General features: G+C 43.9%; 68 protein-coding genes, 1 tRNA gene and 1 other annotated feature (2 of these 70 cut by a window edge). Of the genes, 65 read left to right on the top strand and 4 right to left on the bottom strand.

What is annotated here, in order from left to right; genetic code table 11:
• From GC096_RS03295 to ytfJ, 4 genes are all read left to right on the top strand, one after another.
• Positions 1–545: the 3' portion of a segregation and condensation protein A gene (locus GC096_RS03295; RefSeq protein WP_171628861.1), read on the top strand. Its footprint begins 247 nt before the window's first position; 545 of the gene's 792 nt are visible here — the last part of the coding sequence; its start codon lies off the left edge, out of view; it ends in the stop codon at positions 543–545.
• Positions 529–1,134 carry an SMC-Scp complex subunit ScpB gene (gene scpB, locus GC096_RS03290; RefSeq protein WP_056614519.1) on the top strand — a complete coding sequence of 202 codons (606 nt, stop codon included), beginning with the start codon at positions 529–531 and terminating at the stop codon, positions 1,132–1,134. Before GC096_RS03295 ends, scpB begins: the two co-directional genes overlap by 17 nt.
• Positions 1,135–1,260: 126 nt before the next feature.
• On the top strand, positions 1,261–1,965 hold the full coding sequence (locus tag GC096_RS03285) for a DUF2953 domain-containing protein (RefSeq protein WP_216626013.1): 705 nt from the start codon (positions 1,261–1,263) through the stop codon (positions 1,963–1,965).
• 128 nt (positions 1,966–2,093) lie between these two features.
• Positions 2,094–2,576, top strand: coding sequence for a GerW family sporulation protein (gene ytfJ, locus GC096_RS03280; protein WP_171628859.1), 483 nt, complete (start codon positions 2,094–2,096; stop codon positions 2,574–2,576).
• 53 nt (positions 2,577–2,629) lie between these two features.
• Here the strand turns inward: ytfJ and GC096_RS03275 are convergent, their stop codons facing one another.
• Positions 2,630–3,241 carry a TetR/AcrR family transcriptional regulator gene (locus GC096_RS03275; protein ID WP_171628858.1) on the bottom strand — a complete coding sequence of 204 codons (612 nt, stop codon included), beginning with the start codon at positions 3,239–3,241 and terminating at the stop codon, positions 2,630–2,632.
• A 187-nt stretch (positions 3,242–3,428) separates the two neighbouring features.
• Between GC096_RS03275 and GC096_RS03270 the strand changes: the two genes are divergently transcribed.
• The 10 genes from GC096_RS03270 to GC096_RS03225 all read left to right on the top strand — a co-directional run bounded on the left by GC096_RS03270 (position 3,429) and on the right by GC096_RS03225 (position 13,858).
• Positions 3,429–4,187, top strand: coding sequence for an SDR family oxidoreductase (locus tag GC096_RS03270; RefSeq protein ID WP_171628857.1), 759 nt, complete (start codon positions 3,429–3,431; stop codon positions 4,185–4,187).
• Positions 4,188–4,400: 213 nt separating this feature from the next.
• Positions 4,401–5,594, top strand: coding sequence for a D-alanyl-D-alanine carboxypeptidase family protein (locus GC096_RS03265; RefSeq protein ID WP_171628856.1), 1,194 nt, complete (start codon positions 4,401–4,403; stop codon positions 5,592–5,594).
• Positions 5,595–5,633: 39 nt separating this feature from the next.
• A complete protein-coding gene (locus tag GC096_RS03260; RefSeq protein WP_171628855.1) occupies positions 5,634–6,233 on the top strand; it encodes a nucleoside recognition domain-containing protein in 600 nt (199 codons plus the stop codon).
• 6 nt (positions 6,234–6,239) lie between these two features.
• Positions 6,240–6,773 carry a spore maturation protein gene (locus GC096_RS03255; RefSeq protein ID WP_171628854.1) on the top strand — a complete coding sequence of 178 codons (534 nt, stop codon included), beginning with the start codon at positions 6,240–6,242 and terminating at the stop codon, positions 6,771–6,773.
• A 122-nt stretch (positions 6,774–6,895) separates the two neighbouring features.
• Entirely contained in the window at positions 6,896–7,642 is a 747-nt protein-coding gene (locus GC096_RS03250; protein ID WP_056614495.1) for a pseudouridine synthase, read from the top strand.
• An 83-nt stretch (positions 7,643–7,725) separates the two neighbouring features.
• Complete coding sequence (locus GC096_RS03245; protein ID WP_171628853.1) at positions 7,726–8,259, top strand: redoxin domain-containing protein; 534 nt, start codon at positions 7,726–7,728, stop codon at positions 8,257–8,259.
• A 42-nt stretch (positions 8,260–8,301) separates the two neighbouring features.
• Positions 8,302–9,963, top strand: coding sequence for a cytochrome c biogenesis protein ResB (resB, locus tag GC096_RS03240; RefSeq protein ID WP_171628852.1), 1,662 nt, complete (start codon positions 8,302–8,304; stop codon positions 9,961–9,963).
• Positions 9,960–11,219, top strand: a complete 1,260-nt coding sequence (gene ccsA, locus GC096_RS03235) for a cytochrome c biogenesis protein CcsA (protein ID WP_171628851.1) — start codon at positions 9,960–9,962, stop codon at positions 11,217–11,219. Before resB ends, ccsA begins: the two co-directional genes overlap by 4 nt.
• Positions 11,220–11,257: 38 nt before the next feature.
• Positions 11,258–11,971 (top strand): response regulator transcription factor, encoded by a 714-nt coding sequence (locus GC096_RS03230; RefSeq protein WP_057312096.1) that lies wholly within the window; start codon positions 11,258–11,260, stop codon positions 11,969–11,971.
• On the top strand, positions 11,972–13,858 hold the full coding sequence (locus tag GC096_RS03225) for a sensor histidine kinase (protein WP_171628850.1): 1,887 nt from the start codon (positions 11,972–11,974) through the stop codon (positions 13,856–13,858).
• A gap of 123 nt (positions 13,859–13,981) precedes the next feature.
• Here GC096_RS03225 and serA read toward each other — a convergent pair whose 3' ends face one another.
• Positions 13,982–15,562: a phosphoglycerate dehydrogenase gene (gene serA, locus GC096_RS03220; protein WP_171628849.1), complete on the bottom strand. Its 1,581-nt coding sequence runs from the start codon at positions 15,560–15,562 to the stop codon at positions 13,982–13,984.
• A 71-nt stretch (positions 15,563–15,633) separates the two neighbouring features.
• Positions 15,634–15,866 (bottom strand) — a binding site (T-box leader).
• Between the two features lie 238 nt (positions 15,867–16,104).
• Between serA and GC096_RS03215 the strand changes: the two genes are divergently transcribed.
• Positions 16,105–16,428, top strand: coding sequence for a rhodanese-like domain-containing protein (locus GC096_RS03215; RefSeq protein WP_171628848.1), 324 nt, complete (start codon positions 16,105–16,107; stop codon positions 16,426–16,428).
• 55 nt (positions 16,429–16,483) lie between these two features.
• Here the strand turns inward: GC096_RS03215 and GC096_RS03210 are convergent, their stop codons facing one another.
• Entirely contained in the window at positions 16,484–17,410 is a 927-nt protein-coding gene (locus tag GC096_RS03210; protein WP_171628847.1) for a hypothetical protein, read from the bottom strand.
• A gap of 91 nt (positions 17,411–17,501) precedes the next feature.
• Between GC096_RS03210 and GC096_RS03205 the strand changes: the two genes are divergently transcribed.
• Both GC096_RS03205 and GC096_RS03200 read left to right on the top strand, forming a co-directional pair.
• Positions 17,502–18,110: a CPBP family intramembrane glutamic endopeptidase gene (locus tag GC096_RS03205; protein WP_171628846.1), complete on the top strand. Its 609-nt coding sequence runs from the start codon at positions 17,502–17,504 to the stop codon at positions 18,108–18,110.
• Positions 18,107–18,319 (top strand): hypothetical protein, encoded by a 213-nt coding sequence (locus GC096_RS03200; RefSeq protein WP_171628845.1) that lies wholly within the window; start codon positions 18,107–18,109, stop codon positions 18,317–18,319. Before GC096_RS03205 ends, GC096_RS03200 begins: the two co-directional genes overlap by 4 nt.
• 69 nt (positions 18,320–18,388) lie before the next feature.
• On the opposite strand, the gene GC096_RS03195 is transcribed toward GC096_RS03200, so the two are convergent.
• Positions 18,389–19,240, bottom strand: a complete 852-nt coding sequence (locus tag GC096_RS03195; RefSeq protein ID WP_171628844.1) for a polysaccharide deacetylase family protein — start codon at positions 19,238–19,240, stop codon at positions 18,389–18,391.
• A 184-nt stretch (positions 19,241–19,424) separates the two neighbouring features.
• On the opposite strand from GC096_RS03195, the gene GC096_RS03190 reads away from it, so the two are divergent.
• The 48 genes from GC096_RS03190 to hisC form a co-directional block, all read left to right on the top strand.
• Positions 19,425–19,736, top strand: coding sequence for a hypothetical protein (locus GC096_RS03190; RefSeq protein WP_171628843.1), 312 nt, complete (start codon positions 19,425–19,427; stop codon positions 19,734–19,736).
• A gap of 248 nt (positions 19,737–19,984) precedes the next feature.
• Positions 19,985–20,590 (top strand): genetic competence negative regulator, encoded by a 606-nt coding sequence (locus GC096_RS03185; RefSeq protein ID WP_171628842.1) that lies wholly within the window; start codon positions 19,985–19,987, stop codon positions 20,588–20,590.
• 182 nt (positions 20,591–20,772) lie between these two features.
• Positions 20,773–21,480, top strand: coding sequence for a glutamic-type intramembrane protease PrsW (gene prsW / locus GC096_RS03180; RefSeq protein WP_171628841.1), 708 nt, complete (start codon positions 20,773–20,775; stop codon positions 21,478–21,480).
• Between the two features lie 58 nt (positions 21,481–21,538).
• Positions 21,539–21,697, top strand: a complete 159-nt coding sequence (locus GC096_RS03175) for a hypothetical protein (protein WP_164483569.1) — start codon at positions 21,539–21,541, stop codon at positions 21,695–21,697.
• A 134-nt stretch (positions 21,698–21,831) separates the two neighbouring features.
• The gene (gene ypeB, locus GC096_RS03170) at positions 21,832–23,202 is read left to right on the top strand and encodes a germination protein YpeB (RefSeq protein WP_171628840.1); all 1,371 of its coding nucleotides are present in this window, start codon (positions 21,832–21,834) and stop codon (positions 23,200–23,202) included.
• Positions 23,203–23,290: 88 nt separating this feature from the next.
• The gene (locus tag GC096_RS03165; protein WP_312886174.1) at positions 23,291–23,953 is read left to right on the top strand and encodes a flagellar brake protein; all 663 of its coding nucleotides are present in this window, start codon (positions 23,291–23,293) and stop codon (positions 23,951–23,953) included.
• A 66-nt stretch (positions 23,954–24,019) separates the two neighbouring features.
• The gene (locus GC096_RS03160) at positions 24,020–24,244 is read left to right on the top strand and encodes a hypothetical protein (protein WP_171628838.1); all 225 of its coding nucleotides are present in this window, start codon (positions 24,020–24,022) and stop codon (positions 24,242–24,244) included.
• A gap of 139 nt (positions 24,245–24,383) precedes the next feature.
• Positions 24,384–25,067 (top strand): (d)CMP kinase, encoded by a 684-nt coding sequence (cmk, locus tag GC096_RS03155; RefSeq protein ID WP_171628837.1) that lies wholly within the window; start codon positions 24,384–24,386, stop codon positions 25,065–25,067.
• Positions 25,068–25,069: 2 nt separating this feature from the next.
• Positions 25,070–25,651, top strand: a complete 582-nt coding sequence (locus GC096_RS03150) for a lysophospholipid acyltransferase family protein (protein WP_171628836.1) — start codon at positions 25,070–25,072, stop codon at positions 25,649–25,651.
• A gap of 150 nt (positions 25,652–25,801) precedes the next feature.
• Positions 25,802–27,115, top strand: coding sequence for a 30S ribosomal protein S1 (gene rpsA / locus GC096_RS03145; RefSeq protein ID WP_171628835.1), 1,314 nt, complete (start codon positions 25,802–25,804; stop codon positions 27,113–27,115).
• Positions 27,116–27,145: 30 nt separating this feature from the next.
• A complete protein-coding gene (gene fni, locus GC096_RS03140) occupies positions 27,146–28,204 on the top strand; it encodes a type 2 isopentenyl-diphosphate Delta-isomerase (protein ID WP_171628834.1) in 1,059 nt (352 codons plus the stop codon).
• Between the two features lie 125 nt (positions 28,205–28,329).
• Complete coding sequence (locus GC096_RS03135; protein ID WP_171628833.1) at positions 28,330–28,950, top strand: YphA family membrane protein; 621 nt, start codon at positions 28,330–28,332, stop codon at positions 28,948–28,950.
• Between the two features lie 4 nt (positions 28,951–28,954).
• On the top strand, positions 28,955–29,857 hold the full coding sequence (locus tag GC096_RS03130) for a YIEGIA family protein (protein WP_171628832.1): 903 nt from the start codon (positions 28,955–28,957) through the stop codon (positions 29,855–29,857).
• A gap of 16 nt (positions 29,858–29,873) precedes the next feature.
• The gene (locus GC096_RS03125; protein WP_171628831.1) at positions 29,874–30,053 is read left to right on the top strand and encodes a capping complex subunit for YIEGIA; all 180 of its coding nucleotides are present in this window, start codon (positions 29,874–29,876) and stop codon (positions 30,051–30,053) included.
• 129 nt (positions 30,054–30,182) lie between these two features.
• Positions 30,183–31,508: a ribosome biogenesis GTPase Der gene (gene der / locus GC096_RS03120; RefSeq protein ID WP_068670360.1), complete on the top strand. Its 1,326-nt coding sequence runs from the start codon at positions 30,183–30,185 to the stop codon at positions 31,506–31,508.
• Between the two features lie 13 nt (positions 31,509–31,521).
• The gene (plsY, locus tag GC096_RS03115; protein ID WP_171628830.1) at positions 31,522–32,124 is read left to right on the top strand and encodes a glycerol-3-phosphate 1-O-acyltransferase PlsY; all 603 of its coding nucleotides are present in this window, start codon (positions 31,522–31,524) and stop codon (positions 32,122–32,124) included.
• Positions 32,125–32,155: 31 nt separating this feature from the next.
• A complete protein-coding gene (locus tag GC096_RS03110; RefSeq protein WP_171628829.1) occupies positions 32,156–33,181 on the top strand; it encodes an NAD(P)H-dependent glycerol-3-phosphate dehydrogenase in 1,026 nt (341 codons plus the stop codon).
• A 111-nt stretch (positions 33,182–33,292) separates the two neighbouring features.
• Positions 33,293–33,559 (top strand): stage VI sporulation protein F, encoded by a 267-nt coding sequence (locus GC096_RS03105; RefSeq protein WP_057312634.1) that lies wholly within the window; start codon positions 33,293–33,295, stop codon positions 33,557–33,559.
• A gap of 98 nt (positions 33,560–33,657) precedes the next feature.
• Positions 33,658–33,837: a DUF2768 family protein gene (locus GC096_RS03100; protein ID WP_171628828.1), complete on the top strand. Its 180-nt coding sequence runs from the start codon at positions 33,658–33,660 to the stop codon at positions 33,835–33,837.
• 21 nt (positions 33,838–33,858) lie between these two features.
• Positions 33,859–34,152: a 2Fe-2S iron-sulfur cluster-binding protein gene (locus GC096_RS03095; RefSeq protein WP_171628827.1), complete on the top strand. Its 294-nt coding sequence runs from the start codon at positions 33,859–33,861 to the stop codon at positions 34,150–34,152.
• A gap of 25 nt (positions 34,153–34,177) precedes the next feature.
• Entirely contained in the window at positions 34,178–34,768 is a 591-nt protein-coding gene (locus tag GC096_RS03090) for a nucleotidyltransferase domain-containing protein (protein WP_171628826.1), read from the top strand.
• A gap of 5 nt (positions 34,769–34,773) precedes the next feature.
• Positions 34,774–35,121 carry a 2Fe-2S iron-sulfur cluster-binding protein gene (locus GC096_RS03085; protein ID WP_171628825.1) on the top strand — a complete coding sequence of 116 codons (348 nt, stop codon included), beginning with the start codon at positions 34,774–34,776 and terminating at the stop codon, positions 35,119–35,121.
• A 21-nt stretch (positions 35,122–35,142) separates the two neighbouring features.
• Positions 35,143–35,886, top strand: coding sequence for a YphF family lipoprotein (locus GC096_RS03080; protein ID WP_312886173.1), 744 nt, complete (start codon positions 35,143–35,145; stop codon positions 35,884–35,886).
• Positions 35,887–36,135: 249 nt separating this feature from the next.
• Positions 36,136–37,614 (top strand): stage IV sporulation protein A, encoded by a 1,479-nt coding sequence (spoIVA, locus tag GC096_RS03075; RefSeq protein ID WP_056614411.1) that lies wholly within the window; start codon positions 36,136–36,138, stop codon positions 37,612–37,614.
• 247 nt (positions 37,615–37,861) lie between these two features.
• Positions 37,862–38,134 (top strand): non-specific DNA-binding protein Hbs, encoded by a 273-nt coding sequence (hbs, locus tag GC096_RS03070; RefSeq protein ID WP_056614405.1) that lies wholly within the window; start codon positions 37,862–37,864, stop codon positions 38,132–38,134.
• Between the two features lie 161 nt (positions 38,135–38,295).
• Positions 38,296–38,369: transfer RNA gene (locus GC096_RS03065), tRNA-Pro, on the top strand.
• A gap of 105 nt (positions 38,370–38,474) precedes the next feature.
• Complete coding sequence (locus GC096_RS03060) at positions 38,475–39,401, top strand: phosphatase PAP2 family protein (protein ID WP_246302544.1); 927 nt, start codon at positions 38,475–38,477, stop codon at positions 39,399–39,401.
• Between the two features lie 76 nt (positions 39,402–39,477).
• On the top strand, positions 39,478–39,726 hold the full coding sequence (gene mtrB / locus GC096_RS03055; RefSeq protein ID WP_171628824.1) for a trp RNA-binding attenuation protein MtrB: 249 nt from the start codon (positions 39,478–39,480) through the stop codon (positions 39,724–39,726).
• A gap of 214 nt (positions 39,727–39,940) precedes the next feature.
• Entirely contained in the window at positions 39,941–40,474 is a 534-nt protein-coding gene (locus tag GC096_RS03050) for a hypothetical protein (protein ID WP_171628823.1), read from the top strand.
• A 99-nt stretch (positions 40,475–40,573) separates the two neighbouring features.
• The gene (locus GC096_RS03045; RefSeq protein ID WP_171628822.1) at positions 40,574–41,440 is read left to right on the top strand and encodes a heptaprenyl diphosphate synthase component 1; all 867 of its coding nucleotides are present in this window, start codon (positions 40,574–40,576) and stop codon (positions 41,438–41,440) included.
• A 13-nt stretch (positions 41,441–41,453) separates the two neighbouring features.
• A complete protein-coding gene (locus GC096_RS03040; RefSeq protein WP_171628821.1) occupies positions 41,454–42,209 on the top strand; it encodes a demethylmenaquinone methyltransferase in 756 nt (251 codons plus the stop codon).
• A 7-nt stretch (positions 42,210–42,216) separates the two neighbouring features.
• Complete coding sequence (locus tag GC096_RS03035; RefSeq protein ID WP_056614378.1) at positions 42,217–43,092, top strand: UbiA-like polyprenyltransferase; 876 nt, start codon at positions 42,217–42,219, stop codon at positions 43,090–43,092.
• Positions 43,089–43,703: a UbiX family flavin prenyltransferase gene (locus GC096_RS03030; protein ID WP_171628820.1), complete on the top strand. Its 615-nt coding sequence runs from the start codon at positions 43,089–43,091 to the stop codon at positions 43,701–43,703. The genes GC096_RS03035 and GC096_RS03030 overlap by 4 nt, the downstream gene beginning before the upstream one ends.
• Positions 43,684–44,547, top strand: coding sequence for a menaquinone biosynthetic enzyme MqnA/MqnD family protein (locus tag GC096_RS03025; protein WP_171628819.1), 864 nt, complete (start codon positions 43,684–43,686; stop codon positions 44,545–44,547). The genes GC096_RS03030 and GC096_RS03025 overlap by 20 nt, the downstream gene beginning before the upstream one ends.
• Positions 44,544–45,521 (top strand): polyprenyl synthetase family protein, encoded by a 978-nt coding sequence (locus GC096_RS03020; protein ID WP_171628818.1) that lies wholly within the window; start codon positions 44,544–44,546, stop codon positions 45,519–45,521. Before GC096_RS03025 ends, GC096_RS03020 begins: the two co-directional genes overlap by 4 nt.
• 19 nt (positions 45,522–45,540) lie before the next feature.
• Positions 45,541–45,984, top strand: coding sequence for a nucleoside-diphosphate kinase (ndk, locus tag GC096_RS03015; protein WP_171628817.1), 444 nt, complete (start codon positions 45,541–45,543; stop codon positions 45,982–45,984).
• A 122-nt stretch (positions 45,985–46,106) separates the two neighbouring features.
• Positions 46,107–46,889: a CheR family methyltransferase gene (locus GC096_RS03010; protein WP_171628816.1), complete on the top strand. Its 783-nt coding sequence runs from the start codon at positions 46,107–46,109 to the stop codon at positions 46,887–46,889.
• Positions 46,890–46,983: 94 nt separating this feature from the next.
• Positions 46,984–47,148, top strand: coding sequence for a hypothetical protein (locus GC096_RS03005; protein ID WP_164483568.1), 165 nt, complete (start codon positions 46,984–46,986; stop codon positions 47,146–47,148).
• Between the two features lie 265 nt (positions 47,149–47,413).
• Positions 47,414–48,577 carry a chorismate synthase gene (gene aroC, locus GC096_RS03000; protein WP_171628815.1) on the top strand — a complete coding sequence of 388 codons (1,164 nt, stop codon included), beginning with the start codon at positions 47,414–47,416 and terminating at the stop codon, positions 48,575–48,577.
• Between the two features lies 1 nt (position 48,578).
• Positions 48,579–49,673, top strand: a complete 1,095-nt coding sequence (aroB, locus tag GC096_RS02995; RefSeq protein WP_171628814.1) for a 3-dehydroquinate synthase — start codon at positions 48,579–48,581, stop codon at positions 49,671–49,673.
• A 3-nt stretch (positions 49,674–49,676) separates the two neighbouring features.
• Positions 49,677–50,063: a chorismate mutase gene (aroH, locus tag GC096_RS02990; protein WP_171628813.1), complete on the top strand. Its 387-nt coding sequence runs from the start codon at positions 49,677–49,679 to the stop codon at positions 50,061–50,063.
• Positions 50,064–50,353: 290 nt separating this feature from the next.
• Positions 50,354–51,901, top strand: a complete 1,548-nt coding sequence (gene trpE / locus GC096_RS02985; RefSeq protein WP_171628812.1) for an anthranilate synthase component I — start codon at positions 50,354–50,356, stop codon at positions 51,899–51,901.
• A gap of 21 nt (positions 51,902–51,922) precedes the next feature.
• Positions 51,923–52,963: an anthranilate phosphoribosyltransferase gene (trpD, locus tag GC096_RS02980; RefSeq protein WP_171628811.1), complete on the top strand. Its 1,041-nt coding sequence runs from the start codon at positions 51,923–51,925 to the stop codon at positions 52,961–52,963.
• Positions 52,953–53,738, top strand: coding sequence for an indole-3-glycerol phosphate synthase TrpC (trpC, locus tag GC096_RS02975; protein ID WP_171628810.1), 786 nt, complete (start codon positions 52,953–52,955; stop codon positions 53,736–53,738). Before trpD ends, trpC begins: the two co-directional genes overlap by 11 nt.
• A gap of 177 nt (positions 53,739–53,915) precedes the next feature.
• The gene (locus tag GC096_RS02970; RefSeq protein WP_171628809.1) at positions 53,916–54,614 is read left to right on the top strand and encodes a phosphoribosylanthranilate isomerase; all 699 of its coding nucleotides are present in this window, start codon (positions 53,916–53,918) and stop codon (positions 54,612–54,614) included.
• Complete coding sequence (gene trpB, locus GC096_RS02965; protein ID WP_171628808.1) at positions 54,611–55,804, top strand: tryptophan synthase subunit beta; 1,194 nt, start codon at positions 54,611–54,613, stop codon at positions 55,802–55,804. The genes GC096_RS02970 and trpB overlap by 4 nt, the downstream gene beginning before the upstream one ends.
• A gap of 3 nt (positions 55,805–55,807) precedes the next feature.
• Positions 55,808–56,623 (top strand): tryptophan synthase subunit alpha, encoded by an 816-nt coding sequence (gene trpA, locus GC096_RS02960; protein WP_171628807.1) that lies wholly within the window; start codon positions 55,808–55,810, stop codon positions 56,621–56,623.
• 16 nt (positions 56,624–56,639) lie between these two features.
• On the top strand, positions 56,640–57,049 hold the 5' portion of the coding sequence (gene hisC / locus GC096_RS02955) for a histidinol-phosphate transaminase (RefSeq protein ID WP_171628806.1). 691 nt of this gene lie beyond the right edge of the window; only the first 410 of its 1,101 coding nucleotides appear in the window; its start codon is at positions 56,640–56,642; the stop codon falls past the right edge of the window.

Raw genomic sequence — 57,049 nt, 5'->3', positions numbered from 1 at the left:
ACGAATATTTTGATGATATGGATGATTCGTTAGACCCACGCGCTGAGCTCGTTGCTAAGCTAATTGAATATCGGAAATATAAATCGATTGCCGATATGCTTCGTGACAAAGAGGTGGAGCGCAGCCTCGTTTACACACGTGAACCTGAGGATTTAACACCATATCTGCCGGATCTTCATGAGAACCCGGTGGAAGGGTTAGATGTTGCTGATTTACTGATTGCTTTTCAGCGTACGTTGCGTAAGTTAGCAAACCGAAACGTAGTTGCACGGATCAGACGGGATGAGATCTCGGTAAAGGAACGGATTCGTGAAGTTGTTGATTTGCTTAAAATAAAGGGTGGTAAGCTGTTATTTTCCAAGCTATTCGATTATGAGATGACGCGGGAAGAAATCGTCGTTACCTTTCTAGCTATCCTTGAGTTGATGAAAATGAAGAAAATCACATGCTACCAAAATCAGCTTTTTGAAGATATCGTCATTCAAGCCAAAGAGGAGGGAACGGACCTTGACACTCAACTTCCAACAGATGAAATCGATTATTGAAGGACTTCTCTTCGCCTCTGGCGACGAAGGACTAGATCTCAAGCAACTTGCTGAGGTGATGGAACTTGATGCTTATGTAATTAAAGATCTACTGAAAGATATGCGAACAGATTTCAAACGTAAAGGGCGCGGCGTCCAAATTGTAGAGGTTGCTGGCGCCTACCAGCTCACTACATTGGCGGAGCATGCTCCGTATTTTGAAAGGCTTGCTTATACGCCATCACGTTCCTCGCTCTCGCAAGCTGCTCTTGAAACGTTATCCATCGTTGCCTATAAACAACCTATTACACGTGTTGAGATCGAAGAGATCCGCGGCGTGAAGTGTGATCGAGCACTTGCTACATTAACGGGTAAGGATTTGATTACGGAGGTCGGGCGTGCAGATGCCGTGGGTAGACCGATTTTATATGGTACGTCCAAACAATTCTTGGAGTATTTCGGTTTAAATTCGATCCAAGAATTACCTGACTCTGCTAATTTCCAAGGCAGTTTTGATTTGGAAGAAGAAACTCGGATGCTATTCGATCGCTTAAGCGGGGATCAGAAACAATTGACCTTGGACGATGTGAGTGACGAGCACTCCGAATAAGGTCATGTTAGGTTAAAGCTTATCCATACATGCATTTCATTTCCTTTTAGAGGTCATACTAACTCCACCTGCGAGAATTCATCTTGCGCGTGGAGTTTTTCGTTCATTTTGACTAAGGAGGCGTAAGTGTTGCTGTGGGTAGGGTTGGCCGTCTTGGTTGTCATCATTGCCATTATTGTTGTGCTATGCAGCTATATGCGCGGTGAGTTTTATTTCTCCCGGGTAAAAGATAATGATACGCTTTCCGTGGAGATGCGAGGGTTGTTCGGGCTCGTACGATACCGTTATGTCATTCCGATCATTCAGTTCAAAGGATTCACCCATGGGATATTAATTAAGTCAGAAAAAGTGACCCAACAAAGCGCCAAGCTGAAGGATGAAACGAGAGAACATATTACCAAGGATAAAGTCATCGCCTTTTACAAGGAAACGAAAGATGTCCTCGTGCATACGCTGAATTTATACGGTTGGATGAAGATGACCTTAGCTAAAGTAGAGTGCACAGAGCTGAAGTGGATTACTCGTGTAGGGCTTGGTGATGCTCCGGAAACGGCGATAACGACAGGAGCCATATGGGGGATCAAGTCATCGTTGCTTGGCTTTACAGTCCGGTATGTGAAGCTAATTGCGAAGCCGCGCATTGATGTGATACCGCAATATAATGAAAAGCAGTTTGCAACAGAGTTTCGTTTTGCCGGTCGAATCCGGGTATGGTTTGCTGTCACAGCTGGGATACGGTTGTTATACCGTGCTGCTAAAATCAAAGGAGGCATTCGCACTTGGGTCCAGTACGCATTGAAGGCGAGAGCTAGATTCAAACCTGCTTCGTGAGTTTTACATAACGCCTTGCTAGGAAGGGCATTCTAGAACTGAACCATGATAGTTCTTATGAGCTCTTGATGCTTGAGCTTTGGATGCCAGAAACGTATGGTGAAAAAACGCTAAGGAGGAATATGAAGATGTCCGAACACCCGATTCAAGGCCTCATGAAAGTCGCCATGGAAAATATAAAAGAGATGGTCGACGTAAACACAATTGTCGGTGACCCGGTTGAAACGCCAGACGGTAGTGTCATTATGCCGATCTCCAAAGTCGGATTTGGTTTCGCGGCTGGCGGTAGTGAGTTTGTGACAGACTCCGAAATTGAAATCGAAGGCGGAATGAACCGTGGCGATTCACTTAATGCCAAAGTTGCTCTCCCCTTCGGTGGTGGTAGCGGCGGCGGGGTATCCATTACACCAATTGCTTTCCTGGTTGTTGGTAAGAATGGCGTAAAGGTCGTGCCGTTAGACAATCAAACGCATATTCTGGAGCGTCTCATCGATTCTGCGCCGCAGGTCGTTGATAAGATTCAGAGTATGATCAAAGGTATGTCAGCGAAGCCACCAGTTGCTGCTTCAACCAATGTTACTAACGTCGAGAATCAGAATTTTATTGTGTAGCCTCTTGTCATTATGAGCTGTCCTTTGAGGACAGCTTTTTCTATGTGGATTCCTTAGTCGTGAGTGCTTCTCACGACCGTTTTAGCAGAGGTGGGACGCCAGTTAATCATTTTGATTAGTTGATCCTGCATGTAAGAAGGTGAATATTTGAATTCACTTTCAATCCAATGAAAAATAAGGCCAAGCAATGCATGAATAGAGTAAATGCTCAGCAGTTCTTGATCTATTTCGTTGTCTTGATCAGGGTAGAATAATTCTTCTTGTGTGATTTTTTTTAGGGCATTAAACATCTTTTCTTTCAGTTTGGGAAGTACTTCACTTTTCATTAGCGTGGTATAAATGGAGGAATTTTGATAAAAATGATCAAATATCATAACTGATTTAGCAGGCAGTTCTTGAATACGAAATACCTCAACATGTTCATATGGCGCACGGAAAGATTGAAGTAATTGATCCGTTAATTGGGAAATGATATCGTCAAGCAAATCTTCTTTACTTTCGTAGTTGGCATAGAATGTCCCTCGATTATAGTTGGCGAATTCTACAATTTCAGTAATCGAAATGGAAGTAAAGGGCTTTTGTGACATTAGTGCCAGCAGGGATTCTCGTAGAGCGATTTTACTTCGAACGATTCTGCGATCCGTTTTTTTAGTGATTTCTGACATTCATGTTCATTCCTTTTTTGGCGTTAGTGAACAAAATCAATCCTTTTGTACGTTAGCTAACAAACGAGCGTTTTTTACTGATTGTATCACTTCTGATACTCTATTATACTCCAAGTGAAAGAAGTTCTATAGGCACAATTCAGTGAGATATTCGCACAAAAATACATGACATTTGGAGGAATTACACATGAAGCTTTCTGGAAAAGTGGCTATCGTTACAGGGGCAGCGTCAGGTATGGGGAAAGCAATCGCAGAGTTGTTCGCAGCTGAAGGAGCTAAGGTTATCGTTTCGGATCTTCGGGTTGAAGCGGCGCAAACGGTTGTTGCTGGCATTGAAGCAAAAGGTGGTACAGCCATTGCTGTTGCAGCGAATGTTGCGAATGAAGAAGATGTTGCACAAATGATTGATACGGCTGTGAAAGAATACGGTACCGTTGATATTCTCATAAATAACGCTGGAATTATGGATAACTTTGTCCCTGCTGGAGACCTTACGGACGAGCTGTGGGAGCGAGTTTTCGCTATTAACACAACAGGTGTCATGCGGACAACACGGAAAGTTCTTCCGATTTTTACAGAGAGAAAAAGCGGAGTCATCGTAAACATTGCGTCTGCAGGCGGACTAAATGGATCCAGAGCGGGTGCAGCATATACGGCATCTAAACATGCGGTAGTTGGATTCACGAAAAACGTTGGGTTTCAATACGCGAATCTTGGTATCCGATGTAATGCCATCGCGCCTGGCGGTGTGAGCACAAACATCGGTACAACGATTAATGCACCAAATCCTTTTGGAATGGAAAGAGCAATGGTTGGGATGGGGTTAAATCCACGAGCAGGTGAGCCAGAGGAAATTGCGAAGGTTGCTTTGTTCTTGGCTTCCGACGATGCGAGCTTTGTTAACGGGACAGTAGTTACAGCGGATGCGGGCTGGACAGCATACTGATTGCGAACTAAATAAAATAGGTAAGACATAAACGACAAGTTGCTTTATTGAAGGCTGATCCTTAAGTAGATTTTCTACTTCTGGACGGCCTTTTTGTTTTGGGGAGTTTTCAGGACATATCCCTCGTCCACTCGCATATACTTGTACAAAGTTTCAACAGTGGATTCGATCAAAAGTGTACAAGTTCGCTCGTGTAGGAGGATAACCCAACCAATGAAAACCAAAAGCCAGTTCATCATCATTTGCTGTGCCTTGATTGGATTGTTAATTGCGCCATGGACCTATGTAGAAGCCGCGCCGCCAAGCATTCATACGAATGCGGTCGGTGCTTCGCTTGTTGATGTGGAGTCAGGACGTGTGCTTTATAGCGAAAAAGGGGACACGCCTATGCGTATAGCTAGCTTGACCAAAATTATGACGGCGATCATTGCAATTGAACAAGGCAACCTCACCAGCATGGTCAAAGTCAGCAAGAATGCTTTCGGCAAAGAAGGGTCTTCCATCTACTTAAAGCTTGGAGAAGAAATGCGACTGCACGACATGCTCTATGGTCTCATGATGCGCTCCGGTAATGACGCCGCGACAGCGATCGCTGAACATATCGGGGGAAGCGTAGAAGGATTCGTCTATTTGATGAACGAGAAAGCGAAAATGTTGGGGATGGATCATTCCCATTTCACGAATCCATCCGGGCTGGACGAAGGTGAAGGTCATCGCTCAAGTCCGAATGATATGGCTAAGCTCACCGCATATGCGCTCAAGAATAGTGTATTTGCAGACATTGTATCTACAAAACTCAAAAAAGTGCCCAATCCAAATGAAGCATGGGATTATTCTTGGCTCAACAAAAATAAGATGCTTTCCATGTTCGAAGGTGCAGATGGGGTCAAAACAGGTTATACCAAGCTCGCAAAGCGCTGCTTAGTATCATCGGCTACAAGGAACGGCCAGCAACTGGTCGTTGTGACCTTGAATGATGGTGATGATTGGGCGGATCACGCGAAGCTGCTCCAATATGGCTTCAATAATTTCCCGCTGCAGACACTGGTGAAGAAAGGCGATGCAATCGAAGGTACTCCTTGGGTAGCAAGCCGAACGTTCAAGTACCCGCTCGCAGAAGGTGAATACGCACGTTTAACACACCAAGTTAGCTTGGTAGATCCGATGGCGACGGAGTATCGGTTAGCTGAACGCGGTGCACTGCGAATATCATTAAACAATAATCTGATACAAACGATACCGATCTATGATCCAGCAAATCCATTGATGCAAGTGCCGGAGAAAGCAACATTCTCCTATCAATCGAGCAGTCCATATAAAGAGACTTTGCTGACAAAGTATAGTTATATCTGCAGAATGCTAGTACAGGGGCTATTTAATATTTCGGGCTCCATATGGGCGGATTAATGTCAAAGACGTAAGCCAAGTTGTAAGGAGTGCTGACCTATGGTGAATTGGATATGGCTATTTTTTATCGTCGTTGGTTTCCTCGTCGCAGCTATCAATGGCGATGTAGAATCCGTTACACAAGCTGCATTTGATGGGGCGAAGAATGGTGTTACCGTATGCTTCGGATTAATTAGTGTGCTGGTATTCTGGATGGGCATGATGCGTATTGCAGAAGATGCAGGTATTTTGCACAAGTTGGCAAAACTTCTTCAGCCTGTCGTACGTTTCCTTTTTCCAAGTGTTCCAAAGAATCATCCCGCGCTTGGTTATATCATGTCGAACATGAGTGCTAATATCCTTGGTTTAGGTAATGCAGCCACCCCGATGGGGATTAAAGCAATGCAGGAGCTTCAAAAGCTAAATCCTAACAAAGATGAAGCAAGTACAGCCATGTCCACACTGCTTGCGCTCAATACATCAAGTATCACTTTAATCCCGACAACACTTATCGCAATAAGAATGAATTTTAATTCGATGAATCCGGCAGAAATCGTAGGTACAACACTCATTGCGACGATCATCTCCACAACAGTGGCCATATTCGTGGATAGATGGTATCGCAGATCGCGCTCACCTATCCCTCCGCTGAAAGGATGAACAGGCATGTACGCACTCGTTTCACTTATTTCGGCATGGGCAATCCCAATCATGATTGTGTTCATTCCCCTTTACGCTGCGTATCGCAAGGTTCCTGTCTATGAGTCATTTGTAGAGGGTGCCAAAGATGGCTTCGACACGGCGATCAAAATTATTCCCCACCTTGTCGGGATGATGGTCGCGATTTCCGTATTTCGTGCATCTGGTGCGATGGACTTGATGATAGGCTGGATGCGGCCATTTTTCGAAAGTATTGGTGTGCCTACAGAAGTGCTCCCTTTAGCCATTCTAAGGCCTATCACAGGAGCGGGTTCCTTAGCTTTTACCACGGATTTGATCGAGCAGTTTGGTCCGGATTCCATGATTGGGCGGATTGCCTCGACGGTACAAGGGAGTACGGATACAACTTTATATGTGATAACCGTCTATTTTGGCGCGATAGGGATTCGAAAGGCTGGATATGCGCTCAAAGTAGGATTAATTTCAGATGCTGTTGGCTTTATCGCTTCTCTTGTTATTTGTTATGTCGTGTTTTCATAAATGACAAGCACGCAATGGCACTTGAATAGCCATCATTCTGTCACCTTCTGTCAGTTATTGTGGGTTGCCGCTTGAGATTTGTGGTTAAGTCCGTTATCATTAGCTTGAGGTGAAAGCGGATAATGGAAAGACTGCAAAAGGTATTAGCCGAAGCTGGGATCGCATCCCGCCGGAAATGTGAAGAAATCATTACAGCGGGACGCGTGCAAGTGAACGGTGAAGTCGTCACGACGCTGGGTGTGAAAGTGAATACAGCTGAAGATGAAATTAGGGTTGATGGACGTGCGATAGGTCAACAGAAGAAGATCTATGTCATTTTAAATAAGCCCAAAGGTGTTATAACGAGTGCAACGGATCCCGAAGGACGTAAGGTTGTCACTGATTTCTTGCCAGGGATCAGAGAGCGTGTATATCCGGTCGGTCGACTGGATTACGATACGGAAGGCCTGCTCATTCTAACGAATGATGGAGAGTTTGCACATTTGCTTACACATCCGAAGCATCATGTACCGAAGACATACCAAGCAACTGTCAAAGGAGTGCCACACGGCACGTTATTAGATAAGCTCAAAATGGGCATACAGTTAGAAGATGGTATGACTGCGCCTGCTGAAGTCGAGTACGCAGATGTGAATATGGAGAAGAATGAGTCCGTCATTCAGATCACGATCTATGAAGGAAGAAACCGCCAAGTCAGACGGATGTTTGAGGCGATTTCGTTCCCGGTAATCAAATTAAAGCGGATTAAATTCGGTCCCATCTTCTTAACAGGCCTGGCAAGAGCGAAGTATCGCCACTTGACGCCCAAAGAGGTTGAAGAGCTTAGGAACGAAGCTCTAAGGACACATAACGTTCAAAAAGGCCAATAAGAATTGGCCTTCTTTTCGTTATAATAAGGGTATAAATCGATATACCAAAACTAACATTGTCGACAAAGCGAAGGTGATTAACATTGGGTCGTAATAAGAAGTGGGTACAGATTGGGATCTTTGCAATCGTGCTCATTATTGGTGTGTTTACGATTATTACAAATTTGTCTGCTTCAGCAAGCAAGAAGTACCCGCAGCAAGGGGAGAAAGCAACTAACTTCTCCTTGGTTGGATTAGATGGTCAAACGCACGAGCTCTCTGATTACAAAGGGAAGGTTGTGCTTGTGAATTTCTGGGGTACATTTTGTCCACCATGTAAAGAAGAAATGCCTGATCTTCAGAAGCAATATGATAAGTGGAAGAGCCAAGGTGTCGTTTTCTTAGAAGTGAATGTGGACAAGAATAAAGTAACGGTTCAGGGCTTCATGGAGCAATACAAATTAAATATGCCAGTACTGTTGGATGCCAATGAAGTTGTTCGTAAATTATATGGCGTTATGGACTATCCAACAACCTTTTTCATCGGGGCAGATGGCAAAATTGCTGTGAAAAAAATTGGCCAAATGGAAGAGTCATTTATCGATGAGACGATTTCTAGCTTGGTCACTAAATCGTAATTGATAAGTCGTACGCATGTTCAACGTTTTTAGGAGGTCATCATGTTCTACAATACCAAATGCGATTGCGGACATCAGAACCCCACAGGGACTACGCTGTGTGAATCCTGTGGGAATCCGCTGATCGATATCGATGGCAGAGACATACTGGAAATGCGCTATGATGGGATGGCCAGACGTTCTCAGAAATCAAATCCTTCTCTGCTCGATAAAGTCTGGAATTTCTTCTCCTCAGTGAAAATAGCCGTATGGATCATTTTCATTACATTACTCGCTTCAGCTGTTGGAACGATATTTCCGCAAGAGAATACCTTTCTAGACATGGATCCATCTGAATATTACAGCGAAAACTATGGGCAACTAGGAAATATTTATCATGCTCTTGGCTTTTCTCATACCTTCAGCTCATGGTGGTTCATCACGTTGCTATTCATGATTGGTACTTCGCTTGTCATTTGCAGTTTGGATCGTGTACTTCCCCTTTATAGGGCGTTGTCCAAGCAGCAAATTCGCAAACATATCAATTTTTTGACTAGGCAAAATGTCACACTTGTTACAGATTTGCCTGCGGGAACGGATGAAATCGCTTGGACGAACAAGCTGGGCACGCTTTTGCGTAAAAAGAATTACCGTATACATACCGATGGCTCTGCACTGCTTGCTGAGAAATATCGCTTTAGCCGCTGGGGGCCCTATATCAATCATATTGGACTCATTATCTTCTTAATCGGTGTGCTCATGCGCGGGATTCCCGGCTGGCATATGGATCAATACATGAGCATCCTTGAAGGTGAAACCAAGCCCATCCCGCATACGTCGTATTACATCAAGAATGAGAAATTTACACTCACGTTGTACGATGAACAAGAGCTTCCTGAAAGCATCAAAGCCAAAGGTCAGATTGTTCCGAAGACGTATGAAACGCAAGCTGTCTTGTATCATTGTACCGCGAATTGCGGGGATGGGGCAGAAGCGCCCGTTCTGGAGGAAGTTCACAAGGCCAATATCATTGTGAATCATCCATTGGATTACAAGGGTTTGCAAGCGTATCAATTTGATTACAAAGCAACACCACTGCTGATCTCGGTGAAGCCTACATTAAGCAATCCTACTACGGGTGAGACTTATGGCAGCTTTGATCTACCTATGAATAATCCTAAAGAATCTTATCAAGTAGGTGCATATACCCTTACGTTGAAAGGTTTCTTCCCTGAGTTTGGCATCGAGAAGGGTCAACCGATTTCCAAATCGAATGAGCCGAAGGCACCAGCTTTTATTTTTAGCATAACGGGACCGGGGCTAGCTGAAAAAGGGGAACCTTATCTGTATTTCCCGAGACAAATCGATAAGGAAACGTTCTCGCAAGATACCATTAACGGTGCGATTAGCCAGAAGCTGAAGATTGCGGTTGGCTCCATGGAAGGCGTTCAATTTGCCAATTATACGACATACTTGAACATTCGAGTGGATAAAGCTATGCCATACATCTGGGTTGGCTCTGCAATCTTTATGATCGGTGTCATTATGGGCTTCTATTGGCAGCATCGACGCATTTGGATTCGAATTGATGGGGGCAAGTTGACGCTCGGCGGCCATACGAACAAGAACTGGTTTGGACTTCGCAATGAAGTCGCCGCAGCGCTGAATAAGAATGATCTAGACGTATTACCGAAAACATTAGCAAATGGAGGAAACCAGGGGTGAATGTAAACTCTGTTAGCAGTACCTTTCTACTCATCGCTTTTTTTGTATATTTGCTCGCATTCTTCCTGTTTGTTCTATCGATTACGGGTAAAAGGTGGAGCAACCGGAAGCCGGAAGACCATACGAGGCAATGGGGGTTCGTTGCTTTTATTACATCGGTTGTCGGGTTTGCTTGTCATGTGACATTCTTCTTCACACGATGGGCTGAAGGGGATCATATCCCTACTTCCAATATGTATGAATTTATGACGTTCTTAGGGATGATGATCATGTGTGCCTTCTTGATCGTATATCTCATTTATCGAACTCCGGTACTTGGCGTCTTCGCACTACCGATTGGCTTTATCATCATTGCCTATGCTTCCGTTTTCCCAAGTGAAGTACAACCATTGATTCCTGCGTTGCAGAGTTACTGGTTGAAGATTCACGTAACAACTGCGGCTACCGGAGAAGCTTTCTTTGCCGTTGGTTTTGCCGGTGGATTAATGTATCTGCTTCGATCCGTTGACTATACAGGGACGACGAAGACTGATAAGAAGGAACAAAGAGGTGTTGAGCTTACCTTATTCTTTATTCTTATGCTCGTTGCATTTATTGCCTCGATTTTTACATTCAATGGATCAGGCTACAAAGCTGTATTCTCCAAAGATGTGATTGTTACGAATGCACAAGGTGTACAGGAAACCAACCATACAACAGAAACTTATGTATTGCCTCCAATTGTGCAGCCATATGAAATGAACGTCGTAGAGATGAAGTCATTCCTTGGCATGTCTGAACCCTTATTTACAGCGCCATCCTGGATGGAAGGGGCTAGTGCAGGTCGTAAATTAAACACCGTCATTTGGTCCATTCTTGGTGGTCTCATTCTATATTGGTTAGCACGCCTAGTGGCTCGTAAACCATTGGGAGCAGCGATTGGTCCGATCGTGAAAGGAATGGATGCGGAAGATCTGGATGAAATCAGTTATCGCGCAATTGCGATTGGCTATCCGATCTTTACCCTGGGGGCGCTCATCTTCGCCATGATTTGGGCTCAGGAAGCATGGGGTCGTTTCTGGGGATGGGATCCGAAGGAAGTATGGGCATTGATAACTTGGTTATTCTATGCAGTATTCCTTCATCTACGCCTTTCAAAAGGTTGGCAAGGTAAGAAATCCGCTTGGTTAACCGTAATTGGATTTATCGTCGTTATGTTTACATTAGTAGGTGTGAACTTAGTTATAGCAGGACTGCATTCCTATGCAGGTGTTTAAAAACTAGTACGTACATGAATAGAGGATGTGACGCTAAAATGGAATTGAAGCCAAGTATACTCGTTGTTGATGATGAAGAACGTATTCGCCGATTGCTCCGCATGTATTTAGAGAAGGAAGGTTATTTGATTGAAGAAGCGGAAGACGGTGAATCCGCTTTGCGGATGGCTACCGAAACCGACTTCGATCTAATCTTGCTTGATGTGATGCTGCCTGGCATCGATGGCATTGAAGTCTGTGCACGCCTTCGTCAAGTGAAGTCCACACCAGTCATCATGTTGACAGCGAAGGGTGAAGAGACGAATCGTGTGAGTGGATTTGAAGTGGGTGCGGACGACTATGTCGTCAAACCGTTCTCACCGCGTGAAGTGATCTACCGTGTGAAAGCGATCCTTCGTCGCTCCTCAGCGACTGCGTATTTATCCAAAGATGCAAGTTCAAGTAATAATATCGTATTCCCGAACTTGATTATTGAGCATGACGCACATCGTGTGACAGCTGGTGGTCAAGAAGTTGCCCTCACGCCGAAGGAATATGAATTGCTGCATTACTTGGCTGTTTCACCAGATAAAGTTTTCTCTCGTGAAGAGCTGCTCAAGGATGTATGGAACTACGAGTTTTTCGGTGATTTACGGACCGTTGATACGCATGTAAAGCGACTTCGTGAGAAATTAAACAAAGTATCCCCGGATGCTGCAGCGATGATTACGACAGTATGGGGTGTAGGCTACAAGCTAGAGGTGCCGAAATAAGTGTTTATTTTCAGAAGTGTCGTAGGTAAGCTGTGGTTAACAATTATAGGCCTAGTTGGGGTTGTCTTGCTCATACTGGGCTTTTTTCTTGTCAATTATATGGAAAATTATTTCGCGGAAGCAACGGATCAGCGCGATAATATGAAAGAAGTGGCACTCAAGTTTTCGGAAGAAGCAACGACGCACATGTACAACGAGCAATTCTATCAATTAAGTAATGAGCTGCTTAGCTTTCAGGATTCAAGAATGCTTGTGATTTCTACGGATATGAAGGAAATGGCCATCCCGCGAACCACCGGGAGTCAGTTAGTCGAATTCCATGTTTCTGATTTCTATACCGCTGAAGAACTGAAGCCTGTGTTTGCCGGCCAAACAATCGATAAGCAAATAAATAGCTCGCGCACAGGCCGCTTTGAGGCAGGAACGGAATACCTTGTTGTGGCAGTTCCACTTTTCAATTTGGAGGGGAGCATTGTAGGGGCGACATTGCTGTATCAATCCCTTCAGTCGTTAGAAGCCACGCAATCGTATATGTTAAGATTGTTTGTTTATGTGTCCATTGTTGGTTTTCTCATGACGACCTTCTTCGCTTTCTTCCTGTTCTCACAAATTACGAGACCGCTGCAGCAATTGAAGAAAGCAGCAGATTTTATTACACATGGGGAATATGGTACGCGTGTCCCGATTCTTTCCAAAGATGAGATTGGTGAACTTGCCAAAACGTTTAACCACATGGGTGAAAAAGTGCAGGAAAGTATTCATGCCCTTAGTCAAGAGAAAGAACATTTATCGAGTATTCTACGAAGCATGACCGATGCAGTGATCACCCTGGATGTGAATGGTTCTGTCATGCTAAGCAACCCGCAAGGGGAGAAAATCGTAGAAGAGTGGAGCACCATTGAGTGGTCTGATGATGAGGGAGAGCCAAGACGTTTCCCAAAACCGGATACTGCACTCGGTGATTGGGGCCTCATGAGCTTCAGCAATCCAAACTCGATGCCAATCCCAGTACCGTTGATTCCGCTCTTTGAAGCGGTTGTCGATGAGTCAGCAGAGGCCGCTACAAAGCTTCATGTACAAAATGGCGTATGGTCCGTGGCGATGACGCCACTCTACTCCAGGGATCAAGTGCGCGGCGCTGTGGCCGTTCTCCGTGATGTGACGGAGGAGGAACGTCTCGATAAGCTGCGCAAGGACTTCGTGGCGAACGTCTCGCATGAGCTGCGTACGCCGATCTCTATGCTGCAGGGCTACAGTGAAGCCCTGCTGGACGATATTCCCTCCACGCCAGAGGAGCGCGTGGAGCTGGTGCAAGTGATTCACGACGAGTCGCTCCGCATGGGGCGCCTCGTCCGTGATCTGCTCGATCTGGCGCGGATGGAAGCCGGCCATCTCGAGCTTTCATTCAGGGAGGTCGAAATCGACTCCCTGGTGCGGCGCATGCACCGCAAATTCGCGGTGCTGGCCAAAGAGCGCGGCATCGCGCTAAGCGTGACGCTGCCGGAAGAGCCGCTCATCCTGCAGCGTGCGGATGAGGATCGCTTGGAGCAGGTGCTGACGAACCTGCTCGACAATGCTTTCCGCCACACGCCTGCAGGGGCGCGTATCGCCTTGAAGGCGGAGGCGTGCCTCTCCAAGGATCGGCCCGCGATCCGGATCGAGATCGCCGACGAGGGGCAGGGGATACCTGCCGAGGATCTGCCGTTCATCTTTGAGCGCTTCTACAAGGCGGACAAAGCGCGTACGCGTGGATCTTCTGGGGGGACTGGACTTGGCCTTGCGATCGTCAAGAACATCATTGATTCCCATCATGGGACTGTCACAGTACAAAGTACATGGGGGCAAGGAAGCTCATTTACGATCTGCTTACCTTGCGAACACAAATAAACAGAAAATTGTGCGAATTTCGACACAAAGAAAAAGGCGTTTGCTGAGTTAACACTCGGCAAACGCCTTTATTTGTAGAATATTCAGATAAAATCTTGTTGTTCGTGAAACAATTTGTGCTTATTACAGTGTTAGTGCGCGAACATTTACGATTTCATCTAGTTTGGTAAGTTCAGCCAATACTTCAGCAGGGGCAGTTTTATCAATGGTCAGTACCATAATTGCGGATCCGCCAATTACTTTACGACCAACTTGCATTGTCGCAATGTTGACTTGATTGCTTCCGAGAAGTGTACCAACGCGTCCGATAATACCTGGTTTATCGTTGTGGGAAATTAACAACAAGTTACCTTCAGCTGCGAAGTCGACTGGATACTGATCGATACGCACGATGCGCTCGCCAAAGCCAGCAAGTAATGTTCCAGCAAGTGTTTTTTCCTCTTGTTTCGTTTTGACCGTCACTGTAACGAGGTTAGTGAAGCTATTTGATGCATTTGACGTTTGAACGACGATGTTAACACCGCGTGATTTAGCCAGATGCATAGCGTTAATAATGTTGATGGATTCCAATTGATTTTGGAAAATCCCTTTTACAATGTAACGTGTTAATGGGCTTGTATCTACATCCATTAAGTCGCCAGCATAGTTAATTACAATTTCAGATACAGCGCCTTGAGCGATTTGTCCAAGGACAGAACCGATTTTTTCACCAAGACTGAAGTATGGTTGAAGTTTGTTTAATACATCCGCTGGTACAGGAGGCATATTGACAGCATTCTTAAATGGTTCATTACGAAGAATATGAAGAACTTCCTCAGATACGTCGATGGCTACGTTTTCTTGTGCTTCGATTGTCGATGCGCCAAGATGAGGCGTTACAATCACTTTAGGATTCGTTAGGAAAGGGTGATCCTTTGATGGCGGCTCGACTTCGAATACGTCGAAAGCTGCACCAGCAACGATACCTTGATCAATCGCTTCAACCAAAGCTAGCTCATCAATAATACCGCCGCGGGCACAGTTGATGATACGAATACCTGGTTTCATTAACTCAAATTGTGGTTTCGCGATCAAGTGACGCGTTTCCGGTGTAAGTGGCGTATGAACTGTAATGAAATCTGCCTGTGCCGCAATTTCGTTAACTGAACCGAGCTTAACACCCATTTTCTCAGCACGCTCTTCAGTCAAGAATGGATCATAACCGATAACTTCCATACCAAATACTTTCGCGCGTTTCGCAACTTCACTACCGATACGTCCCATACCGAGAATACCTAGTGTTTTGTTGCGAAGCTCAACGCCGATGAATTTACGATCCCATTCGCCGCCAACTGTTTTCTTGTACGCTTGTGGAATCATACGAGCTGTTGCCATCATCATGGCGAAAGTTAGCTCACAAGTAGCAATCGTGTTTCCGTCAGGTGCATTGATAACGATAATCCCGCGTTTTGTTGCTGCTTCCAAATCAATATTGTCGACACCAACACCTGCGCGGCCAATTACTTTAAGTTTTGTACCAGCATTCATGATTTTCTCTGTTACTTTTGTCTGGCTACGAACTAAGAGGGCATCGTACTCACCAATAATAGCAATGAGTTCGTCTTCAGATAGACCAGATTGCTTAACCACTTCAACATCAGCTGCATCATAAAGCATTTGAATTCCCATGTCACTAATTGGATCGGATACTAGAACTTTGTACATAATTCGGTTCCTCCTTAGATTTGAACATAAAAAAACTCCCAGCCCTCGGATACAGACAGTTAGCCTGTAGCCAAAGGGACGAGAGATTGCTTTCGTGGTACCACCCTAGTTCGCTGCCCATTCGCATGGGTAGCCTCATTTGGTCTTGCGACCTGGAACTGTAACGTGTTCCTAACCCGATTGCATCTACTACCGTTCAATGCAATAACTCTGGAGTGCTCCGCAATTTGTTCGCTACCGGTTCTCACCTACCACCGGTTCTCTGAAAGCTACTTTATTTGCTTGGCTCCGTCAACGCTGTACTGTGATATAGAATTTTTAATAGATTACCATGCGTTCGAAATCGTGTCAATACATGTCGAACGATTTTCGCTTTTACGTCATAAATGTTCGGATTGACAGTCAATCAGAAGCTTTTCGTTTATTTTATAGCAAGAATGTTCAGAATGCAATGACATTTTGCTTATATTTGAGGCCCGTTTTCTAGTATGGTACAGTGAAGGTAAGGATCTTAACTAACGAAAGCAGGAGTGTGTACCAAAATGGAAATTAATCACATTTATCCGCAAATTTTTCTCCAAGCAGTCGACCAGAAAACACTAGGCAATAGTGTCATCATTGATGTAAGAGAACCCCATGAATGGGAGTACTATCATATGGAAGAAGCCAAATTAATTCCCATGCAGCAAATTCCGCTCCGAATGGGTGAGCTTCCAGAAGATGAAGACATATATATCGTTTGTGCACATGGGATGCGTAGTATGCGTGTAGCTGAATATTTAAAAGAAAACGGTTTCGAACGTGTCATTAATGTTGACGGAGGAATGGCTGCTATCGGTATGTTCCGCGGCTTCCAATACGACTAAAAAGTAAAAGCTGATGACTTCGTCCACCGAGTGGGCCAAATCTTCAGCTTTTTTCTTATTTTGCATCTGAAAAGAACGGTAATTGAGGCAATGTTTCATTGGAGTACCATTTCGCTTTGCCTTTGACAAAGTCTCCTGTGCGAACAGCATTCGTGCTGAGCAATAATTCCATAGTTTGATTCACATCATTCACATTTAATTTCTTGGCTTGGCCGGATGCGATGAATTCATCTATCCTGATCGTTAAATCCTGCGGATAGAAAGGCGAGAATGCTTTATTTTTCAATAATTTAGCGGTGATATATACGTTCTTTACGTTGAAATTCATAGCGCGCCACTGATCGAGATTGGCTGTATTATTAGGATCGAAATATTCAATGTCCGGATCCATAGTGCCATTCCAAACGAGGATGGAGTCGAAATAATTTTTCTGTGCGGTTAAGGCTTGTGTTTTGGCTTCTAAGAAGTACGCATCCTTCTGAATGGCATCAAGCAGCTGTGAATGACTTTGTGCATTAGCTTTAGATTGATAAGTACTTAACGCGTCGCTAAATAGCTTTAAGCTTTTCAGATAGCTTTGATGTGACTGCACGAGTAGTGGCGAAGAGGCAGGCATGTTTTTATTTTGCAGGGTATTATATTTGTCTGCAGCAATTTTACTTAGCTCTTTCAGAACGGCAGATGCATCCACGGCGGCGGTGTTATCCATTTCAATTTGACTCAATAATTCAAACCATTTATTCTGAAATTCCCTAAAGGGTAAAAAGATGGTATGGTAATATGACACTAGCACTTGTTGGTCGTAAGCGCCTATTTCGGGAACTGATGACGATTGATCAGCATGCATGATTTTATCATATTTTAAATCGGATTTCGTTTGTCCTAATCGCAAGCCATAGAAAAAAGCGCCCAGGATACAGACCAGCATAAAGATAAACATGAGGGCAAATAAATAATCAGTGCGGGTAAGACGCTTCTCCATAAATCAAGCTCCTTGTTGTCTCTTATAGTTGTTTTAGTATAGGTCAAACAGCATGAAAAAGGAATATTATAAGGAAATGAGGCTGCTTCCTTTGAAAAAATTCGATTTTAAGAACCTTCGGATTGGGAAAGTTGACATCAATGAACTGAATGACAAGACTTTATTGCTGAATCTTTACATTACACAACTGCTTACGCTTATTATCGGAATTATCATCCTATTATTTCAGAGTAATTCAAAGATTCTTTCTGCGTTGTCGTTTCAAGGTGGTTGGCGTGTCGTCATGTGGGGTTGTTTATTTGCTGTAGTAGTCCTAGGAGTTGACCTTCTCATTTCGCGATGGGTACCCAAAGAAGTATCGGATGACGGTGGCATTAATCAAATGATTTTCGGTAATAGGGCCCTTTGGCATATTGCACTTATTTCATTTATCGTTTCTGTCTGTGAAGAGGTCCTATTTCGTGGTGCGATTCAACATGCCTGGGGGCCTTACTGGACTAGTATTTTATTTGCAGCAATCCATGTTCGCTATCTGCAGCATTGGCTCATGACAGGGATGGTTTTTTGTATTAGCTATGGCTTAGGTTGGATTTACCTTCATACGGGAAGCCTATGGACACCAATAATTGCTCACTTTATGATTGATATGGTGATGGGTTGTATACTTCGGTTTAGCAAGGAGGAAGATCAAGGTTCATGAGTGCTGGAGAAAGAGTAGCTTCGCGTTCTAATCCTGGCGTGGAGGAGCAACAAGGGGATGATACCTATTTACCGCCGCGTAGAGCTGTACACCCTTCAGAGCGAGGCAAATGGACGAATCTTTTCTATATGACATTACTTTGGTTATTTATCGCTTTAGTTGTGAGTTTAACTGTTTGGGGGATCAAGTACTCAAATTCTTCGCTGTAACAAATAAAAAGAGCCCTACGCTGCCTCGAAACGAAACATTCGCGGCAGCGTAGGGCTCTTATTTCATTCCTATCTCATTTCTAATTCAATGGCATTGGGATCAACAAACGTATAACCTTTTTCCTCGAGCTTCGTGAGCATCGCATCAAGTGCAGTTACTGTCCATGGGAGCTCATGCATGAGGATATTGCTGCCGTTATGAAGCTGTTGCAACACATTCTCAATGACTTTATTTGAATCATTATTCTTATTCGTCATGTCCCAATCTAATGATCCGTTTGACCATGTCATGTAAAGCATTTTATTATTTTTAATTTTCGTTTTCAAATAATCATTACCTGAGCCGAATGGAGGACGGAAAAATTGCGGGGACTGACCCGTAATTTCTTTCACAATTTGCTGAACATCGTCAACTTGCTTATCAATTTTGTCATTCGGCATATCTTTCAAATTGTCATGATCCCAGGCGTGATTACCAATGATATTGCCGCTTTCGTGAACAAGTTTTACGAGTTCTGGCTTTTGCTTAATGCGATAACCGTTCATGAAGAAGATGGCCTTCGCTTTATGTTTGTTCAGAATATCAATGAGAGATTGATTCATCGCTTGGTCTTTAGGTCCATCATCAAAGGTCAATAAAATGACTTTTTTATTACCATTGGGGTCGTTGGGCACGATATCATAGTTTTTATTCATGTGATAGGTCTTTTGTACTGCTTCTATTACAGGAGCAGTTGGTGTTGGTGAAGGTGTGGGTGTAGGAGCCACGGTGGGTGTTGGAGATGCACTAGGGCTTGATGTCACTTGAACAACTGGCGCTGCACTTGTAGTTGCAGCAGGACTTGTTTCGGTTTGATCTGCACTGCAGGCAGCCAATAGAAGCATGACTGTTAGGATTAGTGTGCTTGCTTTCTTTTTCATGATTCGTCTTCTCCTTAGATCCTTACATGGTTTACATAGTGGTCATCACTTATAGTACCACAATTAAGATCACAATTCGCAGATGTCAATTCTCCTATGTTTTCCTTCTTCAGTTGTGTATGTCCACTTCTAAACTCGCACAACCTAGAAAGGATTCATACTACTTATCATGGAGGGAGATCCAATGAAATTAGGAACATTTATGCTTGGTGGCATTGCAGGCGCGGCTGCTGTCATTTATCTCAATCGTAAAAGTAAATCCATGCTATTCTCAGCATTTAGCTCACCTAGTCAATCGATGGGCAATGTCATGGATAAGGCAAAAGAAACGTTCACAAGCAAATCTTTCGGAGAATCTGCAGCCCGAAATTTCTCCTCTACGAGTACAAATGGCTTAAACCAAGTAGAGAAAATCGTCAAAGAAGACCCAAGTTTGAAGGCAACTGTCAATGAAATTCTGCAGGATAATAAAATAAGCAGCACAACAATACAATAAAGATAAGCGCTCAGCACAGTCCGGCATACCCACGGGGCCGGCTGTGCTTTTTCTTTTTATACATAACTTAAGCGTGCAATTACAAAGATTTAGTGTTAACATGATAGGTGAAAACAATAGATGGATGCATGTCCATTTATTTATTAGTGGTTCACCTTTTTATATTTCTAACATATTCTGATTGAAATAAGGTGACCATGCTTTCGATGCAAGCTTTCCAGTTGGAGAGCTCAAAGGAGGATCCTATCATGAAAATAGAACGCTTAAGTCAGGATAAGATACGGATTTTCCTAACATTCGATGACTTAACTGAACGTGGAATTCAAAAAGACGACATGTGGAGAGAAATTCCGAAAGTGCACGAGTTGTTTAGTGAGATGATGGATCAAGCCTATTCGGAGCTCGGATTTGACCCGTCCGGTCCGCTTGCTGTTGAGGTATTCGCCCTCCCAGCGCAGGGTATGGTTGTTATCGTAACTAGAGGCAAGCTTGATTTGTATGCGAGTTCTGATGCATATGATGATCATGAAGCTGAAGAAGTGTACGAAATGGAAGTTACGCTTGAACAAAGCGATCTAATCTCCTATGCTTTCCGTGATTTTGAAGATCTGCTGCGTGTATCCAAAGTAATTAATCCCCTTCTGATGGAAGGCGGTACCCTGTATTCGTATAAGGGGAAATATATTTTACAGCTAGAACCTGTAGAACTTGAAGAAACCAAGTATCAAGCTCTTATCGCTGTCTTGTCTGAGTTCGGTGAAGCTTCTTCAGTGACCTTGGCTGTACTTGAGGAATACGGGAAAACAATCATTGCAGATGATGCCGTTAAGGTGCTCTGCCGCCATTTCAAATAATTGGGACTCGCGTCCTGATGCATAAGAATGAAACAAGCATCTCCCAAAAACAACCGTTTTTGAGGATGCTTGTTTTGTTTTCCATAATACGCAACTAAGGTCGTTTGTGTTACACGTAGAAATATCTAGACAGAACGACTATAATAGAGGCATGGAATTTCAAATTAGAGGGGAGCTGGAACATGCATATCGTGCCTATTTTATTGGCAGCCATAGCGCCAGGTCTCTCATTGCTCGCCTACTTTTATCTGAAGGATCGGTACGAAACAGAACCTATCCATTTAGTGATCCGGATGTTTCTCTTCGGTGTACTACTCGTTTATCCGACGATGGTGCTACAGAACGCATTTATCCAGGAGTTCGGCAATGGCACGATCATGACATCTTTTTTTCTCTCAGGGGGAATTGAAGAGTTTCTGAAGTGGTTGTTACTGTATCACTTGATTTTCCGTCATGAAGCTTTCGACGAACCCTACGACGGGATTGTGTATGCGGTAGCTGTCAGTCTTGGCTTTGCCACATTGGAGAATATTATTTACGCATTCTTGCATGCTTCTTCTTTCTCAGCATTGATGCTTCGTGCGCTTTTGCCAGTATCGGGACACGCTTTATTTGGTGTCATGATGGGGTATTACATGGGCAAGGCCAAATTCGTTCCTCATAAGCAAAATAGGTATTTATGGCTATCCCTGTTGCTGCCAATTGCTTGGCACGGTGGATTTGATTATATTTTGCTTATTTTCAAAAACAGCTGGATTTGGATTATGATTCCGCTCATGACTTTTCTATGGTTACGGTCGATATGGCGTGTAGATCGTGCTAACGCACACTCTCCTTTACGCGTTGTGAGTGTGGAAGAGAAGATTAAAATGGGGAGATTTGGGTCATAATGACTGTATATTTGTTGAACTCCATTACATGGAATGGGGATAGACCGGGAGGGTATACATGTCATTAACGACGCGCGTGAAAGTGAAGATCCGATGTCGGTTATGCGGTGAGAAGTTCGTATTGCGAGGCAAAAAGGAAAAAGACAAGATTGAAACTGGATTTCGGCAATGTATATGCAGTAATGAGCACGATTTTGAAATAGAGACCGAAAGTTAACGAAAGGCCATTCTTCCGAATAGGCCTTTTTTTTGCATGTTGGAATGCCTTGATAAACTTTATGTCAATCTTGTATAAACCTGCCTCCACGCGTAAAAACTAATCGCAAGATTGGGTATGAAAGGAGCAGTTCTGTGTATAAAAGATTAAGTATCGTCATGTTTCCATTTCTATTGTTGGCTTTAATCGGGGCTTCTGTGTGGGGGTATTTGGAACACCAAGAAAAGAATACGATATTAATTAAAGCGGAGAATCAGTACCAACGCGCGTTTCATGACTTGTCCTTTCACATGGATAAGCTACATACGGAATTAGGCAACACGTTGGCGGTGAATGAAACCTCGGAACCATCCTACCGTAAAGGTTTGGTTAATGTTTGGCGTTTAACCAGTCAAGCACAGAGTGATATCACACAATTGCCTTTAATGCTGCTGCCTTTTAACAAAACGGAAGATTTCCTAGCGAATATGGCTAATTTCTCTTACCGCATGTCAGTTCGCGATATGACGAAACAGCCTTTAACCGAAGCGGAAATGAAAACGTTGAACACCTTGTATGCACATTCTGCTGATATAACGAAAGAAATTCGCGGTGTACAAAATAAAGTAATAGCAAATAATTTGCGATGGATGGATGTGGAGACGGCTCTCGCATCTGAGAATGAAATGCACGATAATGCGATTATCGATGGTTTTAAGATTGTGGATAAACAAGTAGGAGGATATGAGGAGTTGAATTGGGGGACAGGCAGTTTAAATGTGTTCTCCAAAAATGATGTCAAAATGCTGACGGGCAATGATATGACGGCAGATCAAGTGAAAAAGAAAGCTATTGATTTCCTTGGGGTTAAAGATTCGAGTGGCATCAAAGTTGTCGAGAACGGCGGAAGTGCGCCAGAGTTTCAAAGTTATAGTGTGGTTATTCCAAGTGGTGATGCTTCGAAAACGGACACGCAACTGGATTTCACCAAAAAAGGTGGTCATCTGATTTATTTTATGAAGTCACGTGATGTACCGGCTGCGAAATTTAATCTTCGTCAAGCGAGAGACGTAGCGAATGAATTTCTAGATCAGCATGAGTATAAAGATTTAAGTGCAATTAGTTATGATCAATACCAGAATACAGCGACTATTCTGTTCGCAAAGAAAGAAAATAATGTCACCATATATCCGGAACAAGTTACCGTTAAAGTTGCTTTGGATACCCTTGAAGTAACAGGGCTACAAGCAACCAATTATATTTATTCACAAAAGAAACGCAATATTGGCCAACCGAAAATTACGGTAGACCAAGCACGTAAGCAACTGAGTTCTAAAATGAAAGTGACAGGCGAATCCCTTGCGATTATCAAAAATGATCTGGACGAAGAAGTGCTCTGTCATGAATTTATCGGTACGATGAATAACAATATCTATCGTGTTTATGTAAATGCAGATGTGGGCATGGAAGAGAAAATAGAGACAATTCGTCAGGATCAAGCGGAAGCTGCAAAAGGAAAATCATAGGAGGAAGAGGCAGGATATCATCCTGCTTCTTTTTTTTCTATCTAAATGGTGAGGTCATGGTATAATTAACGCATATTACTTCGCGGAGGTGCGGAAATTGCTTCCTAAGGTCAACCAGATATTACATATGCAAATGAACAGTATTGATGAAGAAGAGTCCAAAATCGAATATAAGTCTAGAATTGCGGATGTGACAGAAAGCGCAATTATCATTGAAATCCCTTTGAATGAAAAGACAGGACGATTGAAAAAACTTTATCAGGGGGATGAGATTAGTGCTCATTTCTTAGGTCAAGGCGGTGTGAAACATTATTTCACAACAGAAGTTGTAGCTTTTACGGAGGATGTTATTCGCTTGATCGAACTAAGGCTTCCAGAGTTAAGCGCGATCACGCAAATACAACGCAGAAATTTCCTTCGCGTTTTAGCAGAATTAGAAATCGCCGTAAAGCTGAACGACCAGATCCAATTTATTGGATTGACTGATGATGTTGGCGGTGGAGGTATTTCATTTATATGTGATGGACATATTCCAATAGGCTTAAATGCAATCATTTCTTGTTGGGTACTTGCGCCATTCAAAAATGGATCGATCGAACATATTCCTTTTACAGGTGAAGTTGTTCGCGTGAAAGCTACGGAGACGGGTAAGCAACTAGTTATGATCCGATTCGCAGAGATCGCGGATAGAGAGCGGCAGAAACTGATTCGTTTTTGCTTTGAGAGACAAATGGATTTTCGTAAACGCTAGGGATTGAGACATAAACGCTAAGGGTATACTGCTATGCATATCGGATGCTAGCGGGAGTGTGATCTCATGTCCAAGGAGCAAGAGACAGAACCATATGAACAATTATTTTTGCGCTTTTCTGCGAAAGTAGAGAAGGTCATAATTAGAGCTGTGATTTTCGTAGTAATTTTGCTAGTTTGTGTACAAGCTTTACTGCAAAATACGTATATTCGCAAGCATTTTACACGCGTCGAGCCACTCGAAGGTCAACCGTATATCGTACCGGAACATCCACTAAGAGAACGCTCATAAGCGCGTGAAATCAAGGTGGGATACAACCCAAGTTTTGCATATGACCATGTTGTGTGATATAATTTCTAGTAATTAGCAGGCAAGTGCCTGCTTTTTTGTTCGTAAGGTACTGTGAAGTATTGTTAGGAGGAACAGCAGCTTGGATAAGTTCAATATTGCCATAGATGGTCCTGCTGGAGCCGGTAAAAGTACCATAGCACGGCTAGTTGCCGGTGCACTTGGTTTTATTTACGTGGATACAGGAGCCATGTATCGAGCAGTAACGTGGAAAGTACAGCAAGAAGGGCTGCTACCTGAGCAAGAAACAGAAGTGGCTACGCTCGCCAATCGCATGCAGATTGAGCTCATCCCTGGGGATGAAGGGCAACAGGTTATCGTAGATGGTGTTGATGTGACGAAAGCGATTCGTTCATCGGACGTAACGACACATGTTTCACAAATTGCCAGCTATGGCGCTGTACGTCATTTGTTAGTTGCACGACAGCAGCAAATGACTGTTTCCAAAGGCGTAGTCATGGACGGCCGTGACATTGGTACACATGTCATGCCAGATGCAGAGATTAAGGTTTTCTTAACTGCGAGTGTGAAGGAACGTGCTGAGCGCCGATTCAAGGAATTAGAAAACAGTGGTACCAATACACTGACTCTTTCCGAATTGGAGCAGGATATCGCACGTCGCGATCAATTCGATGAGGCGAGGGAAATTTCACCACTGCGTAGGGCGCATGATGCCGTGTTGATGGACAGTACATCAATGACGATCGAAGAAGTAGTGGACGAAATTCTTGGACTTTGCAAGGACAAAGTCGGAGGTGGCAAATAAAGATGCTATATCGCATCGGAAGAGCCTTATTTCGATTTATTTTCACCGTTTTTTTCCGAATGCGTGCTATCGGAATGGACAATGTTCCAACGCAAGGGGCAGTTGTTTTGTGTGGTAATCATACTAGCTTCTTGGACCCACCATTCTTAGGTTCACCACTGCGCCGCAAGGTGCATTTCATGGCCAAGGCGGAGCTGTTTGATATACCAGTACTTGGGTCTATCATTTCTAAAGTAGGCGCATTCCCAGTTAAACGTGGAGGCGTAAGCAGAGAGTCGATTCGACTTGCTGTCCAGCTGCTGCGTGACGGCAATATGCTTGGTGTTTTTCCTGAAGGATCTAGAAGTAATGCGGGTGGAATGGGGAAGAAAGGCGCTGCTAGTCTTGCATTGAAGTCGGGCGCGGCTGTTGTTCCGGTAGCCATCGTAGGTACCTACTCACTTTTCCGTCGTATGACGATCGTTTATGGTAAACCACTTGATATGAGCGCTTATGAAGGCGGTAGTTCAGAGGATCTGGAGCAGGCGACGGAAGCGATTATGAAAGAAATTCGCCGACTACATACAGTTACTAGTAAAGCATAAGAAGAAATGTATGGAATCGAAAGCTTGGAATTATACTAACCATAAAGTGATTTGAACTTATTATTGTGTTTGAAACAGAGTAGGAGCTTGACTGCTGCTTTGTGACTTATAAATTATTTTTGTTGGTTGTAAATAGAGGAGGCTAATCTCATGTCAGATGAAGTAAAAGTTGAAGATCAATCACAGGAAGCTCAAGAAACGGCCGTATCACAAGCAGAAGCAGAGCATGCGCTTAACAATGTTGCTGTGTTGAAGAAAGGCGCTACAGTTAAAGGCAAAATCGTTAAAGTAGACGCTGATCAAGCTTTCGTGGATATCGGTTACAAATACGATGGCGTCATCCCAGTTCGTGAGCTTTCTTCCGTAAGCTTGAATGATGCTGCGCAAGCAGTCGAGCTTGGTCAAGAAGTAGAATTGAAGATCGTTTCCATCAACGATGCAAAAGAAACGTTGGTATTGTCCAAACGTGTTGTTGACAACGAGAAAGCTTGGGAAACGCTGCAAGGACAACTTGAGAGCAAAGAAATCATCGAAGCAGCTGTTGCTGAGGTTGTTAAAGGCGGTTTAGTTGTGGATATTGGTGTACGTGGTTTCGTACCTGCTTCCATGGTTGAGCGTCAATTCGTTGAAGATTTCTCTTCCTACAAAGGCCGCACTTTGCGTCTTCGTGTGAAAGAAATCGATCGCGAGAAAAACAAAGTCATCCTTTCCCAAAAAGATATTTTGGATGAAGAGTTCGAAACGAACAAGAAAAAAATCATCGAAGGTCTTCAAGTTGGTCAAGTACTAGATGGTACTGTACAACGTTTGACGCAATTCGGTGCATTTGTTGACATCGGTGGTATTGATGGACTTGTTCATATTTCTGAACTTGCTTGGCAGCATGTTGAACAAGCTTCCGATGTTGTTAAAGAAGGAGACAAAGTTAAGGTGCAAATCCTTAAATTGGATCCAGCCAATGACAAAATCAGCTTGAGCATCAAAGCTACGCAAGATGGTCCTTGGTCACATGTTGAGCGTGATTTCAAAGCTGGTGATATCGTAACAGGTACAGTTAAACGTCTTGCAGCTTTCGGTGCATTCGTTGAAGTGGCACCAGGTGTTGAGGGTCTTGTTCACATTTCCCAAATCGCACACCGTCACATCGGTACTCCGCATGAAGTTTTGAAAGAAGGCCAAGAAGTTCAAGTGAAAATCTTGGAAATCAACCTTGCTGAGAAACGCGTTAGCTTAAGCATTAAAGATACAGAGGATGCTCCTGAAGCACCTGCTGGTGCAGCGGCTCCGTCATCAGCTGGCAAACCAGAAAGAGAAAGACAACCGCGCGGCGATCGTGATCGTGGTAACAGCGCTAGTCACCAAAAAGAAATTGCTGGTAACGAAAACGTATCCCTAAGTAATCAAGGTTTGTCCATGACTCTTGGTGAGCGTTTCGGAGATAAACTGGCTAAATTTAAAAAATAAATAGATCCAATTTCTAGGGAGGGTACAGAAATGCGCATCTCACGCAAAATGGAACATGTCCATTACGCGCTGGAGCTTGGTCAAACCCGTCAACAAGGGTTGGCGGATATCAAGCTTGTGCATAACTGTCTTCCTGAGACTTCGACGGATCATATTGCTTTAACAACAACAATCGGCGATCTCACTATGAGTTCGCCGATTTTAATTAATGCAATGACCGGCGGCGCTCATGAGACAGAGAGTATTAATCGCGAATTGGCCATACTCGCGAGGGAGAAAGGTTTGCCTATGGCAGTTGGCTCTCAGATGTCAGCTATTAAGAATAGCGAAGTGGCATCCAGTTACGAAGTGGTGCGACGCGAGAATCCGAATGGTATCATCTTCGCCAATTTGGGGAGTGAAGCCACAACAGATCAAGCATTGCGGGCTGTAGATATGATAGAAGCGAATGCGCTTCAAATCCATTTGAACGTTATGCAAGAGCTAATTATGCCAGAAGGTGATCGCAGCTTCGTAGGTATGCTTGGACGCATTGAAAACATTGTTCGTCAAACACCTGTACCGGTAATTGTGAAAGAGGTAGGCTTTGGTATTTCACGTGATAACGCGAAGCAGTTGAGAAATATTGGCGTTCAGGTGCTCGATGTGGGGGGCTCAGGTGGCACGAATTTTGCTGCCATTGAGAATGCCAGGAGACCTGCTGCATTAGATTGGCTGAATGATTGGGGTACACCGACAAGTATGACTTTATTAGAGGCCCTATCTGTTTATCCGTGGGGTTCTATTATTGCGTCAGGCGGCATTACCAATGCATTGGAAGCGGCGAAAGCACTTACCTTAGGTGCTTCGGCAGTGGGCATGGCAGGCGCATTTCTGAAGGTATTGCGTGTAGATGGTGTAGATGCACTTCACGCATATGCAGAAGAGCTGCACCAAGGACTTATTTTAATTATGACAGCGTTAGGCGCTAATTCGATTCAAGACCTTACGGGATGCCCAGTAGTCATCGTTGGAGATACCGCGGAATGGTGTCGAACGAGAGGGATTGACTTAACTTCATACGCAGAGCGAACGAATCAGAGTAAATAATCAAAATATTGCCATACTAAGGATCAGGCAGATCTCCCTTATTTATTTGGGGGAGTCTGAAGATCCGCAAGCAAATCGATGAATTTGAAAGTCATCGGTAGCTAAGCAGGCTAGGTGGTTTGATTATGAATGCCGGTTATCTGTCGCTTATTCTCCTTTGCATCACGTTGATCTTGCTCGCTAGCGGCTGGAAGGAGCTGTACATCCGAAGTATATCGCATAAAGGCATGCTTCTTTTTTTTGCCTCTTGGCTGATCGGATCGCGAGTTACCGTGACGATACAACATGTACATATCCAGCTTGTCTATGTTGTTGTATTAACGATTGCCTTTAGTATTCTTTATGTCACACAAGGTTTTATACATAAGCTACATCTGCTTTCCATTGGACTTCTGATCGGTTCACTCCACTTTCTATTTCAACAACTGCTAGAAATGGACCCTATTCTTATCATTCGTAATTCAGAATGGCAGACTGCTCTGTTGATTGCCGTTGTAGCCGTAATCGTGCAGCGCAATGCATGGGAACAAATTGCTGCCATTTCGATCGGATATCTGATCGGGGATATGTATCAAGCAGGCATTCATCTAGTAGATGGATATCATCAACTGGGCATGGCCACGTTCCAAGATCAGTGGTGGCTGTCTATCTTTACAGCAAGGACGATAACGATTGTAATACAAGCTGCATATAGTGGTTGCCGAAACGTTGTGAGAAGCTGGTTAGACCGCAAGGGGGGCAACTAACGAAATGGATTTGGCGTGGTTACATTCACATCGTTATACCATCGGGATTGTCATTGGTGTTATTTTTGGTATTATCTCTCGGATCAATATGCTTCGAACGGATTATCGGCAATATCCAACGTATCCGCATGGCAAAATTATTCATGTCTCGCTCGGTGTGATCGCTGCTGGTCTTGGAGCGGTTGCCGTTCCTGCACTGTTGGAGAAAAACTACACGGCAGTCACGTTTCTTTCCTTGGCGGCCCAACAATTTAGAGATGTACGCAATATGGAAAGACAGAGTTTAACGAAAGTGGATGAGTTAGAACTTGTACCCCGTGGAGCCGCCTATATCGAAGGGATTGCGATGGTTTTCGAAGGTCGTAATTATTTGGTTATTATGACAGCTTTCATGGCCTCCTTATTTAGTATTTTAGGTGCTTGGTACTGGGGGATAGCTGCTGGAGTAATTTCAATTTGGCTCGCAAACTTTTTTAAATCAGGAAGCAAATTAGGGGATATCGCTGATATTGAACCCGCTGATATTCATATGGATGGACCTGATGTCTCTGTTGGTTCTATATATATCATGAATGTTGGGCTTCAGGATTCACGCGAAAAAATAATGAAATACGGTCAAGGCTTTCTAATTAAGCCCAAAAATCGGAATGCACGTGTAACGATTTCTCATGTCGGTCAGAGGCAAGCCATTATGTATGATATGTCCACTTTGTTCGGCGTGTATCGTGATGAGGGAGAGCCTTCTTTACGACCCATGGCTAAATTGGACCTGGACTCAGGGACGATAGGTTTGCTTTTGCTTTTGCAGGAAAATGACAAAGAGAAAACGTTAACTGCCCTTCATCGTGTACCTGTTCTTGAAAGTGCTGTGCGCATGCCTTCTGAAGCTGGAGTAAATAAAAAGTAGGAGGGGTAATGCCCTTATGTCGCAAATTCTCGCGATCGTGACATTGTCGAAAGACCGGATTGCTGGCGGTGCACCAATCTTTGTGGTTGAAGGTGAAGAGGAGATGCAGAGAACCGCATTCTCTTTGGAGAAAATGTTAGACGCGAATGCCCATGATCTGAGAAATGGTACGATGATTCTGGTGAAACATTCCTGATTATCTGGAGAATGGGCGCATATTTGATGGAAGTCTCAAAAGAGATTAGCCAAGGCGCCTCTTTTTTGTTATGATGTAAGTTGCGTAATTTTCCATGTATGATCATGGAATCCGAAGGAGAGATGTAAATTGGCTAGACCCGTACTTGCAATTGTTGGCCGACCTAATGTCGGGAAATCCACCATTTTTAATCGAATCGTAGGCGATCGTATGGCGATCGTAGAAGATAAACCAGGTGTTACACGAGATCGTTTATATGGTGTTGGTGAATGGCTTAATACATCGTTTAGTGTCATTGATACTGGCGGTATTGAAATTGACGGCGAAGACGTAATCTTGAAGTCTGTTCGTGTACAAGCTGAGCTTGCTATTGAAGAAGCGGATGTCATCGTGTTCATGGTTGACGCGAAGGCGGGTGTAACTCCATCGGATGAGGAAGTAGCGCAGCTATTGTTCCGTTCGAAGAAGCCAGTTGTCTTGGCAGTGAATAAAGTTGATAATTTGGCGCGTCAAGATGATATCTATGAATTCTATTCCCTTGGATTCGGTGATCCTGTAGGGATTTCGGGTTCGCACGGAATTGGGATTGGCGATCTCCTTGAGGTTGTTTGTAATTTATTCCCGGACAAAACCGATGACGAGTATGGTGAAGAAGTTGTTAAATTCGCCTTGATCGGTCGTCCGAACGTCGGGAAATCGTCGATGACGAATGCGATTCTTGGTGAAGAGCGGGTTATTGTGAGCGACGTTGCAGGTACAACACGTGATGCGATCGATACCCCTTTTGAGCGTGATGGACAGAAGTTCGTTATCATTGATACGGCTGGTATGCGTAAACGTGGCAAGGTTTATGAGAACACCGAGAAATACAGCGTTATGCGGGCAATGAAAGCTATTGAACGAGCAGATGTAGTGCTAGTTGTAATCGACGGACAAGAAGGTATTATTGACCAAGATAAACACATTGCAGGCTATGCGCATGAAGCAGGAAAAGCGATTGTCATTGTCGTAAATAAATGGGATATCGTTGAGAAAGATGATAAGACGATGCAACATTTCACGACGACGATTCGTGATCATTTCTTGTTCTTGAGTTATGCACCGATTGTGTTTGTATCTGCGAAAACAACTCAGCGTCTTCATAAATTGCTGCCTGTTATTGTACAAGTGGCTGAGAATCATGCCTTGCGCGTACAAACGCATCTCCTGAATGATGTTGTTTCCGATGCGGTTGCTTACAATCCGCCGCCAACAGACAAAGGGAAGCGTCTGCGCATTAACTACGTGACACAAGTAGCCGTTAAGCCGCCTGTGTTCGTACTCTTCGTGAATGAGCCAGAGCTTATGCATTTCTCATACGAACGTTACTTGGATAACAAAATCCGTGCTGCTTTCGGCTTTGAAGGAACGCCCATTCGCATCTTGAGCCGTAGAAAAACTTCGGACAAAGAATAGGAGATGTTGTACATTGCTTTCGATAATAACAATTGTAGTGGGCTATTTACTAGGATCCATCAGCTTTAGTTATTTATTCGGAAAATGGTTTAAGGGAATTGATATCCGCAAGCACGGTAGTGGGAACGCGGGGGCAACGAATACGCTTCGCGTTCTGGGGAAGGGGCCGGCAATCCTCGTCCTGCTGCTGGATGCTTTGAAAGGCGTCGTAGCTGTCTTACTGGGGGTATGGGCTGCCCCGGGACCTGACGACATCTGGATTCGTGTTTTGTGTGGTTTAGCAGCCATTGTAGGGCATAATTGGCCTGTGTTCTTCGGCTTCCGTGGTGGTAAAGGCATTGCAACCACCATTGGGGTCATGGCAACGCTTTGTTTTGTTCCTACATTAATTGCAGGCTTAACAGCAATCGCCATCATCGCTATCACACGATTCGTATCGCTTGGCTCCCTTATTCTTACAGCACTCTTACCTTTTCTTATTTGGGGGATGGACCGGCCGTTACCTGTTTTGTGGATAAGCATTTTGCTATGTGCTTTTGCGTTCTTACGTCATCGGACGAATATTGTGAAACTTATTCAAGGTAAAGAAAACAAGCTGGGCCAGAAAAGAGCCTAACGAAAAACAACTACGCGTAGGAGGGGTAACCGTGACACAAAAAGTATCGGTCCTTGTAGCTGGAAGTTGGGGGACGGCACTCGCCTCGGTATTGGCGGATAATGGGAAAGAAGTCCTTCTATGGTCTCGTAATGAAGAACAAGTGGTAGAAATTAATGAAAAACACACGAATAGCCGTTTTCTCAAAGACATATCGCTATCTCCATCGATCATAGCGACCCATTCTTTGCAAGAAGCCGTACAAGATGCGGATGCGATTATTATGGTGGTTCCATCTTCAGGCATGCGTGAGGTTGCTTCACGCATGCGTCCATTTTTGAAGAAAGATACGCTTATCATTCATGCGACCAAGGGTTTTGAAACAGGGACTCTCAAGCGTATGACAGAAGTACTTGCGGATGAGCTGCCAGAGATGGATCCGAAGCGATTTGTGGTCCTTTCCGGACCCAGTCATGCGGAAGAAGTCATATGCAAAATGCCGACCACTGTCGTTGTCGCTGCACAGGATTTACAAGCGGCTGAAGCTGCTCAAGACTTGCTTATTACTCGATATTTCCGTGTGTATACGAATCCGGATGTAACAGGTGTTGAGGTAGGTGGCGCACTGAAGAATATCATTGGACTTGGCGCGGGGCTAACAGACGGTTTAGATTTCGGTGATAATGCGAAAGCGGCACTTGTTACTCGAGGGCTCGCGGAAATCACGCGATTAGGTACTGCAATGGGTGCTAACCCGCTTACCTTTGCTGGTTTAGCTGGAATTGGTGATTTGATCGCTACCTGTACAAGTAAACATAGTAGAAATTGGCGAGCAGGCAACAAATTGGCCAAAGGGATTCTATTAGAAGATGTGCTCAAGGAAATGGGCATGGTTGTGGAAGGCGTGAAAACGACGAAAGCAGCCTATGACCTGGCGAAACGCTATGAGGTCACTATGCCGATTACGAATGAATTACATAATGTTTTATTTGAAGGGAAATCTCCACAGCTTGCAGCAGGTGATCTTATGGGACGTGTGCGAACACACGAAATGGAAGAATTACCGTTGACAAGATGAGAAAAGGCTGGAGATAGCCTACACCAGATCTTCTCCGCATTCATACTATACCCTATCAGGATTTCTCAATAGCTTAGGGTACAGGAGGCGGCACAATTGGCGAATAAAGATATGTCGAAGGACGTATTAAGTGTGGTCAAGAAGAAGACGGGCAAATCCGTAACAGCTAAAGATATCGAAAAAATTGCAAGTGGAGTGAAACCTTCTACCATGCAGAGTGAAGTTCAATTAAGAGCTCTCATAAAACAGGTTTCTGGATTAGTGAATGTCAAGGTGTCTGAAGAAACGATTAATGATATCGTTCAAGCCGTGAAAAGCAGTAAACTTGATACCAATAACATGCAGCAATTAATGAGCATGATGATGGGTAAGAAATAGAAGCATGAAGGGGTTCATCCCCTTTATGCTTTTTTCTCATTCTGTGCTATACTTACATGTGTTTCATTTTCACGATTTTTACATAAGGAGTTTATCATATGTCATCTTTAGACAAAATGTGGGCCTCATTTGTGGCCATGGGACTGATGGTTGTTGCGTCATTCCTGATCTCGTATGCACGTACAAGAACATCTGGCGTATGGCGCGGAGTGTTGTCATTCATTGCTTTTTTAATGTTTATTCCTATTTTACTTTTTATGTTATCTTCTTTGTTTTAACCAACCGGAGGGGAAATCATCATGTTAGAATTGAAAACACGCAAGACGCAGATAAAACTAACGCCCGAGACGGGATTAACCATTCTGGATCATGCATTGAAGGCAGATGTGGATTGGGGATTTTCGTGTACACGAGGAACCTGCGCGAGATGTCGCTGTTACGTTGCAGAGGGTCGCGAGCTGCTCGCAGAGGCTTCCGAAGCGGAAGAAGATCGACTAGAGCCAGAGGAGCTTGCACAAGGCTACCGTCTAGCCTGTCAATGCGTAGTAAAGGAAGTAGGAACGATTTCCGTTACGCACAAGCCTTATTTTTAAAAATTACTGCCTGAAAGGTGTGGGCATGATGAAACTGCTGGAGCCACTACTCCCGTCGATTTCGACTATTCATACTCGGTTACAGCAAGCCCATAACGTGCAATGGCTAATTGGCGGAAGCTGTGGCTTACTCATGCATAACGTCGATATTGGAAGAACTCCCAGAGATTTGGATATTTATATCGATCTGGAGGATGTTCACACGGTACATCAGTTGCTGCAGCCTTACGCGATGGATAACCCTGAATTTAGTGAAACTCCTATATATGCTTCGATGCTGAGTCATTATAGGATTGATGGACATATCGTTGAGGTTGTTGGTGATTTTAAAGTAAAGGCACTGGGATCTTTGTATCAAGTTGAAGTCAATTACTTGTCTGAGAACTATTATAGTCCTGCCTCCATGGAGACGTGGGCGGTTCCTGTGATGCCCTTAGCGCATGAGTTTCTCTTTAATGTACTTCGAAATCGTCCTGATCGCTATGAACCGATTCTCAGAATGATGCAAGATCATCCCGACAAACATATGCAGGCTTTGCGTGATTTAATGAACCGTAATCAATGGGGTCATGAATTTCATGTAAAGATGAACGAATTGCTAGATTGGAAACGGTGACGCTTATGAGTGTGTTTGATGTTCATTTTTGGCCAGACAATAAAAAAATTAAAGTAAGACCCGGCACAACATTGTTGGACGCAGGTAACAAAGCCAAAGTTCATATTAGAACGCGTTGCGGAGCTAAGGCTGCCTGTTTAATGTGTAAAGTAAAGGTAGGCGACCAAAGTGGTCTTGCCCCTCTGAATACGAATGAACGCTTAAAGCTTGGCTCCCTAGCTGATGAGGGGGTTCGTCTTGCATGCCAAGCGCGAGTAACGGGTAATGTGGAAGTAAACATACCGGAGGATCCCTTAAAGGCAGCAATTCGAGCACAGCTAGCTAGACAAGCGGAGGATGACGATTTCATTTAGACAAGATAGGATGGTTGAATAGTGAAAGTAAAACGACAACGAACCCAAGGTCGAAGCTTGCTTTTGGCACTTATCTTGGTTATTTTGCTTACAGGCTGCGCATATCCACAAGAGCTACGGAAAGAGAATCAAATTAATCCTGCCGAATTTATTACTGTGGTGCAACAAGCAGTAGATAGTTATCATGAAAAAACGGGTGTACTTCCCATTAAGAATAGCGAGATGACGACACCACTCTATGAGAAGTATGTGATCGATTTTCCTAAACTTAAAAAAACGAATCTGCTCAGTACGGTCCCAGCGAACGCATTTGAAAGTGGTGGTGTCTTCATCTACGTACTCGTTGATGCCGAAACGAAGCCTACTGTGAAGCTAATGGATCTGTCTGCCTATCAAAGTGTGGAAGATGTGCAGAAGAAAGTGAATGATTACATAGCGAAGCATGGCGGCAATATGCCGCAAGGGGTCGCCATGAATGAAGCCTTTGCCTATGTAGATTTCAAGTTGATAGGGATGAAAGAACCTGATATTAAATCCGTGTATAATCGGAAAAATGCCATTACGTACATTCTAAATAAGCAAACGGGAGAAGTATCCATTGATTATGCGATGGATATCAACACGTTCATTAAGAATAATGTTTTAGAGGGTTCCTTGAAACCGGATCAAGATTTGAGGCAAATTCTCGTAGATAAATCCTACTTCGTGCCGATTCGGAGCGTTTCCTATGTTTGGAAAGATAATCAACCTATGCCACATAACTAAATTTAAGCGAACCTCTTACCCATGTGGAAGAGGTTTTTTTGTCTTTATAGAATAAGCGGAACCGACTGATCATATATTCTTTCGAAAGCCGTATGTGCTTCATAAAATATGAGCGAAAAAAAGTTGGAACGCATCTATCATATTTCTATCGAAAGTACATATATTTTTACTAGTCCAAATGAATGTACGAGTAGTCAATTGTTACCGTCACTAGAGTCAGTTGACGACCAAACTGTAGGAGGGATTCTCTTGGAGAAAGTGGATATCTTTAAGGACATTGCAGAACGAACGGGAGGGGACATTTACCTGGGGGTTGTCGGCGCAGTCCGGACAGGGAAATCAACCTTTATTAAGCGTTTTGTGGAATCTGTAGTGCTTCCGAACATTCAAAGCGAAGCGGATAGGATCCGGGCTACCGATGAACTCCCGCAGAGCGCTGCTGGCCGCACGATTATGACAACGGAGCCGAAATTCGTACCGAATACGGCGGTTCAAATTTCTGTGGCCGAAGGGTTGAACGTAAACGTTCGCCTTGTTGATTGTGTCGGATATGCAGTCGATGGCGCCAAAGGCTATGAAGACGAGAACGGACCTCGGATGATCAATACACCATGGTTCGATGAGCCTATTCCTTTTCAGGAGGCGGCTGAGATCGGAACAAGGAAAGTCATTCAAGAGCACTCCACATTGGGTGTTGTGGTTACGACAGATGGCACGATCTCGGATATCCCGCGGTCATCCTATGTATTGGCAGAGGAAAGAGTTATTAATGAACTCAAAGAGGTTGGAAAGCCGTTCATTGTGATCATTAATTCTCAGAAGCCTAACAGTGAGCCTGCACTTGAGCTGCGCAGCGAGCTGCAAAGCCGCTATGACGTTCCAGTTGTAACAATGAGTGTAGCTAGCGCTGGAGAAGAAGAAATGGTCTCCGTGCTTCGTGAAGTCCTGTATGAGTTCCCGGTTCATGAAGTGAATGTAAACTTGCCTAGCTGGGTTATGGTTCTAGATGAGAATCATTGGCTGCGGACACAGTTCGAAGCATCGGTTCGCGATACGGTACAGGATATCAGACGCTTACGCGATGTTGATCGTGTTGTCAGTCAATTTGCTGAATATGAGTTTATCGACAAGGCTGCCTTAGCAGGGCTGAATATGGGGCAAGGTGTAGCTGAAATTGACCTCTTTGCACCAGATGAACTCTACGATCGCATTCTCGTCGAAGTCGTTGGTGTTGAGATTCGCGGGAAGGATCACCTTCTCCAGCTTATGCAGGATTTCACACATGCGAAAAGGGAATATGATCAATTCGCTGAGGCTCTTGAGATGGTCAAAACAACCGGGTATGGGATAGCTCCTCCTACACTTGCTGAGATGGCGTTAGATGAGCCTGAGTTAATCCGTCAAGGCTCCAGATTCGGCGTACGTCTAAGAGCTACTGCGCCTTCGATTCATATGATTCGAGTGGATGTAGAATCCGAGTTCTCACCGATTATCGGTACTGAGAAGCAAAGTGAAGAGCTGGTACGTTATCTCATGCAGGATTTTGAGGATAATCCGCTCAAGATTTGGGAGTCCGATATTTTCGGAAGATCACTGCACTCGATTGTGCGAGAAGGCATACAAGGCAAGCTTGCCCAAATGCCAGACAATGCAAGATACAAACTTCAAGAAACGCTTGGACGTATTATTAACGAAGGCTCTGGAGGCTTAATCGCCATTATTTTGTAAGAAAATGTGGACAAAAAACATCCGAAAGGGTGTTTTTTGTCGTTTGATAGCGGAAAGTCCCACATAAAATGGAAATAGATACTTGAAATTGCTCCCTGAGTGTATTACTATGAATTTATTCGTCTGCTTTCAAAGTTCATTTTGCTTAGAAAATCAACGATTTTTCAGAAGTTTATGTATAATTTCTAGGAAAACGGTGAAAACAGGAAGTAACGGTAGTGAGAAATTTTGGGGGGAGGTGAATGGCATGAATAAATCTGAATTGATCAACAAAGTTGCGGAAACATCTGAGCTTTCCAAGAAAGACGCAACGAAAGCAGTAGATGCTGTTTTTGATGCAATTTCTGAAGCATTGCAAGGTGGAGATAAAGTACAATTGGTTGGATTTGGTAACTTCGAAGTTCGTGAACGTTCTGCTCGTAAAGGACGCAATCCACAGACTGGTGGAGAAATTGATATCCCAGCTAGCAAAATCCCAGCTTTCAAACCTGGTAAAGCACTTAAAGATGGCATTCAATAATTTGTATTTATACATAGGATTGAACGTTACATAATTATAAAGCCGTGGCCGCGAAATGCGGGTAACGGCTTTATTTGTTTTGCCTGAAAATGGCTTTACAATTTGAAATTCTCCTACTATACTAACAAAAGTGAATGCGTTATTATTGGCTGTAAACATGACGGGGTATGGCGCAGCCTGGTAGCGCGCACCCTTGGGGTGGGTGAGGTCGCACGTTCGAATCGTGTTACTCCGATTATGACAGAGACATCGGTGTTCGATGTCTTTTTCTAATGCCAAGAAACCAACCGAATTAGCATTCATATGATGGAATCTCTTGGATTACGTAGGGGGTACAAGGTTGATTAAATTGAAGTTGAATGAGCTTATAAAGTCACTGGATTGGACAATGTTCGGTATAATTGCTTCTATTTTCTTGATTTGGCAAATTGGTACGGTGGGTAATTGGAGTAAAGAATGTTGGATATTACTGTGTATCTGCTTATTAGGCGTACGGAAGGATCAGATCGATGTAGATTGGAAACGCTTTTTTCTTATAGGCATTCCACTATTAGGTGTATTTTATTATTTTTATGGGACAGGCAATGGATTTTGGTGGAAAATTGCGAACTGGATGTTTGAAAATAATCGACATCCCTGGCGCTGGGATAGCTACATGAACGCGATCCCGTTGAATACGGGGGGATGGGCAAGGTGGATTTCAACGCCATTTTTGGATAGAGCAATGGTATGGGTGTACAACTATGGTTTTGTGCTTTCACTTTGGATTTGTATTGTTCGCAGCTTCTGGACGCGTAGTATCAAAAAAATGTTGTCTTACGCGCTTTCAGGACATATGCTGCAATTCCCGCTTATTTTGCCTTTTTATAATTTGATTCTGCTTCATGAAGTATGGTATGTAAATAAGCAGCCTGATTTACTTCATCGTGTGTTTGCGGATGAAAACTCCTTATTAGTAGCCGTTATGAATTGCTTTCCTAGTATGCATACGTCCATTTCGTTTGCAATGCTGCTGCTTGCATTGCGGGAGAAGGATCGCATCTTCAAATACATGATGGTCACGTATTGTTCGGCTATTATATTTTCGACGCTGTATTTGCAAATTCATTGGGTGATCGATGTGATCGCAGGCATGTTATTCGCTTATGGAACCGTTAAATTGACGGATCTTCTTATTCGCTTAGGATCAACGCATGCATTGCCAGCGAAGTTCAAACGATTTTATCGGAAAAGCGCAACAACAGCACCTTCTGAATTAACTAGTTAGTACATGTTGACTTCCTATTGCTTTTTTTGGCATCATTAGGTAAGGGATTAAGGTTAGGGAAGGGCGGAGGATGGATATGGAACAATCGAATAAACCAGATCAATCAAACTCGAACGGTAACGAGTATTTTGTAATTAAAGCGAAGGATAATGGTGTTCATGTGATTGGATTAACTCGTGGACAAGACACACGTTTTCATCATACAGAGAAACTAGACAAGGGTGAAGTTATGATTGCTCAGTTCACTGAGCATACATCCGCGGTTAAAGTACGAGGCAAAGCTTTGATTATGACCAAGTTTGGCACGATCGATACAGAAGAATAAGAGTTTATTCCAATAAACGGTTATAACGTCCTTCTTGGACGTGTGTGTTTAACAAGAAATACATCCATGTTATCGTATGGAACAACAGAATACATGTATTTTCAGAAAAGCAGGCATAGCCTGCTTTTTTTCTATGTACAATGGTGTATAGGACTTGTTTATTTGGATAACCTGTTGGTTATTTGCTCCTGCATATGCTTAGGGGGTGTTGATTGTGAAATGGTCAATGCGTATTGTGATCACACTAGGGATTTCGGTTGTTGTTGCGCTTAGTCTATCCATGTTACCAAAGATGGAACTTTCATCAGGCTTAGGTTCTGCCTACACGTGGTCCAATAATCGAGGGGGACAGCTCACCGAAAATAACTTAGCTGATCTTCTGGTTCAAATTCCACTGCAGCTTCGAATACGGAAAGTAGAGCTGAGTACGTCGCGGTTGTCTCTTGATTTAAGTTTGCCCAAAAATGCGGAGACGATTGCGGTATATCGTGATTTGTATACAATTGCACAGACCATGCTAGTCAAAACTAAAAATGTCGATCAAGTGTGGGTACGCATAATTGACTATTCCGGCTCGGCCAATACAACTTCCACTCAGCTTGTCTTGGCTATGGTTGCACAGCGTGAATTTGGCGAAGATATGGAGAAGAAGCCGTCAGAGCTTAGTTTAATTCAATTGGAGCAAGAGCTTCAGAACCGATTTCGCATCACGTACACCTCCAAGTGGCAACAAAAGTATCCCCTATAATTTATTGTGCTTCTATTAACGTGTTATGCTATAATAATTTGGATTGAGACATCCAGTTTCATTAAATGATATTTGGCATACGGTTACGGAGGCTTTTGCATGAATTCTTATCGGATCCCTGAGATCGCTAAGCAGTACACGGAGTATGATATGATCCAAATTCACACAGACTTGCCCGATTTTCCCGAGTTGCGCACACGTCTGTTGTTTGCATTCTTGAATGAAAATAACAAACTAAGCTCATTAAGTGAATTATTTACTTTAGCAACAGCACTTGTGCAGCTAGGACTCGATACTCATGATCTTGTGACTGTGTCCAATGAAGTCAAGGAGAAAAAGGCATCAAGATCGCGGCAGTTAAAAGTACTTGCAGGAGATTACTTTAGTGCGAGATTTTATCATCTACTAGCTAAAACAGGGCAGATCGATATGATTAAGCAACTTTCAAATGCAATCTGTGAAGTAAATCGGTTAAAGATGACCAGCTATACGAAAATGAAACAGCTGAAAATGACGGCAGAAGATTACATTCACCTCACGGTGGAAATTAAATCTCAGCTTTTTTTGTCTTTTTCAGAAGTCATGTTTGGTCATAACAAACAAGCGTGGCCTGAAATTCTGAGAGGCTTTGTGAGATGTGAACTGTTGTTCACAGAAATTTTCCGGATTGAAACCATTTCTAAGTTCAGAGGCAGTTGGGGTTATTGGCATATTAGCCAGCACGGCACACGAGAAGAGCGGAAGCTATTACAAGGTGAAGAGGTAGATACGACGAAGGTTCGTACACTTCTACATAAATACAATATTTCTTCACAGTTGTATCAATTGCTGAACATTCAAACGAAGCAATTGCAGGACTTTGTAAAGAAGCTTGAATCGGATATGCTACAAAGTGAACTCTTTCACATGGGAGAGCCCTTTTTACGATTTGCTGGGGAACATCCTAAAGTGTTAGAAGAAATTTAAGGGGACCTGGGGAATGAGTGTAAGCAATACGAATAGTGAAAATAAAAAAGCGAAAAGTAAAGAAGAATTTGTACATGGTGTTTTTGAAAGCATCGCACCTAAATATGACTTGATGAATAATATCATTAGTTTTAATCGTCACAAAGCTTGGCGTAAATTTGCAATGAAGAAGATGAATGTACAGCCTGGGGCTACAGCAATCGATTTATGTTGTGGAACTTGTGACTGGACCATTAGTCTTGCTCAAGCTAGTAGAACTGGGAAAATGGTTGGATTGGATTTCAGCCAAAATATGTTGGATATTGGTGCCGAGAAAATAAAACAACAGCACTTGGATCAGCAGGTCGAGCTTATACAAGGAAATGCGATGAGTCTTCCGTTTGACGACAATACGTTTGACTTTGCTACAATCGGGTTTGCTTTGCGTAATGTGCCCGATCTTGAACAAGTCATTCGCGAAATGCAACGTGTCGTTAAGCCCGGAGGGCTAGTTGTGTCTTTAGAGCTATCCAAACCAACATGGCAGCCATTTAAGTCCATCTATTATGTATATTTCCGACATATCATGCCGTTCCTCGGTAAATTGATTGTTAAGAAATATGAGCAATATAAGTGGTTACCGGAATCATTAATTTCGTTTCCAGATCATAAGCAACTCGCGGCCATCTTCTCGAAGAATGGTTTAGATCACGTACAGGCCCATCCACTCTTTGGTGGTGTAGCGGCGCTTCATGTAGGGACAAAAGGTAATAAGAAATCAGGAGTGTAATTCACATATGTTTACTAAACTAAAGATTTTTCTAGAAATGATTAAATTCGAACACAGTGTGTTTGCTTTGCCATTTGCTTTCATGGGAGCTATACTCGGTTCCGTTGTATGGCAGGGACACTTACCTAGCTGGGCACAGATCGGTTGGATCACCTTAGCTATGGTAGGTGCACGCACGGCCGCGATGGCATTGAATCGTGTAATTGACCAAGCTATTGACAAGCGCAATCCAAGAACAGAGAATCGAGCAATTCCTGCCGGGCTCATTTCAATACCGCAAGTTATTCTCTATATCATCATCTCGTTTGCAGTTCTTTTCTGGGCAACCTATCACTTAAGTGCTCTGTCCATGAAGCTTTTACCCATTGCTGTGTTCTTTCTTGTGATTTATTCCTATACCAAAAGGTTTACTTGGACATGCCATTTTGTACTGGGCTTAACCTTGGGGCTTGCCCCACTTGGCGGTTGGATTGCAGTTACAGGTCAATTTACATGGTCGTCGATCATCTTTTTCCTAACAGTTGCATGCTGGAGTGCTGGATTCGATCTTATATATGCTTGCCAGGATGCCGAGTTTGATCGCAAAGAAGGGTTGCACTCATTGCCAAGTCGATTTGGCATTAAAGCAGCACTACTAACAGCACGCGTACTGCATGTTTTAACTGCAATTGGTTTAGTCTCCTTATTCTTCATCACGCATCTGAGTTGGTTGTATTTGGTGGGGCTTGTTATTGCTTATATATTGCTGTTTAAAGAACACAGACTCGTTACTCCGCAGGATTTGTCCAAATTAAACACGGCTTTCTTCACGATGAATGGTGTATTGAGTTTAGTCATGTTTACTTTCACATTACTTGATGTACTTGTGAGTAAGCACTCATGAACGGCGGAAACTGGGTCGTTGGAATTTCGGGTGCGAGTGGAGCCATCTACGGTGTACGATTATGTGAAGTGTTGTTGGATCTTGGTTTAGATGTGCATCTTATTATTACAGATGCGGGTTGGCGTGTTCTGCAGGATGAACATGACTGGAGTGTTACAAAACGTCTAGAGGTACTTGAGAAGCACTTCGGTGGACGAGCAGGTTCGTATGAGTATCATCCCGTAGCGAATATTGGTGCGACCGTGGCAAGTGGTTCTTTTCGAACCAGAGGGATGGTTGTGATTCCGTGCTCGATGGGCACGTTATCTGGGATTGCGCATGGTTCGTCCGATAACTTGCTTGAGCGTACCGCGGACGTCATGTTAAAAGAAGGAAGAAAATTAATTTTGGTGCCAAGGGAAACACCTTTGCATGCTATACATTTAGAAAATATGCTTACCCTAACAAGAATGGGTGTGCGAATGATACCGGCTATGCCAGCCTTCTATAATCGTCCGCGCTCAATCGATGAGATGGTTGACTTTTTGGTAGGCAAAGTAATGGATAGCATGGAGATTGATCATTCCTTGTACCGCAGATGGGGAGATATTGATGAGCAACCTAGACCCTAAAATCCGAATAGGTCGAATCAATTATACAAACGTGTGGCCGATCTATTATTATTTTCCTGAACTGATGAATAGTTCAGAAGTCGATATTATTGAACAGGTACCCACATCTCTTAATAAAGCTATGGCTGAAGGCCAAATTGATATGGGACCCATTTCTTCTTTTTCATACGGTCAATTTTTTGAGGAGTATATGCTTTTCCCGGATTTATCCGTTAGCTCCTATGGTGAAGTCAACTCGATTCTACTTTTCCATGACAAACCATTACGGGAAATCGTGAACGGGAAAATTATTCTTCCTACGACGTCTGCGACTTCTGTCAATTTACTTAAAATTATTTTAGAAAAATTTTATAATGGTAAACCGACGTATGAATATGCGAAGCCGAATCTAGACCAAATGATGGAGGGAGCAGATGCTGCTCTTCTCATTGGGGATGATGCCATTAAGGAAAGCTGGCGGAATCAAAAGTATATGATTACGGACCTCGGTCAAGAATGGGCCAAATGGACGGGGAAATGGATGACGTTCGCTGTCTGGGCAATCCGCAAAGAAACGATTCATGCTTATCCAGAGCTTGTAACTACTATTTTTGAAGCATTTAAGGCAAGTAAGGAAAAGGCTCATCGGGAGCCAACGTATATGATCGAGGAGGCACAAGCAACCGTTGGTGGCACTTCCGACTATTGGCATCATTATTTTCATACATTGTGTTATGATTTCGCGGCCGAGCAGTGGGATGGTCTTCATTCGTATTATCAGTATTGTTATGAACTTGGTTTCTTACCGAAGCCAGTTCAAATTGGCATTTGGGAAGATTCTAAAGTGGCACGGGTGACCGAATGAAAAATTTGTTGGATATATATGCAAGAAAAAGAAGAGACATTTCAGCGATAGAGAAAGAGCTGGAAGAGAGTGTGAATAACGATCACTCTTTACTAAGAGAAACTTCGATCCACCTACTTAAAGCGGGAGGAAAACGGATTAGACCCGTTTTCGTTCTTCTTTCTGGTGAATTTGGTCATTATGAACTCCAAACGATGAAAAATGTAGCAGTGCCATTAGAGCTTATTCACATGGCATCTCTTGTGCATGATGATGTTATTGACGATGCTAACACACGACGTGGTCAATTGACGGTTCGCTCCAAATGGGATAATCGTATTGCGATGTTTACTGGGGATTATATTTTTGCAAGAGCACTAGGTGTGATCACTCAGATTCGGGACCCGAGAGTTCACCAAATCATGTCAAAAGCCATTGTTGAAATGTCCATTGGAGAAATGGAGCAAATTCGTTTTTTCTTTCATTCCGAGCAAACCATACGTGACTATTTACTTCGCATTCGACGCAAAACTGCGTTATTAATAGCAATCTCCTGTCAATTAGGCGCGATGGCTTCAGGCGCTCCTGACTGGGTAAGCACTAAGTTGTATAATTTTGGATATAATGTAGGTATGGCCTTCCAAATTAGGGATGATATTCTGGATTTAACAGGGACCGAGAAACAGATCGGGAAACCGCCCGGAAGTGACGTCAAGCAGGGGAATATTACGTTGCCGGTGATCTTGACCCTGCAAGATCCAGTTTTAAAGCCAATGATATTGACAGAACTTGATCGAATACATAAACTGGATGGACAAACGGATGTAAGTCGATTCTTAGAAATGATTCGTGGCAGTGCTGGCATCAAGGAAGCCGATCGACTTTCCCAGGTATATATCGATAAAGCGATTTCGTCTTTAGGCACACTGCCGGATAACCAAGCAAAGAAAGATCTCATCGAAATCGCTCATTTTATCGGGAATCGATCTTATTAACGAAGGAGGTAGTCTTTCAATGGAAAAAACATTTCTCATGGTTAAACCAGATGGTGTACAACGGGGGCTTGTTGGCGAGATTGTAAAACGGTTTGAACAGAAAGGTTTTCAATTGATTGGCAGCAAGTTGACGGTTATTTCCCGAGAACAAGCCGAGATCCACTATGCAGAGCATAAAGGTAAAGATTTTTTCGAAAGACTTGTGAATTTTATTACATCAGGACCTGTTTTTGCGATGGTATGGCATGGTGATCAAGTTATTACGTTGTCGCGAACGATGATTGGCAAAACGAATTCATTGGAAGCCGCACCTGGAACCATTCGCGGTGATTATGCTGTACATACGAATCTCAACCTGATTCATGGGTCTGATTCATCCGAAAGTGCTGAGCGTGAAATTAATAATTTTTTTCAGCCAAACGAAATTTTTACATATTCAAAGAACATACAAGAATGGATCTAATCTCTCGCTGCAAGAATCTGTTATCGGATACGATACAGGTTCTTTTTGTTTTTTTATGAAGGAATTTGGTAAATCCACACAGAATGTATCAAGGTACATATTGATCAAGGTGGGTGGACAGCATGGAGGATCAAGATTTTTTGTTGTTTATTAAAAAAATAAAGGAACACACGTCCATTGATCTTGCGTTGTATAAGGAAGCGCAAATGAAGAGACGATTAACTACCTTGCGATTGAAGCGGGGTTACAATACGTTTATTTCTTTTTTTGAAGCGATGATGAAGGACAAGGAACTGTTCTATGAGTTTTTGGATCGGATGACGATCAATGTTTCTGAATTTTGGAGGAACCCGAATCGTTGGGAGCTTGTAGAACAGAAATTTATACCAGAGATGCTGAAGCGGAATCGCCGATTGAAAATTTGGAGTGCAGCCTGCTCCACAGGTGAAGAACCGTACACACTAGCTATGATTTTAGCTGAGCAAGGGGCGTTGGCTGAGACGAGCCTACATGCGTCAGATATTGACGATGGTGCTTTAGAGAAAGCACGTAAAGGGTTGTACTTGGATCGTTCTGTGCGTGATGTGCCAGCTAATTATGTGAAGAAATATTTTAAACAGGATGGCTTAATGTTTCATGTTTCGGAAGAACTCAAAAAGTCAGTCAAGTTTCAGAAACAAAATTTGCTTGTTGATACATTTGATAGCGGTTACGATCTTATCGTGTGCCGTAATGTCATCATTTATTTCACAGAAGAAGCCAAGCATGTGCTGTACCAGAAGTTTGCCAAAGCCCTTAAACCAGGCGGTCTGCTTTTCGTCGGCTCGACAGAACAGATTTTTTCACCTGGTCAATATGATCTAGAAGCGGCTGAAACGTTCTTTTATCGGAAAAAAGGAGTATAAGAACTTCCTTATTTTCCAATACTAAGATGTAGCAGTTCAAAGTGAACGAGAGACAATAGGCTTTGAACAATGCATACACGCTTAGGGGGCTATCATGGACAAACGCAAGGTGATTACCGCTTATCGCAGAGGAATGATTTCCATTCAAGAATGTGCTCAAATTTTAGGAGTTGATTCCTCACAAATTACGGGTCTTATGAATGATCCTCAGCTATGTGAGCCTCCGAGGGTCGTCCAGAAGCAACCTATGCACGGCTAATACTAGTTCCTGTCTAGATGATGACACGCTTACGTGGAAGGGTTTGTCCCTGACCTGTGAAGCGTGTTTTTGCATTTGAGTTGTTGCCAAACCTGAGTAGCTATACTATAATGACAACAGATAATCGCGCGTCAAAGCGCTAAAGTGCTTGGTGCTGCAGCTTTTTTCAGTAGCACATGTAGTAAGTAGGCTCGGTTTTTCCATACTATTATGTTCATATACGGAGTTCGATGTTCTTCGTAAAATTCTTAGGGGGTAACGGATTGTGAGATATTTAACAGCAGGTGAAACGCATGGCCCGCAGCTCACTGCGATTATTGAAGGGTTTCCAAGTAATGTAAACCTTAACTTTGAAGACTTAAACCATCAATTACATAGACGTCAAAAAGGCTATGGTCGGGGTCGTCGGATGCAAATTGAGAAAGATACAGCTACCATTGCAGGTGGCGTGCGTCATGGAAAAACAACGGGTGCGCCAATCGCATTAGTCGTCGTGAACAATGATTGGAAACATTGGACCTCGGTTATGGGGATTGAACCCGTTGAAGAAGATAACGAAGGCAAACGCCGTGTGAACCGTCCTCGTCCTGGACATGCCGATTTAAATGGCGGCCTCAAATATAATCAAAAAGATTTGCGTAATATTTTGGAAAGATCAAGTGCTCGTGAAACAACGATGCGTGTAGCCACTGGGGCTGTTGCTCGTCAATTGCTAGCAGAGTTCGGGATTAAAGTAGCAGGACAAGTTATCCGCATTGGTGATGTTGAAGTAGAGCGTCAAGAGCTTCCTGTTGATGAACTTATTCGGATTACAGAAGAATCACCAGTACGTGTTGTTGATAAAGATGCAGAAGCGAAAATGATCGCTGCAATCGATGCTGCCAAAGAAGATGGCGATACATTAGGTGGTGTCGTGGAAGTCATTATCGAAGGTGTACCAGTTGGACTTGGAAGTCACGTACAGTGGGACCGCAAATTGGATGGTAAAATTGCACAAGCCGTGCTTTCCATTCAAGCTTTCAAAGGTGTGGAATTCGGAATCGGTTTCGAAGCTGCAGAGCGCAGAGGTTCGAACGTGCATGATGAAATCCTGTATACGCAAGAAACTGGCTTTAGACGCAGAACGAATCGTGCAGGTGGATTCGAAGGCGGAATGACGACAGGCGAGCAAATCATCGTTCGTGGAGTAATGAAGCCAATTTCGACTTTGTACAAGCCTTTGCAAAGTGTAGATATCGATACGAAAGAAGTATTTACAGCCCAGGTGGAGCGTTCCGATACTTGTGCAGTGCCAGCAGCAGGCGTGATCATGGAGAATGTCATCGCTTGGGAAGTGGCTAATGCGTTCTTAGATAAATTCGGAGGAGACTCCATCGAAGAAATCCGCGCTAACTTAGCGAATTTCCTCAAACAAGTGGAGAACTACTAAGATGAGAGAACTTACCGTAGAGCTTGGAGAACGGTCTTATCCCATTTATATTGGCCAAGGCATTCTTACCAATATCTCGGCACTGTTCGATCGCGCGAAGCTCAGCCGCAAGTCGCCACTGCTCATCGTCACCGACGAATCGGTGGCGGCCTTGCACTTGGAGCGCGTCCTGACGCTGCTCCGTGACGGCGGCTTCGCCGCGACGGCCTGCGTCGTGCCCGCAGGCGAAACGTCCAAATCCCTCGCGCAGCTCGAGGGAATCGTAACCGCCGCCCTCCAGGCGGGCCTTGATCGCAATTCTGCGATCATAGCCCTCGGAGGAGGCGTGGTCGGCGATCTCGCCGGCTTCGCTGCGGCGAGCTTCATGCGCGGGATCCGCTTCGTGCAGATCCCGACGACCATCCTTGCCCACGACAGTTCTGTCGGCGGCAAGGTAGCGGTCAATCACCCGATGGCGAAGAACATCATCGGGGCGTTCCATCAGCCGGAGCTAGTCCTCTTCGACATCGACTTGCTGTTGACTTTGCCTGAGCGCGAAGTGAAGGCAGGCCTGTCTGAAGTGATCAAGCATGGATTGATCTGGGATGCTGCTTTCACACAGTGGTGCGATGAAAACGCGGACAAGCTGTTAGGGTTAGATCCAGAAGCGTTAAGTTATGCGCTTTATATAGGTTGTCAAGTGAAAGCCATCGTCGTATCGCAGGACGAACGCGAGAATGATCTCCGTGCGATATTAAACCTTGGCCACACAATCGGTCACGCTTTAGAAGCGGTAGCGGGCTACGGTGAGCTGTTGCATGGTGAGGCCATTGCCATTGGGATGGTCGGCGCTGCAAAGCTTGCCCAGCAGTTTGGTTACAGTGAGGACATCCACACAGTAACCAAAGGATTATTTGTGAAATACGGATTGCCGGTGAGCATACCGTCACATTTGGATACAGATCGCATTATGAGTGCTATGATGCATGATAAGAAATTCAAAGAAGGTACGATGGTGTATATCATACCGACTGAAATTGGTAAAGTCGAGATCCGCAAGGATGTTACTTCACAGCAAGTCAGAGAAATTGTTGACCTTCTAAAAGGGGAGAAATAACCAATGTACTTAAGGGGAATTCGTGGCGCGACAACAGTTCAACAGAATGATGCAGAGGAAATTCTTTCTGCAACGAGTGAGCTTCTTCAAGGAATTGTAGAAGCGAATGATTTCCGTCCAGAAGATATTGGATCGGTTTTCATTACAGTTACGGAAGATATTACGGCAACGTTTCCAGCACGAGCAATTCGTACACTCATTGGCTGGGAGCTTGTTCCATTGATGTGTTCCTTGGAAGTGCCAGTTGAGAATGCATTACCCAAATGTATTCGTTTGATGGTTCAGGTTAACACGACCAAAACTCAAGCGGAGATTAACCATGTGTACTTGAAAGAAGCGAAAGCACTTCGTCCTGATATTGTTAAATTGACAAATGAAGCTACACGGTAGTATAGTGAAATTAGATGAGTTTTGGTTAGTAGAGCAGAGTTTAGTCGAGTAGAGCAGAGCCGAGTTGAGATGAGAAAAAGTAAAGTAGCTATGTGACCATTGGATCGTTCCCAGAGGGGGATCGTCTATTTGTTCATACCCAGCTAACATTTTCTTTTTTTCACATTCATTCTGATCGTCTACTGAAACTAAAGTCAACCTCTACCCCTGGTAGAGGTTTTTTTGTATTCGAATAGAGTTTTGAGCGCCGCAGACCGCGAGTAGCTCACAAGCTGAGAGGGGATGTTTCCATGTATACACCTGAATTACAAGAAGTCATTCGTTTGTCCAAAGATTATAATCTGATCCCAGTGGTGCGTCATTTACTAGCTGATACCGAGACGCCAATACGTGTATTCCAACATTTATATCAAGAGCCTCGTGCCTTCCTTTTAGAAAGTGTAGAGGGAGGAGTGAAATGGGCGCGTTATTCCTTCTTAGGCAGCGATCCATTCTTGATGATCACGGCGAAGCATGGAAAAACAACGGTCGAAACGGGGTCCGAGAAAAAAATCACGGATGAGAAACCGATCGAAGTGTTGAAGGCTTACCTTCGTTCCTACTCCAGCCCTCAGCTTGCTGATCTTCCTCGCTTTACGGGTGGTGCGGTTGGATTCTTCGGATACGATTTATTGCAATACTATGAGAAACTACCAGCTCATCAGATTGATGATTTACAAATGAATGATATTCAATTCATGTTTTGCGATCAGGTCATCGTCTTTGATCACTTCAAACAACAGATCAAAGTGATCGCAAACCTACATGTTCCCCAATTCGCAACAGATGCGGATATCGCGAAAGCGTATCAAGCAACCTGTGAGAAAATCGATGCCACAATTGAGAAAATTAAACGGCCTCTTAGTTCCGATACGATGACGCACAACCCGATCGTGTCAGAACCGGATTTGGGTGAAATTCGCTCCAATATTACGAAAGATAAGTTCATTGCCAATGTGAACAAAGCAAAGGAATACATTCGTGCCGGCGATATTTTCCAAGTCGTGCTCTCGCAGCGTTTTGAAATGGAAACAACGGTTTCTCCTTTACAGGTGTATCGAGTGCTTCGAACAATGAATCCATCTCCTTATATGTATGTGCTGAAAATGGACGACGAGATTATCGTTGGAACGTCTCCTGAGTTGCTAGTACGAGTGGAGGAAGAAAAAGTTGAGACGCGGCCGATTGCGGGAACAAGACCTAGAGGGAAAACACCAGAGGAAGATCACGCACTTGAGTTGGAGTTGCTGGCCGATGAGAAAGAACGCGCAGAGCATTTGATGTTGGTTGATCTAGGTCGAAATGATATCGGGCGTGTCTCCGAATTCGGAACGGTTAAATGTGATACGTTCATGGACATTGAACGCTACTCACACGTAATGCATATCGTTTCCAATGTGTCTGGTAAAATTGCCAAGGATAAGGATTTCTTCGATGCTTTCCTTTCCTGTATGCCTGCAGGCACGGTGTCTGGAGCACCGAAGCTGAGAGCGATGGGCATTATTGCGGAACTGGAGCCAGAGTCACGCGGTTCTTACGCAGGGGCAATTGGTTATCTAGGATTTTCCGGGAATTTGGACACTTGTATTACGATCCGGACGATTGTGTTCAAAAAAGGCAAGGCCTATGTGCAAGCAGGAGCAGGAATCGTTTGGGATTCTGTACCTGAGAGTGAATATCAAGAAACCGTGAATAAAGCGACGGCTTTGCTGAAATCAATTCGTATGGCAGAAGCCATGTTCAGTCCTGAGCCAAGACCTGTTAGCGATATTAACAAAGATTATTTTGTTAACTCATAGAAGGAAGGGGCAAGGAAGAACATGAGTGGAACAATTTCGATACAGCAAGCTCTTGGAAAAGTAATTAGTGGCAATCATTTATCCCGTGAAGAAGCGCGTAGTGTTATGTCTGAGATTATGGATGGAGAGGCAACACAAGCACAAATCGGCAGTTTGTTGACGGCTCTTCGTATCAAAGGGGAAACCTTTGAAGAGATTACTGGGTTTGCGGAGACAATGCGAAGCAAAGCGGTGCAAGTGAATGTGCACCAAAGTGACTTACTTGATACGTGTGGAACAGGTGGAGATGGTGCGGACACGTTTAATATCTCAACCACAGCTGCCATTGTAGCATCAGCAGGCGGTATCCGAGTAGCGAAGCATGGCAATAGAGCGATGTCGAGTAAAAGTGGTAGTGCGGATGTCTTAGAAGCGCTTGGCGTTAAGATTACACTGAGTGGGGAACAAGCTGCGAAATGTCTTGAGCGTACGGGTATTTGCTTTATGTTCGCACAGGCCTATCATCAATCAATGAAGCATGTTGCAGCACCTCGTAAAGAACTTGGATTTAGAACGGTTTTCAATTTGCTTGGACCGTTAACGAATCCTGCTGGAGCAGATCGCCAAGTCCTTGGGGTATTCGACAGAACCAAGACGGAGATGTTAGCTCAATCGCTGCAAGCACTCGGCTTGAAGCGTGCGATGGTTGTTGCCAGCGAGGATGGGTTGGACGAATTCAGTATCTCTGCACCTACAAAGGTGTCTGAGCTGAAGTCGGATCTTATTTCGACTTATACCATTACGCCGGATGACCTAGGACTTCGTGCGCACAGTATCAAAGATGTAGCCGGTGGAGATGCTTCACTTAATGCTGAAATCATTCGTCATATTTTTGCAGGTGAAAAAGGACCTTATCGGGACATCGTACTTGCGAATGCCGCTGCATGCTTTTACGTAACCGGTCATGTTGGTACACTTCAACAAGGCGTGAAATTTGCTGCAGATGTCATTGATTCGGGGCGTGCTGAGCAAAAACTGCAAGATTTAATCCAATATACAGGAGAACTATGCCATGTTTCTTGATAAAATTGTAGCTACAAAACGCGTTGAAGTAGAGGCGATGAGCGGTTTTTCGATCTCGGAGGCTGAGAAGTTAATTTCTCAGCTTCCACCTTGCTTAGGCTTTGAGCGGGCATTGACGCTGGGGAAGAATCGTTCGATGGGACTTATCGCTGAAGTGAAGAAAGCTTCGCCATCCAAAGGATTGATCCGCGCAGATTTCGAACCGGTGGGGTTGGCTCAAGCTTATGAGCGTGCAGGCGCCGATTGTATTTCGGTATTGACCGATGTTTCATATTTCCAAGGTAGCAATGATTATTTGAAGGCTGTGCGTAAAGCGGTGAATGTTCCGTTGCTACGCAAAGATTTCACCATTGATCCGAAGCAAATCTATGAAGCAAGACTTCTGGGAGCAGATGCCATTCTGCTGATCGCAGCGATTTTGACAACAGAGCAAATGAAGCAGTATTTGACTCTAGCGAAGGATCTTGGCCTAGATGCACTCGTTGAGGTGCATGATCGTGAAGAGTTGGAGCGCGCACTTGAGCTGGATACCCAAATGATAGGTGTTAATAATCGGAATTTAAAAACCTTCGTTACCGATCTAGGAACAACAGAAGAATTAATAAGCTTTATGCCAAAAGGTAAAACTGTTGTGAGCGAGAGCGGTATATCTACCGTTGAAGATATGGCTTATGTCGAGAAAGTAGGGGCACAAGCTGTACTGATCGGGGAGCATTTCATGCGACAGCCCGTCGTTGAACAAGCGGTTCATCAGTTGATGGGAGTCCACTTTTGATCACGAAGTAGTCCATGAAGTGTATTCGACATCGAATATTGAATTCAGCCGGAAATTCCGGTGCTCACGTAGCTTCCACTACGCTCCGCTCCTCATTTCCTAGCTTCTTTCAATCTTCTCGGTGCTGAAAACTGGACTTTTTGAACTCGTATGTATAGGTAGAAAGGGGCGGATTTGATGACTGTGGGAACGATTCCAACGGTAAAAATTTGTGGACTTCAAAGCGTTGAAGTGTTAAAATCAATCGTACATTTGCCGATAGCTCATATCGGCTTTGTTTTTGCACCAAGCAAGCGACAGGTCACGCCAGAGAAGGCAGCCGAGCTGATTGCTTATTTGAAAGCTGAAGAAGCAAAGGGGCAGACTGTGCCTCTTACAGTTGGCGTCTTTGTCAATCCAACGAAAGAGCAGTTGGTTGATATCTTAGCTGCGGCTCCTCTGGATGTCGTGCAACTTCATAGTCAGGAAACACCGGCTTTCTGTGGATGGGTTCGTGATCAATTTGGTGTACAGGTATTTAAATCGGTTTCCATCTCCAAAACAGAAGATTCCATACCTTCTATATCCAAGGTAGCTGAGCAACTCGATCCTTATATCGGTCATGTAGATGCGATTTTATTAGATACCTTTGACCCTGTATATGGTGGCGGTTCTGGGACAACTTTTGCCTGGGATTGTATACCTGTTTATCAAGAATGGTCTCGTTCTGCTGGTATTCAATTACTAGTAGCTGGCGGACTCCGACATGATAACGTAGATCAATTAGTACATGCTTACGCTCCTGATGGCGTTGATGTATCGAGCGGCGTGGAGACAGATGGCGTGAAAGATATTACGAAAATAACCGCGTTTGTGGAAAGGGTGACCCGTAAGTGACACAAGTACCTGATCAGCAAGGTAGATTTGGCAAGTTCGGTGGCCGCTATGTGCCCGAAACATTGATGAATGCCTTACATGAGCTTGAAGAAGCTTATGCGCGATATAAAGATGATCCTGAATTTATTGCTGAAGTTCGTTATTTGCAGAAGCAGTATTCGGGTAGACCTACTCCGCTTTACTACGCAGAACGCTTAACCGAGCTACTTGGCGGAGCGAAGATTTATTTGAAACGTGAAGATTTAAACCATACAGGCGCACACAAAATTAATAACACCATCGGACAGGCCGTACTTGCAAAACGCATGGGTAAGAAAAAGATAATCGCGGAAACTGGGGCAGGTCAGCACGGTGTTGCTTCAGCGACAGTAGCGGCTTTAATGGGCTTTGAATGTAAAGTGTTCATGGGCGAAGAAGACACGAAACGTCAACAATTGAATGTGTTTCGAATGAAATTGTTAGGTTCGGAAGTAATTCCGGTTACTTCTGGAACGCGCACATTGAAAGATGCTTGTAATGAAACATTGCGTTACTGGGTAAGTAACGTTCAAGATACGTACTATATTCTAGGATCCGTAACTGGACCTCATCCGTATCCAATGATGGTTCGTGATTTCCAGCGCGTGATCGGGGATGAGTCCCGTGAGCAAATCTTGGAAACAGAAGGTAGATTACCGGATGCCGTAGTTGCTTGTGTTGGCGGAGGCAGTAACGCGATGGGTATTTTCTATCCATTCGTTCAAGATGAGTCCGTGAAATTGATTGGTGTCGAGGCTGCGGGTCGCGGCGTTGATACGGAGGAGCATGCAGCTACCATGACCAAAGGAACGCCAGGTGTATTCCAAGGGTCACTCAGTTATTTGCTACAGGATGAGTATGGTCAAGTCTTGCCAGCGCATTCGATCTCAGCCGGTTTGGACTACCCGGGAATTGGTCCCGAACATGCGTACCTCAAAGATGCTGAGCGTGCTACTTATTATCCAATAACGGATCAAGAAGCACTGGATGCGCTTCAATTGTTGAGCCGCACAGAAGGTATCATTCCTGCTCTTGAGAGCGCACATGCCATTGCCCATACGCTGAAATTAGCACCGACGATGACGAAGGACCAAATCATTATCGTGAGCTTGTCAGGCCGCGGCGATAAAGATGTGGAATCCATTATTAGTTATCTTGGCGAGGGGGTATAAGCGATGAACCGTATTGACAGTCGTTTTGCAGAACTCAAAGCGCGCGGTGAAACCGCAATGATCCCTTTTCTAACGATTGGCGACCCTTCGATAGAGGCATCCTTGGAACTGATTCTAGAAATGGAACGCGCAGGCGCGGATTTAATCGAGCTTGGTGTTCCTTACTCGGATCCACTCGCAGATGGCCCTGTTATTCAGCGCTCTTCGGAACGCGCTTTGAAAAGTAAAATTTCCATTTTTGATGTAATCGATGTAGCTAAACAGGCAAGGAATCGCGGATCACAGCTGCCATTCATCCTTTTTACCTATTATAATCCGGTTCTCCAAATTGGTTTGGAACGTATTTTCAAAGTGATGCAAGAGAATGAAATCAGTGGCATTATTATTCCAGATCTTCCTTTGGAAGAGGATAGTGAGACGAGAGAGATTGCTGAGAAATATGGCGTTCATTTGATTCCATTGGTTGCACCAACATCGAATGAACGTGTACAACGTATTGCTTCAAGTGCACGTGGGTTCGTTTATTGTGTATCTTCCCTTGGGGTCACTGGCGAGCGCGCTGAATTTTTTGGCGGCATTGAAGATTTCCTTACAACTGTTCGGGAAGCCGCGTCTGTTCCCATTGTTGTAGGCTTCGGCATATCATCGCGTGAACAAGTTGAACGCTTTGAGAAGCTGTGCGATGGTGTTGTCGTAGGAAGTGCGATTGTCCGCACGATCGAGAGCGCATTACCACATTTCCAAGAGGATGCTGCTCATCCGGAAGGTCTTAAACAAGTAGGTAACTTTGTAGGTCAATTAAAGCGTACGAACAACTAATTGATGAGGTGACTTCATGAAACCGAAACAAACCATTATACATTTACCAGTCTACCAACCAGGTAAGCCTATTGATGAAGTAAAGCGTGAGCTGGGCTTAACTGAAGTAATTAAGCTTGCTTCTAATGAAAACCCGTTCGGGTCATCTCCACATGTGAAGGCTGCTATTGAAGCTGAAATTGCAAATATTAGTCTATATCCAGATGGAGGAGCCGTACAGCTAACAGAAGCTGTAGCAGCTTCATTGGGAGTAGAGACGAACCAGCTTATTTTTGGCGCAGGCTCGGATGAAGTTATCCTGATGTTGGCGCGTGCTTTCCTTGTACCAGGTGATGAGTCCGTCATGGCTTCACACACTTTCCCTCAATACAAACACAATTGTGAAATTGAGGGTGCGGTTTCCATTGAAGTTCCATTGAAAGATGG

The sequence above is a fragment of the Paenibacillus plantarum genome, assembly GCF_013141695.1.
In the GTDB taxonomy this organism is placed as follows: domain Bacteria; phylum Bacillota; class Bacilli; order Paenibacillales; family NBRC-103111; genus Paenibacillus_E; species Paenibacillus_E plantarum.
This window is presented reverse-complemented; position numbering and strand designations above follow the sequence as displayed.

What these genes read in the sequence shown, in the direction of transcription:
- GC096_RS03200 (WP_171628845.1), top strand. Translation starts at nt 18,107, where the DNA reads ATGAGTGCTGGAGAAAGAGTAGCTTCGCGTTCTAATCCTGGCGTGGAG.
- ndk (WP_171628817.1), top strand. Translation starts at nt 45,541, where the DNA reads ATGGAAAAAACATTTCTCATGGTTAAACCAGATGGTGTACAACGGGGG.
- prsW (WP_171628841.1), top strand. Translation starts at nt 20,773, where the DNA reads ATGCATATCGTGCCTATTTTATTGGCAGCCATAGCGCCAGGTCTCTCA.
- GC096_RS03100 (WP_171628828.1), top strand. Translation starts at nt 33,658, where the DNA reads ATGTCATCTTTAGACAAAATGTGGGCCTCATTTGTGGCCATGGGACTG.
- mtrB (WP_171628824.1), top strand. Translation starts at nt 39,478, where the DNA reads ATGGAACAATCGAATAAACCAGATCAATCAAACTCGAACGGTAACGAG.
- GC096_RS03255 (WP_171628854.1), top strand. Translation starts at nt 6,240, where the DNA reads ATGTACGCACTCGTTTCACTTATTTCGGCATGGGCAATCCCAATCATG.
- rpsA (WP_171628835.1), top strand. Translation starts at nt 25,802, where the DNA reads ATGTCAGATGAAGTAAAAGTTGAAGATCAATCACAGGAAGCTCAAGAA.
- hbs (WP_056614405.1), top strand. Translation starts at nt 37,862, where the DNA reads ATGAATAAATCTGAATTGATCAACAAAGTTGCGGAAACATCTGAGCTT.
- GC096_RS03025 (WP_171628819.1), top strand. Translation starts at nt 43,684, where the DNA reads ATGAGCAACCTAGACCCTAAAATCCGAATAGGTCGAATCAATTATACA.
- GC096_RS03150 (WP_171628836.1), top strand. Translation starts at nt 25,070, where the DNA reads ATGCTATATCGCATCGGAAGAGCCTTATTTCGATTTATTTTCACCGTT.
- scpB (WP_056614519.1), top strand. Translation starts at nt 529, where the DNA reads ATGAAATCGATTATTGAAGGACTTCTCTTCGCCTCTGGCGACGAAGGA.
- aroB (WP_171628814.1), top strand. Translation starts at nt 48,579, where the DNA reads ATGAGAGAACTTACCGTAGAGCTTGGAGAACGGTCTTATCCCATTTAT.
- GC096_RS03160 (WP_171628838.1), top strand. Translation starts at nt 24,020, where the DNA reads ATGTCCAAGGAGCAAGAGACAGAACCATATGAACAATTATTTTTGCGC.
- GC096_RS03035 (WP_056614378.1), top strand. Translation starts at nt 42,217, where the DNA reads ATGTTTACTAAACTAAAGATTTTTCTAGAAATGATTAAATTCGAACAC.
- GC096_RS03175 (WP_164483569.1), top strand. Translation starts at nt 21,539, where the DNA reads ATGTCATTAACGACGCGCGTGAAAGTGAAGATCCGATGTCGGTTATGC.
- GC096_RS03105 (WP_057312634.1), top strand. Translation starts at nt 33,293, where the DNA reads ATGTCGAAGGACGTATTAAGTGTGGTCAAGAAGAAGACGGGCAAATCC.
- GC096_RS03250 (WP_056614495.1), top strand. Translation starts at nt 6,896, where the DNA reads ATGGAAAGACTGCAAAAGGTATTAGCCGAAGCTGGGATCGCATCCCGC.
- serA (WP_171628849.1), bottom strand. Translation starts at nt 15,562, where the DNA reads ATGTACAAAGTTCTAGTATCCGATCCAATTAGTGACATGGGAATTCAA.
- GC096_RS03020 (WP_171628818.1), top strand. Translation starts at nt 44,544, where the DNA reads ATGAAAAATTTGTTGGATATATATGCAAGAAAAAGAAGAGACATTTCA.
- GC096_RS03230 (WP_057312096.1), top strand. Translation starts at nt 11,258, where the DNA reads ATGGAATTGAAGCCAAGTATACTCGTTGTTGATGATGAAGAACGTATT.
- trpA (WP_171628807.1), top strand. Translation starts at nt 55,808, where the DNA reads ATGAACCGTATTGACAGTCGTTTTGCAGAACTCAAAGCGCGCGGTGAA.
- resB (WP_171628852.1), top strand. Translation starts at nt 8,302, where the DNA reads ATGTTCTACAATACCAAATGCGATTGCGGACATCAGAACCCCACAGGG.
- GC096_RS03010 (WP_171628816.1), top strand. Translation starts at nt 46,107, where the DNA reads ATGGAGGATCAAGATTTTTTGTTGTTTATTAAAAAAATAAAGGAACAC.
- GC096_RS03260 (WP_171628855.1), top strand. Translation starts at nt 5,634, where the DNA reads ATGGTGAATTGGATATGGCTATTTTTTATCGTCGTTGGTTTCCTCGTC.
- GC096_RS03090 (WP_171628826.1), top strand. Translation starts at nt 34,178, where the DNA reads ATGATGAAACTGCTGGAGCCACTACTCCCGTCGATTTCGACTATTCAT.
- GC096_RS03030 (WP_171628820.1), top strand. Translation starts at nt 43,089, where the DNA reads ATGAACGGCGGAAACTGGGTCGTTGGAATTTCGGGTGCGAGTGGAGCC.
- GC096_RS03195 (WP_171628844.1), bottom strand. Translation starts at nt 19,240, where the DNA reads ATGAAAAAGAAAGCAAGCACACTAATCCTAACAGTCATGCTTCTATTG.
- GC096_RS03125 (WP_171628831.1), top strand. Translation starts at nt 29,874, where the DNA reads ATGTCGCAAATTCTCGCGATCGTGACATTGTCGAAAGACCGGATTGCT.
- fni (WP_171628834.1), top strand. Translation starts at nt 27,146, where the DNA reads ATGCGCATCTCACGCAAAATGGAACATGTCCATTACGCGCTGGAGCTT.
- GC096_RS03270 (WP_171628857.1), top strand. Translation starts at nt 3,429, where the DNA reads ATGAAGCTTTCTGGAAAAGTGGCTATCGTTACAGGGGCAGCGTCAGGT.
- GC096_RS03210 (WP_171628847.1), bottom strand. Translation starts at nt 17,410, where the DNA reads ATGGAGAAGCGTCTTACCCGCACTGATTATTTATTTGCCCTCATGTTT.
- trpE (WP_171628812.1), top strand. Translation starts at nt 50,354, where the DNA reads ATGTATACACCTGAATTACAAGAAGTCATTCGTTTGTCCAAAGATTAT.
- GC096_RS03095 (WP_171628827.1), top strand. Translation starts at nt 33,859, where the DNA reads ATGTTAGAATTGAAAACACGCAAGACGCAGATAAAACTAACGCCCGAG.
- GC096_RS03275 (WP_171628858.1), bottom strand. Translation starts at nt 3,241, where the DNA reads ATGTCAGAAATCACTAAAAAAACGGATCGCAGAATCGTTCGAAGTAAA.
- GC096_RS03190 (WP_171628843.1), top strand. Translation starts at nt 19,425, where the DNA reads ATGAAATTAGGAACATTTATGCTTGGTGGCATTGCAGGCGCGGCTGCT.
- ytfJ (WP_171628859.1), top strand. Translation starts at nt 2,094, where the DNA reads ATGTCCGAACACCCGATTCAAGGCCTCATGAAAGTCGCCATGGAAAAT.
- GC096_RS03040 (WP_171628821.1), top strand. Translation starts at nt 41,454, where the DNA reads ATGAGTGTAAGCAATACGAATAGTGAAAATAAAAAAGCGAAAAGTAAA.
- trpD (WP_171628811.1), top strand. Translation starts at nt 51,923, where the DNA reads ATGAGTGGAACAATTTCGATACAGCAAGCTCTTGGAAAAGTAATTAGT.
- GC096_RS03265 (WP_171628856.1), top strand. Translation starts at nt 4,401, where the DNA reads ATGAAAACCAAAAGCCAGTTCATCATCATTTGCTGTGCCTTGATTGGA.
- GC096_RS03085 (WP_171628825.1), top strand. Translation starts at nt 34,774, where the DNA reads ATGAGTGTGTTTGATGTTCATTTTTGGCCAGACAATAAAAAAATTAAA.
- GC096_RS03135 (WP_171628833.1), top strand. Translation starts at nt 28,330, where the DNA reads ATGAATGCCGGTTATCTGTCGCTTATTCTCCTTTGCATCACGTTGATC.
- GC096_RS03045 (WP_171628822.1), top strand. Translation starts at nt 40,574, where the DNA reads ATGAATTCTTATCGGATCCCTGAGATCGCTAAGCAGTACACGGAGTAT.
- GC096_RS03005 (WP_164483568.1), top strand. Translation starts at nt 46,984, where the DNA reads ATGGACAAACGCAAGGTGATTACCGCTTATCGCAGAGGAATGATTTCC.
- GC096_RS02970 (WP_171628809.1), top strand. Translation starts at nt 53,916, where the DNA reads ATGACTGTGGGAACGATTCCAACGGTAAAAATTTGTGGACTTCAAAGC.
- GC096_RS03185 (WP_171628842.1), top strand. Translation starts at nt 19,985, where the DNA reads ATGAAAATAGAACGCTTAAGTCAGGATAAGATACGGATTTTCCTAACA.
- GC096_RS03215 (WP_171628848.1), top strand. Translation starts at nt 16,105, where the DNA reads ATGGAAATTAATCACATTTATCCGCAAATTTTTCTCCAAGCAGTCGAC.
- aroH (WP_171628813.1), top strand. Translation starts at nt 49,677, where the DNA reads ATGTACTTAAGGGGAATTCGTGGCGCGACAACAGTTCAACAGAATGAT.
- trpC (WP_171628810.1), top strand. Translation starts at nt 52,953, where the DNA reads ATGTTTCTTGATAAAATTGTAGCTACAAAACGCGTTGAAGTAGAGGCG.
- GC096_RS03130 (WP_171628832.1), top strand. Translation starts at nt 28,955, where the DNA reads ATGGATTTGGCGTGGTTACATTCACATCGTTATACCATCGGGATTGTC.